The organism is Formosa sp. Hel3_A1_48 (assembly GCF_001735715.1).
Taxonomy (GTDB): domain Bacteria; phylum Bacteroidota; class Bacteroidia; order Flavobacteriales; family Flavobacteriaceae; genus UBA3537.
In genome coordinates, this window is record NZ_CP017259.1 from 461374 (window position 1) to 519044 (window position 57671).

Below are 57671 nucleotides of genomic sequence, written 5' to 3' on the forward strand. Positions count from 1 at the left end.
GACTGAAAATCCGTGTGTCCCTGGTTCGATTCCTGGAGGTACCACTTTAAATTCCCGTAATATCCTTTACTATAAGGTTTTACGGGTTTTTTCTTTTTAGGGGTGTGCTCAAAAGTGTGCGCAGTTTGTAACATTACATAACATTTATACTGTTATACTTTAATTAAGCAGCATGGTCCAATCTCTCCAAAACTTCAGCCTCTTTATATAAGACACGTCTACCCATTCTACTCGGAACAAGTATATTTTTCTTTTCCCAATTATTAAGAGTTACCTCTGTTACATGAAGTAATTTTGCAGTTTCACTTCTACTCAAATACTTTTCATGTGAGTTATTAAAAGTAGTCTGACCTATTGCCTTCTGTCGGTTCAATTCTAATTTGACACCTTCTTTAACGATTTGGATTAGTTCGTCTTTTGTTACATTCAATATTTGTATGGTTTGTTCTTTCATTATTTTGTTTTTTTAGTTGTTCTTCAAAAATTCATTTGTTGTCTCAATATGTTTGTCCAGTATTGACCAACTCTTTTTTTTAAATCTACTCTTCGTTGATTTCTTGTAGATATCATCTCTTATTTCCTTTATAAAATCATCATCAAATGGATCTGAGGGATCTAACTTTTCAACCGATAAACCGGGTTTAATACCTGTTTTTTCATACAGTACTTCAAACATCACATTCGTTAGTTCTAACTTATGTTGTTCAGTTGTAATGACACAATCATGGATTGTAAAAACTGGTGCTACAGAACAGCGTCTATGAAATTCTGGAACCACACAATCCAATATCAGATAACTCTCCACACGCTGCAGAAGTAGGGAGAAATTCCTTTTACCTATTCTGTCCATAATCTTTAGAATAAATTGATTTACATAGGGATAAAATTTTTCTAATAACCGAACTCCTTCCACCAATTCTCGATGTTTTCTATTGTTTTGAAACAATACATACATGATATCCTTTTTGATTGATTTACGTTGAGCATCCGTGGGAGGAACCCCATGTTCCAATTCAAATAAATGTGAATAGAAATCTTCTTGAAATGGTGCGTCTCTAAATTTTTGTAATTCGTGATGATCTCTAATTGTTATCTCATCTTTCCCCAAATACTTTCTTTGCTCAAAGTGCGCAAACATTAATGGAGAAAATAGATATGATATAACATCTTTTATAATTTTATCAGATAATAATGAATTCATTATTTGATGAAATGATAACTCATCATTAGATTTAAAGAAGTCATAGTTTAATATACTTGATAATAGATAAACCTGACTACATTTAAGATCTACTTGAACTAATGATTGTTTTTCATAAATTAAATACTTTTTAAGTGTTTTGGAAAGATTCGTTAATGTGGAACTATATCTCCAATTGGCTGTAGATTTATTATGCCAATACTGATTGTTTTCAATATCATTTATTGTCAATAACCAGATTCCAATTTTATTTTTAAGAACCAGTAACTGATTGTCGTTTGCTAATTCTTGACGCAGGGTATCGTATATGTGTTTTACATGATTCTTGTACTCTTTTTTTATTTCTAAGTTGTAGTTGAAGTAACTATCTAATAACTGAGTTTTAGAGGGTACTGTTTTATGTTCTCTCCTTATGGTTTTTAATACCTTATCTGTCTTTTGATATTGATCGTTTAACTTGATTTTATTACACCTCATACCTTTTAAATAATTGACATCTAACTCAACCACATTTTTATCTTTTAATAGATCTAAAATCAACTTATAGTCTCTATTTAAGATCATATTGAGTTCTTTTGAACATAATCCGGTGTATCCATTTTTATCAAACTTTTTAATATTTTTATGTGTTGCCACAACTCTGGATATCAAATGATATATTTTCTCTTTAACATATTTCTGTCTTCGATTAGAGAGATTCAATTCTTCAATCAGTTCAGGTACGTTTAAATTATTTGGAACTAAAACTTTCATTATTTTATGCTGCTACAGTTAGTTCTGCTACTTCCTTGAACTCACTATTGATTACCTCAAAATCTTGGTGGTTAATCTGTTTGATAGAGTTCTCAAGAACTTTACAACCCACTCTATGGTAGTGAGTTGAAAGTTCGGTACCCAAGTATTGTCTATTCAATAACAATGAGATTCTACCAGTGGTATTAGCACCCCCAAAAGGATCGTACACCAAATCAGTCTCATCGGTCGTCATTAAAATTGGGATTACTGGAAGTAGCTCAGCCATCAATGCTGGATGTCCTGTTGGGAAAGCATCGTACGCTGGTTTATTTTTGCCGGTGACACACTTAATCATATGATCTACATCTTGAGCTGCAATGTGGTTGTATATCTTCTTATAGGGTTTTGAAAGTGATTTTCTTTTCTTAGATACATTCCCGTTTTTATCCACGTCTTTAGCACCAGTGGTAATCCTTACTTCTTTTTCCTGATCCGAATATTTTAATAAATTATATTTTGATTGTGAAGGATCAACTACGAACCATAAAATATATTCAATCTGATTTATCGGTCTTTTTACTTTTTCTCCCTGTGGATGGGGATTTGGTTTGGACCATATGATACATTCCTTGTATTTAAGTTTTGTGTGTTTTAATATCGATGCTTTTACCAACCCAGGAATATCCATAGCACAACCATTAATATAGGTGTCACCAATATTTACAAAAACATTTGAGGTTTCATTAAGGACTCCCTCAACCTTCCCAAAAATCTTTCCAACATTATCCGCAAACTCTTCAGGTGTTTTTTCGTGACCCAATTCTGAGCTTAAATTATTTTTATCGTAACCACGCAACATGTAGTATGGAATAGATGTGAATAGTGTAGCAATCTTTCTTAAGAATGCAGAAACATCTGTAATATCAACACAATTCATTTTAAAAGAAGTTGCCTTATTCGGAATTACAAAAGTGTCTTTGTAATTATTTTGAAGGTTTTCTTTTTCTTCGATGAATTTATTGACTTGATTAATAGTTAGGTCTCCTTTTGTTAACTGTTCTGTGAATCCATGATTTTTGGTTAAATCAATCTCTTTTAATTCACTTAGATATTTTTCACAGTCAGATAAACTCCACCCTTTGTTCACAACTCCGTTTAATAACAGATTATTCTCAAAGTCATTTTCGATAATTTTATCAAACTGGCGGATTGCCTTGGGAGATTTCCATCGGTAGTTAATTTTTTCTCTGATAATCGCGTAACGATCGTAAGGTTTACCATTATTCCCTTGACCTTGTCGTTTTTCAACCGATTTAAAAACCTGTAACACTTCTTTAGTAAGGTCGTTAGCGGTCTTTACTCGATACATATTAAAGGATAAACGTAGGTCGATAGATGGTTCTACATCTACAAATTGAACTTTTACTTCTTCCCTACCTAAAGCACTTAGTAACTTAAGTCGGCGATAACCATCAATTAATTGAAAATCTCTCGAGGTAATTAAAGGTAATAACTGTTCCTTTTCCAAAGAAGATTTTAATTGATTTTCAGAATCATCTGATTGTGATTCATAGAAGTTCTTGAATTCTTCAACTTTTACGATTTGATCGATTTTAACGACTTCGAATTGTCCTTCCATTGTTTTTTTCATTGTATAATGATTTTATTATTATATATAAGTCACTTATATTCAGTAACATAAGTAATGTATACACAATTTATTTTTGGAAATCAACCCCCTCAATAAAAAAAATCATTAACTGTCTGACAAATTTTGAATTTCATGATATTTATAGAGAAACACAGTTATGAAAGAGAAAAAGTCAAAAAGAGTAATCGTTCGAATAACAGAAAGTCAATTCAATAATTTGATGGAGTGCGTTATAGATGAACAAATAAAAATTTCAGATATTCTAAGAGAATCTATAGGAGATAAACTTCAAAAACTAAGAAAAGATGATAAAAGGAAAAAATAATTTAAACTATGAGTATTATAACCAATACCTGATCAATTGTGGGGCTAATAATCCACCTAATATGGAGTTATTAAATGATTTTTTTAATGAAAAATTAAATATTCTAACTGAACACGAAATAGAACCATTCAATATGATTTTACTGAATGAATTGGTAGTTTTTTGTCGTAATAAATTTGAAAGTTATAAGGCACAAAGCACCCACAGGAATAATTATTAATTCTTGATTGTATCTGCTGAGTACTTGATTTTGAATAACGTAGTAAATTAAATCTAATTGGCACGATTGGTTGGGGTATTGTACTTTTTGTCAAATAAGAACCATTTTTAATTGTTTTTCAAATAGACCTTTGTGAGAGTTTCTCCCATAGTGTTGCAAAGAATTTCCTGCGGGTGTTGCGCCAATGAGAATTGTTCCAATTGATCATGGTAGAGTTTAGACTTAGATTCTGATGTAATTAAATAGTAATGGAAATACTCATGGATAACAGTATTGATTAGTTCTCTGCGTATTACATTGTTGTTCCTGTAGATGGTAATTGTGTTATTGTAGAAACAATACTCTCCCGCAAGATGAGATTTACCTTCAACTAAAGTCAGTAGTGGTTTTTGTTTTCGAATTGGATATAAATAGAGGCACCAGTTCAAAACATCCTCTGCCAAATGAAATTGCCAGTCTTCACCGTCACCTGTCAAGAATTTAGTTAGCACAGATATCAGATTTAGAGTGAATAATACCCCAACAACAATAAAGTAAATAGTAAAAAAGGTATCCATTATAAATGTCGCTTAACTTTAGTAATAGTATTCACATGAAGACCCGTAATCTTAGCAACCTCAATATTTTTATATCCTTTTCTGAGTAAGTCTAACGCCTTTTTATTTTGTGGTTTTGATAAAAACTTAATTGGGCCTTCATTAGATCCAGGTTTTCTTCCAAGATATTTTGTTGGATCTAATTTAGCCAACTCAATACCCTCACGTTGACGTTCTTTTGATAGTTTTCGTTCCATCTCAGCGACCACTCCAAGAATTGATATTATCATTTTAGAGATTGGATTTTCCTCTTTGTCTTCATTGAGTGTGCATAGACCTTGCGATAAAAAATTTACAGGGATTCCTCTCTCAGTGGTGTAATGAATAAAATTTATAATATCTCTAAGGTCACGACCGCAACGATCAATTTGCCAAACAGAAATTGACTTGATCAATTGTCGATCTATTAGGGTTTTTAAGGTTGAACCCTCGGGTCTTTCAAAAATTGGAATGGCTCCCGAACATTTATCTTCGATAACTTTATCAAATTCATTTTCTTTTACTCTTTGCCGATCCGTTTTTTGATCTACGCTCGAAACTCTTGTATATAATATTGAAATACTCATAATTCTAAGGTTTACCTATCTATACCCTAAAATTATAGCAGCAACACCCCTCATGCCGCATAAAACCTATATTTTATCGCTATGAAAACACTCACAAATGAAAGTGTACGCTATTATTGTGATTAATGGATTTTGCCGATTAAAATTGGTGAAGGATCATCCCGTGGGGGCCCTCCCTGCAGCATCCCCTGCCGTATCCCCCCTCTATTTAGGGTGAAATCGACTTCTCCAGAGGGGGTGAATACCCCGCTCCAGATTTTTCTGGTTTTTTTTGTAAAAACTCGAGTTTTTAAAAAATAAAATTTTTCAATTTTTTGAAAGAAAATCAGTTTTATATTAGTAGTAGTTTCTCCAGAATTTTGACCATCGCGAAGGTGTCTAACTTACAGTACTCCAAGAGTTGATTTCTTGTTTCTTCAACATCACCCGCAAATGTTCCGTTTACCATCGAAAGAAAAGTATTAGATGCTGTACCTCCTTCTTTAATATCAAGATCATTGTATGAGAGTTCAGGAACCAGTGCAGGTAGAACGTACTTTATTGAATAACTTCCTTTCATTTCGGGGGTATAGTACCATTTCTGTTGGAACGGAATCATTAGATCTTTCAGACGATTTACAATCCCTAACAACTCATTAGAAAACTCAGGGAATACATCGATTAGATCATTTAGTTTCCCTCTCTCAAAACCAATATTGTAGACTAATATGTCTCCACTGGTACCACAGTCCTCAATGAGTTGTTCTATGAACCCAATTCTTGGATCTTGAGATGGATCTGCAAGATATTCTCTGTGTTCTATTACTGAGGTTAAAGTCTCTTGAATGTGAAGTGAATACTGAAATACTAATTGTTGGTATGGTCTACTACCATTATATTTTGGAACTGCGGGACCAATTGTTTCAAAATCTAAAAAGTATAAAGGATAAATTAATCCATTTGTGAAGTTTCTTATCTCTTCAATATCAATATGAGTGGTCCCATTAACTTCTGATTGAACCTGTAACAATTGATTTGGATTCAGGTCTGTTTGACTTAAATCAATATCATCTAATGTGATTACTCCCTGGTTGTATAAATCAAATTTCTTGTCTTTGTTTAGTCTTGAAATATTAAAAACTGAATAGTCAGGAATGTGTTTCCAACAGGTTCCCTTAAAATCACAATCGTAAGGATCAGAACAATGAGGACCAATATCTACATTTGGAATTTCAGAACTCTCAATCACATTTTTGAGTCTTCTGACTTCATTTGGTATTCGTGGGAGAAACTCTAAAACTTGATCGTACACTGATTCAATGGTAAACAATTGATGTATATCTAATTCTCCCTCTCTCGTGTATTGGTTATTAATATGAACAATCGATATGTCTTTTAAATCAACTCCAGAATTTGTGATGGTATGATATTGTATGGCAGCATCCTTGATATAGGTCTCCGAAACCTTAGTAGAACTTTTTACCTCGTACGCTTTCCAACCATCATTATCTTTGACCAATATATCTAATGCAGCAAGAACGTTGTTGTACAGGAATGTTGCTTCATAAATTATTGACTCCCCTTGAGAAATAAACTTCTGTGTTTTCCTCACCGATTCAAACATTTTAAAATGATTTTCAGGAGACGCATCAGCACCATTGGGAAATAGTTCTTGTGCCAATAAACCAATATTGGTTCCTTGGTCGAACACCGCTTGTAGTGATGAAGGTGTAGGATCTTTTAATCTATATTGATGCTTATAGAGATACAATGACTTTTCACATTGAAGTCCACGAATAAATGTTGATTTGGAGAGTCTACTTTTTGACATTATTTATATTAGAGATAACAAATTATAAAGTCTTAAAAACTCCTCCCATTCTTGTTTATTAATATTTTCGGGTTTATAAATCTTAAATGACACAGACGGTTCTAAATCTTTCATTCGAACCATTACTCGTGACTTGTATAATTCTGTAGATGTAGTTACTCCAGAAAACATAAAAGTATCAGGTAATCGTATTAACCACATCAATCCAGAAGTAGGTTTATTGGAATTTGGTAAAGACCAATATGGGAATAAAAAAACGCATTTAGTGCCTAAATTGGCTATGAATATGTTTACACCTTACAGACGTCCTAAAGGTCCAAATATTAAATTCTTTTTTATATACCACACCTCACATAAAGAAGCTGTAAAAAGTTTTTATAACAATTTAAAATTTGGTGTCACAGCACAAAAGAAATATTTTAAAGGAATAGAGGATTATGTAAACATAAAAGCATCAACATCCAAAGAACATTTTATTGAATTTACAAACGAAAACGACCCTTTACCAGACATCATCCAAAAGCTGGAAAACCTAAAATTTGACCACGACAATGTAAAGTATGCTGCTTTTTATTTAAGCCCATTCGATAAGTTTACACCAGATCCCGAAGACCGAGAAATTTATATTCAAATAAAGGAATTGTTTTTAAACGAAGGTATTGTTACACAAGTTGTAGATTATGAAAAAATGGTGGTCAATATCGAGAATCAATACAACTTCCAATTCTCATTACAAAATATGGCATTGGCAATTCACGCCAAATTAGGTGGCGCACCTTGGAAACTTGCAGTAACCGATAAAAAAGAATTAGTAATTGGTGTTGGTGCATTTACCAATCAAGGCGAAAACAGGCGGTATATAGCAAGTGCCTTTAGTTTTCAAAACAATGGCTTGTTTAGAAAGTTCGAGTATTTCGACCAAAGCGAAACAGACCTATTGGCAGGAAGTATATGTAAAGCCATTAGAGATTTTACGTCCGTTGCAGAAGCAGATAAAGTAGTCATTCACTTTTATAAGGAAATGAGTTACGAGGAACTAAAACCAATTATTAGAGGGATGCATACATTAGGGTTAAAAATTCCGCTCTACATTTTAAATATCAATAAAACAGAAGCAGAAGATATTATTGCTTACGACCTCAATTGGGGTAAAAAGTTAATGCCTGTAAGTGGCACATACATACGTATTAGCGAAAATCAATTCCTATTGTTCAACAATGCACGCTATCCAAGTGACCGTTTTTATTCAGATACAGATGGTTATCCATTTCCAATAAAAATTAAGGTAAGCAGTCCAGATGAAGATGCTTTTGAAGATGCAGATGTAGTGTTAGAATTATTAACGCAAGTGTATCAGTTTAGCAGACTGTATTGGAAATCACTTCGACAACAAAATGTACCAATCACCATAAAATATCCTGAAATGGTAGCACAAATAGCACCGCGTTTTAATAATGGCGTTCCAGATGATGCTAAAGATGCGTTATGGTTTTTGTAATTAATTTGCACAACCATTGCATCATTAAATTTTTATCTTTGTAATTGTGAAATTTGTAACAATCATATTATCCTTAATAATACTATTGCTTTCAGCAAAGCCTTGTTCTGATGGTCAAAATATAGAAGACCAACATCAAGACGAAATAGGTGTTAATCACAACCACCAAGAAGATAGTGACGATTCTTGTCCTGTCACTTGTATTTGTAATTGTTGCGGTATGTCCATTACTTACGAACCAATCAAGACATTTAATTTAAAACTCAATATTGAAATTTCAACGGAGTTAATTTCTACATATCAGCCTATTTATAGGTTTAATTTCCTTTCCAACATTTGGCAACCGCCACAAGTAATAAGCTAAAACAACACGATTTTAAATCAATTATTTAGTTAATTACAATTTTATTTCAATGAATAAATACATATTGAGCATAAAGCTCATTTTAATACTTTGCCTATCGTTACAGGCACAAACATCAGACATACAAATTAAAGTCCTAACAGAAGCTGAAAACGAGCCTTTAATGGGTGCTACGGTTTACTTTGAAGCATTAGAAAAAGGTGCTGTAACTAATTTTGATGGTATTGCAGAATTTACAGAAATACCAGACGGTCAGCATCAAATAATAATTTCCTTTTTAGGTTTTGAAACATTTGAGACAACAATTCAAATTCCAAGTAATAATGAATTAATGTTTAAACTAAAAGAGGGTGGCAATCAATTAGATGCAGTAGTATTGCAATCTACAAGAAGTACGAGAACCGTAAGAAAAATACCTACACGTATCGAGTTTATCGGTGCAGAGGAATTAGGAGAAAAAGCAATAATGAACCCTACTAATATTTCTATGGTGCTTCGTGAAAGTACAGGAATACAGATGCAACAAACATCATTAAGTAGTGGGAGTACCAATATTCGTATTCAAGGATTGGATGGTAGATACACACAGCTTTTAAGAGATGGGTTTCCATTATATGGTGGTTTTTCAAGTGGATTAAGTATTTTACAAATACCACCTTTAGACTTACAACAATTTGAGATTATTAAAGGAAGTTCATCAACACTTTACGGTGGAGGTGCTATTGCAGGATTAGTAAATATGGTATCTAAAACACCAGACGAAGAACCTGCATTAGACATAATGCTCACGCAGACACAAGCATTAGGAAGTACAGCCAATGTGTTTTATAGCAAACGAAATGAAAAATTCGGTGTTTCACTTTACGGCTCTGGTCACTATCAAAAAGCGTATGACCCAGAAGATGATGGTTTTAGTAATTTACCAAAAACGACATCAATTTCATTTAATCCTAAATTGTTTTATTATCCATCAGATAAAACAACACTTTGGTTTGGATTAAACGGAACGTATGATGATAGAATTGGCGGAGATATTACCAAAATTGAAAATGGTGAAGATGGTATTCATCAATACACAGAAGAGAACAATTCAAAACGATTAAGCAGTCAATTGGTATATCAAACTCAATTAGATTCTATAAGTTCATTAGAATTTAAAAATAGTGTCTCTTTTTTCGATAGAAATTTAACAGTTCCTGATTTTAATTTTGATGGCAAACAAACAAATACTTTTACTGAAATCACATATAATACAGCATCAGAAAAAACGGATTGGATAGTTGGAGCTAATCTATATACCTCAAATTTCGATGAAAATGATAACGCACCATTACAGCGAGACCAAAAAGATGTAACCTTTGGAGCATTTGCAAATAATATCTTCGACATATCAGATAATTGGATATTGGAAACTGGATTAAGAGCAGATTATAATACTGATTTCGGTTTCTTTCCACTTCCAAGAATTTCACTACTCTATAAAAATAATAGTGGATTTTCAAGTAGAATTGGTGGAGGTTTAGGGTATAAGATTCCAGATATTTTTACAGAGGAAGCAGAATATATCAATTTTGAAAATGTGCTTGCAATAAATAAGTCTACAGTAGATGCAGAACGTTCTTATGGTGTTAATTTTGATTTGAATTATCAAACACGTTTATCTGATGAGATTGGTTTTTCTATAAATCAATTATTCTATGTGACTGCAATAAATGATGGATTGCTTTTAAATTCAACAGATAATGGATTATTTCAGTTTGAAAATGCAACAGATGAAATATTTAGTAAAGGAGCAGAAACAAATATAAAATTTACATACAAAGACTTTAGATGGTTTTTAAACTATGCGCTTATTGATACTAAACTAAATTATTTACCTGGTAATCCACAGAAGCCATTAACCGCAAAGCACAACGCAGGTAGTGTATTAATGTACGAATCTGAAAAATGGCGAATTGGTTACGAAACCTTTTATACAGGCAAACAGTTTTTATCTAATGGAACAGAGACTACAGACTTTGTAACTATGGGCTTATTGGTTATGCGTAACTTTAAATTAGGAAGTGTATTTGTAAATTTTGAAAACTTTACAGATAGAAGACAAAGCAGGTTTTCACCTTTGGTTTTACCACCTCACGAAAATCCTGTTTTCCCAGAAATATATGCGCCAACAGATGGTTTTATATTTAGTGTAGGACTTATTATTAAACCATTTGGAAACGAACACCACGATTAATTATGGAAACAATAGAACAATTATTAGAGTCAAAAGATATTCGCATAACGGCAATGCGTTTGCTTATATATAAGTTTCTTGCAGAAAAAGAGATAGCAGTAACATTGAGTGACATTGAAAATGCTTTTGAAAAAGCAGATAGAACTACCTTATACAGAACTATTAAAACTTTTGAAGAAAAGGATATTGTACATCAAATTGATGATGGCACAGGAATTACTAAATATGCATTGTGTGAACAAGGTTGTAGTTGTGATATAAAAACAGATTTACACTTACACTTCCATTGTAACAATTGCAATGAAACCATTTGCTTAACAAACCATAAAATCCCTCAAATTAAAGTGCCTGATGGCTTTGTTTCGGAAAATGTAAACTTGGTTGTAAAAGGTATATGTGATAAGTGTAGTGGATAACAAATGCACTTCCATTGCACTTACTATTAAATTACTTTTATCCAAAATTAGTGGATATGAAGTTTAATACTAAAATACCTAAACATCTTAAACAGGCTTATAACGAAGAAATAAAACAATACAGTTTATGTTTAGAAAATAAACAGTTTGGTTATGCTTGGTTTCATTTAGAGCGTAGTCATATAATAGGACAGTCTTATCCTATAGAACATACCTATTCACATTGGCTAATGCTAAAATTTGGATTTAGACAAAAAGATACTAAAGAAGTAATAGGTCAAATAGTTAGGTTGTTTGTGGGTGGCTGGAAATCATTTATAAATCACGTTCCACTTGGTAATACTGGTGGCGCAAACGTACCACCATTAAAACGTATGCCTATTCCAAAAGACATTGAAAAATTATTAGATATAGAATGAAAAATAAATTAGCGGTTACAAGTATCCTAACAGCAATCACAGCTTCATTGTGTTGCATCACACCTGTTTTGGCATTAATTGCAGGAACAAGTGGTGTAGCTTCAACTTTTTCTTGGATAGAACCATTTAGACCTTACTTAATAGGGCTAACTATATTAGTTCTTCTCTTTGCTTGGTATCAAAAATTAAAACCAGAAAAAGAAATCGACTGTGAATGTGAAACGGATAAAGAACCAAAATTTATGCAGTCAAAAACCTTTTTAGGCATTGTAACAGCTTTTGCAATTGTGATGTTGGCTTTCCCATACTACTCAAGTATGTTATATCCAAAAACCGAAAAACAAATCATAATAGTTGATAAATCAAATATAAAAACAATAGAGTATAAAATAAGTGGAATGACTTGTGCCAGTTGTGAAGCACACGTTAACCACGAAGTAAATAAACTTAACGGAATTGTAAACTCAAAAACATCATACGAAAATGGTAACGCAATCATTGAGTTTGACGAAACTAAAACCAATGAATTGGAGATTGAGAAAGCAATTAACGCAACAGGTTATAAAGTAACTAACAAAAAAGAAAATTAATGAAAACCATATTAAAATCGGAAATCACTTGCCCTAACTGCGGACATAAAAAAGTAGAAGATATGCCAACAAATGCTTGTCAATTCTTCTACGAGTGTGAGCATTGTAAAACGGTTCTAAAACCAAACGAAGGTGATTGTTGTGTGTATTGTTCTTATGGAACAGTTCCCTGTCCACCAATTCAAGAAAATAAAAGTTGTTGTTAAAACTAACTTGATGAAAAAAAAGAAAGTCAATTTAAGAGATTTAAAACCAAATTCAGAAGAACAACATTCTCACGATGATGGTCACGACCACGGAAATGGAAGTGCATTCAAAACATACATTCCAGCACTTATAAGTTTTGTGATGCTAATCGTAGGAATTGCTGTAGATTATTTTGATGCCATTCCTCAATTTGAAGGATGGATTCGAGTAGTTTGGTACACTTTAGCATATATTCCAGTTGGGTTTCCTGTAATTAAAGAAGGATGGAAAAGTCTTATAAAAGGCGATGTTTTTACCGAGTTCTTTTTAATGTCTATTGCCACCATTGGTGCGTTTATCATTGGTGAATATCCTGAAGGTGTGGCAGTAATGCTATTTTATGCAGTAGGAGAATTATTTCAAAACGCAGCAGTTAATAGAGCAAAAGGAAATATTAAAGCCTTATTAGATGTTAGGCCAAAAGAAGCCAATGTATTTCGTGATGGTGATTATATAAGTGTATCGCCCGAAGCTGTAAATATTGGCGAGAAAATACAAATTCGAGTAGGTGAAAAAATTCCATTGGATGGTATTTTATTATCCGAAAAAGCATCTCTAAACACCGCAGCATTAACAGGAGAAAGCAAACCAGATTCTATTCAGAAAGATGCAAAGGTTTATGCAGGTAGTATTAATTTAGAAAGCGTTATTGAAGTTGAGGTAACCAACATCTTTGAAGATAGTTCTATTGCGAGAATATTAGACTTGGTTCAAAATGCAACAGCTCGTAAGTCTAAAACAGAATTGTTTATCAGACAGTTTGCTCGTATCTACACACCAATTGTAGTGTTTTTAGCTATTGGTGTTACTTTTATACCTTACTTTTTTGTAGATGATTATGTATTTAGAGATTGGTTATACAGAGCATTAATTTTCTTGGTAATATCTTGTCCTTGTGCGTTAGTGATTTCAATACCATTAGGTTATTTCGGTGGTTTGGGAGCAGCTTCAAAAAATGGAATTTTATTTAAAGGTGCTTCATTTTTAGATGCAATGACCAAGATAAATACTTTGGTAATGGACAAAACAGGAACCGTTACCAAAGGTGTTTTTAAAATCAAAGAAGTAAAAGCAATCGGTTGGAAAGAAACCGAATTTATGCAATATTTAATGGCGATGGAAGAACAATCCACGCATCCAATAGCTAAAGCCATAATGGTATATAAAGGAACTGAAAATAGCTATGAAGCAAAAGAAGTTTCTGAAATTGCTGGTAAAGGATTAAAAGGTATAGTAAACGATAAAACTGTTTTAGTAGGTAACAAAGCCTTGATGACTACCAATAGTATTGATATTCCAAGTGAAACGGAAACTATTGTAGAATCTATAGTATTAGTTGCAATCGATAATCAATTTGCAGGTTATGTAGTAATAGCGGATGAATTAAAAGAGGATGCAAAAGAAACTATTACAGAATTACACAAAGTAGGCATTAAAAATATTATGATGCTTTCCGGTGATAAAGATTCCATTACGCAACAAGTCGCTAAAGAGTTGAATATCGAAAATGCTAAAGGTGGTTTACTACCAGAAGATAAATTAAACGAAGTTGAAATTTTAAAGAAAAATCCTGAAAACAAAATAGCCTTTATAGGTGATGGTATTAACGATGCACCAGTTTTAGCAGCGAGTAACGTTGGTATTGCAATGGGTGGTTTAGGTAGTGATGTAGCTATTGAAACAGCAGACGTTATAATTCAAACAGACCAGCCTTCAAAAGTAGTTAGAGCCATTAAAATAAGTCGTTCTACAAGAAAAATTGTTTGGCAGAATATCATTTTAGCGTTTGGAGTTAAAGTTATTGTATTGATATTAGGAGCAGGTGGTTTAGCCACAATGTGGGAAGCAGTTTTTGCAGATGTAGGAGTAGCATTATTAGCAATTTTAAATGCAGTTAGATTACAACGAATGAGTTGGGATTAAGCAGATTATTCAATTAAACTTCTGTTAAACAAAATCAATAGTTGTTAAAATTTCGTAACTTCGCAATCAATATGAAGCAGTTTTTCCATAAAATAATGTCTTTAGCAATGGCTTTTGTAGTGTTATGCTCTACAATGTCATTTACTGTGAATATGCATTATTGTGGAGATACTTTAGTAGAAACTGCTATCTTTCAAAAAGCCAAAGGGTGCGGAATGGAAATGGAAAAGCCTTCAACCGAAGGATGTTCTATTACCAAGAAAAATTGTTGTGATGATGAACAATTAGCAATTGAAGGTCAAGACGAATTACAATTGCAAGTTGACAAAATCTCATTTGAGCAACAGGTATTCATCGCTTCATTTGTTTATACTTTTATTAACCTTTTTGAAGGTTTAGACAATAATGTATCTACTTACGAAGAATATAAACCGCCACTCGTCGTCAGGCAACTCTACAAGATTGACGAGACATACTTAATTTGATTTTTAAACAATAGACTCTTTTATCCTATGACTGCAATGTCGTAAGGATAATTTGCTGTATTCGGTGTTTTTCAAACACCAATGTCTAATTGTTTAATTATCAAAGCCAATGCTAAATAAAAGCATCAAATTTTTAATAGAAAATAAACTCGTAGCAGTTTTATTATTAGTTCTCTTTATAGGTTGGGGAACAGTCAACGCACCTTTCAATTGGGATACAGGATTCTTACCAAGCAATCCTGTTGCTGTAGATGCCATACCAGATATAGGTGAAAACCAACAAATAGTATTTACTAAATGGGATGGTCGTTCACCACAAGATATTGAAGATCAAATTACGTACCCATTAACGACGTCCTTGCTAGGAATTCCTGGGGTAAAAACGATCCGTAGTTCTTCTATGTTCGGCTTTTCAAGTATCTATATCATTTTTGAAGAAGACATAGAATTTTACTGGAGTAGAAGTCGTATTCTCGAAAAACTTAATTCCTTACCAAGTGGTTTATTACCCGAAGGTGTTAATCCTGCATTGGGTCCAGATGCCACAGGATTAGGACAAATATTTTGGTACACGCTTGAAGGTCGTGATGAAAACGGTAATGTAACTGGTGGTTGGGATTTACAGGAATTACGAAGTATTCAGGATTACTATGTAAAGTATGCGTTGTCCTCTGCAAGTGGTGTTTCAGAGGTTGCTTCTATTGGTGGCTATGTTCAAGAATATCAAGTGGATGTAAATCCAGAACTAATGCGTCAGTATAATATTGGATTGCATCACGTTGTAAAAGCGGTTAAGGAAAGCAATAAAGATATTGGTGCACAAACTTTGGAAATTAACCAAGCCGAATATTTAGTGCGTGGTTTGGGTTATGTGAAATCCATTTCAGACATCGAAAATGCGGTAGTCACTTCCGAAGACTATACATCAATCAGAATAAAAGATATTGGAAAAGTCTCTTTAGGTCCTGCAACACGTAGAGGGCTTTTAGATAAGGAAGGTGCAGAAGTTGTTGGTGCTGTTGTGGTTGCTCGTTATGGTGCAAATCCAATGGAAGTCATCAATAACGTAAAAGAAAAAATTAATGAATTAAGTACAGGATTACCTTCAAAGGTATTGGCGGATGGTAGAACTTCCCAAGTAACCATAGTACCCTTTTATGACAGAACAGAATTAATTCAAGAAACTTTAGGTACACTCAATGAAGCCTTAACTCTTGAAATATTGATTACCATTTTGGTTATAATCATAATGGTGTTTAATCTTCGAGCGTCCGTATTAATTTCTGGACTACTGCCAGTAGCAGTTTTAATGGTATTTATAGCGATGAAACTCTTTGGTGTCGATGCTAATATTGTCGCATTATCTGGTATTGCTATTGCTATTGGTACAATGGTCGATGTTGGTGTTATACTATCAGAAAATATAATTCGACATTTAGATGAAGATGATGGCACACAATCCATTAACACGGTAGTTTACAACGCAACAGCCGAAGTATCTGGTGCAATCGTAACCGCAGTAATGACCACCATTATTAGTTTCATTCCTGTATTTACGATGATTGGTGCAGAAGGAAAACTATTCAGACCATTGGCTTTCACAAAAACCTTTGCATTAACAGCTTCTATAATTGTAGCGCTATTTTTAATTCCGCCTTTCGCTGCATTTTTATTCCGAAAGAAAAGCATTAATAACACTTTTAAATATGTTTTAAATGGCGTTTTAATAGCATTGGGAATTGTAGCAATAGTCTATGGATATTGGTTAGGATTGATTTTGATAGCGTTTGGAATTACAGCACTTCTCAATCTTCAAAGTAAGATAACAGACAAGCAAGCTAATCTTATCAATATCATTATTTCGGTATCAGCTATTGTATTCTTGTTAGCAGAATACTGGAGACCATTAGGCATTGATAAAAGCATTTTTTGGAATCTCATTTTTGTGAGTGTTATTTGCTTTGGTTTATTAGGTGTTTTCTCATTATTTATAAAATACTACACACGTATTTTAAAGTGGTGTTTAGATAATAAGTTGCTCTTTTTGTCTGTCCCAACAGCTATTGTCATTGCAGGATTTTTCATTATGAAAAATACAGGCAAAGAGTTTATGCCCTCATTAAATGAAGGCTCATTTCTACTAATGCCAACCTCGATGCCTCATTCTGGTGTAGAAGAAAACAAACGTGTTTTACAGCAATTAGATATGGCAGTAGCCAGTATTCCAGAGATTGAAACCGTAGTTGGTAAGGCAGGAAGAACAGAATCAGCTTTAGACCCAGCGCCATTATCAATGTATGAAAATATCATTCAGTACAAACCAGAATATATGCTTAATGAAAACGAAGAACGTCAACGCTATAAAATAAATGAAGATGGTTTGTTTGAATTGAAAGATGGACGATTCATCGCAAATCCAAATAATACTAAAGATGTTACTTTGAGCGTAATTAAAAACTCTCAATTAATAGAAGATAATGATGGTGAGTTTTATAGAAATTGGCGACCAGAAATACAATCACCAGACGATATTTGGAATGAAATTGTAAGAGTCACCAAATTGCCTGGTGTTACCTCTGCACCAAAGCTACAACCTATTGAAACCAGATTGGTAATGCTTCAAACAGGAATGAGAGCGCCAATGGGTATCAAGGTAAAAGGTCAAGATTTAAAACAAATTGAAGCGTTTGGTGTGCAGTTAGAGGATATTTTGAAACAAGCTGAAGGTGTAAAAGATGAAGCTGTTTTTGCAGACCGTATCGTAGGGAAACCCTATTTGTTAATTGATATTGATAGAGAAAAAATTGCACGTTATGGCGTTACCATTGAAGAGGTTCAAAACGTTTTGAAAGTTGCAGTTGGCGGAATGGTATTAACCCAAACCGTTGAAGGTAGAGAGCGTTATGGTGTACGTGTTCGATACCCAAGAGAGTTAAGAGCTAATCCAACCGACTTAAAACAGATTTATGTACCAGTAGAAAAAGGCAGTCCAGTTCCTTTAAGCGAATTGGCAACAATAAAATATGAACAAGGTCCACAAGTAATTAAAAGTGAAGACACCTTTTTAGTAGGCTATGTATTATTTGATAAAATGGATGGTTTCGCAGAAGTAAGTGTTGTAGAAAATGCACAAGCCTTAATTCAAGAAAAAATAGATAATGGCGAATTAGTAGTACCAAAAGGTATTAATTATCAATTCACAGGAACATACGAAAATCAGTTGCGAGCCGAAAAAACCTTGTCGGTTGTTGTGCCTTTAGCATTAGCAATTATTTTCTTAATTCTGTATTTCCAATTCCGTTCTGTAGGTACATCATTAATGGTATTTACAGGTATTGCAGTAGCATTTGCAGGCGGATTTCTAATGATATGGCTCTATGGTCAAGATTGGTTTTTAAACTTCAATTTCTTTGGCGAAAATCTACGTGATTTATTTCAGATGCATCCTATTAATTTAAGTGTTGCAGTTTGGGTGGGCTTTATTGCTCTTTTCGGAATTGCAACGGATGATGGTGTAGTTATGGCAACGTATTTAACGCAAACTTTCAATAGAAACACACCAGATAATAAAAAGGAAGTAAGAACATCTGTTGTAGAAGCAGGAGAAAAACGTATCAGACCTTGCTTAATGACAACAGCTACAACCATATTAGCATTATTACCAGTATTAACATCAACAGGACGTGGTAGCGATATTATGATTCCTATGGCAATACCAAGTTTTGGTGGAATGCTTATAGCCTTAATAACCTTATTTGTAGTACCAGTATTATATAGCTGGAAAGCCGAAGTTCAACTTAAAAGAACTGTAAAATGAAACACATAAAATCACACATAAAAACAGTCTTTTTTCTTTGTTCGTTATTCTTTGTTCTCAAAGGAAATGCACAACAATTAGAAGTACTCATAGATGAAGCCTTAACAAACAATCCAGAAATTCAAAAGTTTGAGTTACAATACAAAAGAGCTTCTGAAAAAGTGAATGAAGTCAATACCATTCCGAACACCGAATTTGGAGTTGGTTACTTTGTAAGTGAACCGGAAACCAGAACAGGTGCACAACGCTTTAAAGTATCTGCTAAACAAATGTTACCGTGGTTCGGAACCATTACATCGAGAGAAAATTATGTGAGTTCATTGGCAGATGCTAAATACGAGGACATTGTTATCGCAAAGCGAAAACTAATGGCTTCGGTATCACAATCCTATTATAATCTATACGCGAACAAAGCAAAGCAAGAGGTCTTAACTGAAAACATTAAACTATTAGAAACTTATGAGACGTTGGCATTAACTTCTGTTGAGGTTGGTAAAGCATCCGCAGTAGATGTGTTGCGATTGCAAATGCGTCAAAACGAAATGCAACAATTAAAAGATGTATTGCAACAACAATTTTTAGCAGAACAAACCAAATTCAATAATCTATTGAATAGAGATAATGATGTTACCGTGAATGTGGTAGATAGTGTAATGATACCTTCTGAAGACTTTGATATTACTTCTGAAAATTTAGCATTACATCCTGAATTACTAAAATATGATAAGCTCTATCAATCCATAGAGCAATCAGAATTATTAAATCAAAAAGAAAGCAGTCCAATGATTGGTTTTGGATTAGATTATATCAATGTTTCAGAAAGGCCAAATATGGATTTCAGCGATAACGGAAAGGATATTGTAATGCCAATGGTTTCGGTGTCAATCCCAATTTTCAATAAGAAATATAAATCCCAAACCAAACAAAACGAGTTAGAACAGCAAGAAATAACAGTTCAAAAGCAGGAACGATTAAACACTTTGGAAACACTTTTAAGCAAGGCGATTAATGAGCGTATTTCTGCAAGAATAAGTTATACTACTCAAACTAAAAACCTAAAACAAGCAAAAGATGCAGAAGATATTTTAATCAAAAGCTATGAAACAGGAACGATTGATTTTAATGATGTTTTAGACATTCAAGAGTTACAGCTAAAGTTTCAAATGAACCAAATAGAATCTGTGAAGACCTACTTTGTACAAACTACTATAATTAATTATTTAACTAATTAAACTATGAATAAATCAACATATATAATCGTATTGGTAATAATGGTAATTGCTTTTACCTCTTGCCAAAACACACACAAAAAAGAAGTCTCAATATTAGTAAAACATTCGGGAGCTTTAAGAACAATAATGTCTGGTAACATTCAACCCGTAATTAGTTTAGATACACTTTCAAAAAAGAAACATCTATATGCTCTTGGTGCTGTAGATAATCTCAAAGGTGAAATACAAATATTTGATAGTAAACCGAGCAACAGCTTTGTGATTGATAGTAGCTTGCAAATTAAAGATTCTTATAGTCTAAAAGCGTCTTTATTAGTATATGCTGAAGTGGAAGAATGGGATACTTTTCAAATCGAGAATAGTAAGACAAAAAGTGATTTAGAAGAACAAATTTTTGAACTCGCCACAAATAGTGGAATCAATACTGAAGAACCATTTCCTTTCTTATTAGAAGGTATAATCGCCTCTGTGGATTGGCACGTCATAAATTGGAAAGATGGTGATACTATCCACAACCATAAAAAGCATAAGGAATCTGGTTTAAATGGAACTTTAGCAAATAGAAGAGTTCAAATTATAGGCTTCTATTCCACAAAGCATAAAGCAGTTTTCACTCATCATACTACCAATATGCATATGCATTTTAAAACTGATGATAATGCTATTGCTGGTCATATTGATGATTTATCATTTAATCAAACAGTAACATTAAAGCTACCAAAAAAATGAAACATATATATAAAATAAAAGGAATGACCTGTGGCAGTTGTAAAGCATCTGTAGAAAACAGTTTAAGAGATATAGATGATGTTTCCGATGTCGAAGTTAATCTTGAAAATCAAGAAGCAACAATAACTATGGATAAACATATTGATATTGTAGAACTTCAAAAGTCTTTAGCATCGAAATATACCATAACTCAAAAAGAAATAAAGAATGTTTTTACGTCTACGCAATCTTCAAGTTTTGAGATTGAAGAAGAAAAAAGCAAATTACAACAACTTAAACCACTATTACTCATCATCTTCTATATAGCGTCAGCAAGCGTATTGTTAAATTATAAAAATTGGAGTTGGAGCGAGTTTATGCTGGACTTTATGGGCTTATTCTACATCGTTTTTAGTTTTTTCAAGATGTTAGATTTAAAAGGTTTTCCAGAATCCTTTCGTATGTACGACCCTTTAGCTAAACGTGTTCCTTTTTATGGGAAAGTTTATCCATTTATTGAAACAGCTTTAGGACTGATGTTTTTAATGCGGTTTGAAATTAATATAGCTTTAATAATTACACTAATAGTATTAGGGATAACAACAATTGGAGTAACAAAAACATTATTGGACAAAAAATCAATACGATGTGCGTGTTTAGGTACTGCTTTAAAATTACCTATGACAGAAGCCACTTTTATTGAAAATGCTATTATGATTGTAATGGCGACATTAATGCTTATAAATTAAATTGTTATGGTAAATAGACATACGGCGTTAAAAATTAGAAAAACCCACAGGTATTTGGGTCTCTTTTTAGGGATTCAATTCCTGTTTTGGACTATTAGTGGTTTATACTTTAGTTGGACGAACATCGATGAAATACACGGAGACCAATTTAAAAACTTGGAGTATCAACCCAAAGCATTTAATAGTTTAATAAGTCCTTCAGAAATGGATGTTTCAAATGGAATAAAGACTATTGAATTAAGAGATATTGATAATGCACCGTACTATTGGATAAATAAAGAGCAATTGTATAATGCTTTAGATGGAATGCCAAAAAATAGTATTACGCAGGATGAGGCACTCTATATTGCCAAAAACCATATGAAAAGTGGTTTAGAGGTAGAATCTGTTGAGCAAATTACTGAAACTGGAAAACACCACGAGTATCGAGAAAAACTACTACCTGCTTATGTTATCTCATATAAAACAGATGAAGCACTAAAAGCATACGTTTCTGTAAGCGACGGAAAATTTCAAACCGTAAGACATCGTTCTTGGCGTTGGTTTGATTTTCTTTGGATGACACATACTATGGACTATGAAGGCAGAGACAATTTTAATACCATTGTTTTGAGAGCATTTTCACTTTTAGGATTGATAACCGTTTTAAGTGGGTTTTTGTTGTGGTACACCTCGTCACCTTCAATTAAGAAATTATTAAAACGAAAAAAATAAAGAAATGAAAAAATATATAGTTTATCTCGGAATATTAGCTGTAGGTCTACTTTTAGGGTGGATACTGTTTGGTGGCTCATCAAAAGAAGATACAGACCATAATCACGATGCAGTTACAGAAACCAATCAAATGTGGACCTGTTCAATGCATCCACAGATTATGCAACCAGCAGCAGGAGATTGCCCCATTTGTGGTATGGATTTAATTCCTGCAGAAAGCGGAAGTGATGGTTTATTAGCAGGCCAATTTAAGCTTACAGAAAACGCTATGGCTTTGGCTAATATTCAAACAACTGTTGTCAGTAAAGGCAATGCAGAAGGCAATACCATTAAACTATCTGGTAAGATTGCCGAAAATGAAGAAGCCAATGCGGTACAGGTAAGTTACTTTTCAGGTAGAATTGAACATTTGAATGTGAGTTTTACAGGCGAAGAAGTTCATAAAGGTCAGTTATTAGCAACCATTTATTCGCCAGAACTCTATGCAGCGCAACAAGAATTGATTACAGCAGCATCTTTAAAAGAATCACAACCAGCTTTATACAAAGCGGTTCGTAATAAATTGAAGTTATGGAAGCTCTCTGAAAATCAAATCAATCAGATTGAAGAAACCCAAAAAGTGAAAGAAAACTTTCCTGTGTATGCAACCGTTTCAGGAACAGTTACCGAAAAATTAGTAGAGCAAGGCGATTTCATAAAACAAGGTCAACCGTTATTGAAGATTGCCAATCTCAACACGGTTTGGGCAAATTTTGATGTCTATGAAAACCAGATAGAGTTATTTAAAAAAGGTCAAGAAGTTTCTGTATCTACCAATGCAAATGCAAATAAGGTATTTAAAGGAAAAGTCGATTTCATAGACCCAATTTTGAACAGTAAAACAAGAACAATAACCTTACGTGTAGTTCTAAATAATAAAGATTATGTATTTAAACCAGGAATGTTTGTGTCTGCAAATATTGATAGTGTTAAGAATGAAAATAAAGAAATCTTATCGATTCCTGCATCTGCTGTGTTATGGACTGGAGAACGCTCTGTGGTTTACTTAAAAACAAATCCAGACCAAACCGTTTTTGAAATGCAAGAAGTAGTTTTAGGTAATCAAATAGGTAATGAATATGAGGTTTTAGAAGGTTTATTAGTTGGAAATGAAATAGTGACTAACGGAACATTTACGGTTGATGCAGCAGCACAATTACAAGGCAAAAAGTCTATGATGAATAAAGATGGTGGCAAAGTAATGACTGGACACGAAGGTCATTTAGGTATGGATAACAATTCACCCAACAAAGAAAGTGACCACACTAATATGAATGAGCGTTTGAAAGTATCAATGAAATTTCAAGAGCAGTTAAAAGCTGTTTTCAATGAGTATATCAATTTAAAAGATGCTTTAGTAAAAGAAGATTCAAAAAGTACTTCAGCAAACGCAACAACTTTATTAAATAAATTGAATAAAGTAGATATGAAATTGTTGTCAGATAATAAGGCGCATAACCATTGGATGTCATTAGAAGGCGAAATAAAATCTTCTGCAACTTCAATTTCTGAAACGTCCGATATAAAATCACAAAGAGACCATTTTAAACATTTATCATCACATCTAATCAATGCTGTACAACTATTTGGTGTCGATGAAAAGGTCTATGTAGAATTTTGCCCAATGGCAGATAACAACAATGGTGCATATTGGTTGAGCAAAGAAGAAAAAGTAATCAATCCATATTTTGGCAGCGCAATGCTAACCTGTGGAGAAGTAAAACAAGTAATAGAATAATAAATCAAGTAATAACAATTAAATTTTAAACAATGAAAAAAGTAAGATTAACAACAATTATGGTAATGGCATTTATAAGCTTATCAGCAATGTCTTGTAAAGATGCGAAAACAGAAAACAGTACCAATTCTGAAATGATTACTGAGGAAGACCATTCAAAAATGAACCACGATAATTCCGATGGTCACCACGATGTGGATAAAAAGGAAATGGCAATGAACGGAGATGGAAATTCCCAAACAATATTAAATGACTATTTCAACTTAAAGGATGCCTTAGTGGCAGATGATAATGCCAAAGCTAAAGAATTGGGTGCAACCCTCGCAACATCATTAGGAAAGCTTGACATTTCAAAATATACGGATGCTCAGCAATCAGAATTAAAGGACATTATGGAAGATGCTATCGAGCACGCAGAACATATCAGTGAAAGTGATATTAAACACCAACGCGAACATTTTAAAGTTTTGAGCAAAGATGTTACTGATATGGTAGCTATTACGGGAACACAAGTGAAACTATACGAGCAATTTTGTCCAATGTATGATGGCGGTACAGCTTGGTTGAGTACAAAGGAAGAAATACGCAATCCATATTATGGAAGCCAGATGTTGAAATGTGGTAAAGTACAGCGAGAAATTAACTAAATGAAAATTGTAAAAATCATAGCACTGATTTTATTGGTTGGATTTGTGGGCATACAGTTTGTGCCCACAGACCTCAATCAAAGTGATACTGTGCCAAAAACTGACTTCTTGTTGGTAAACAACACCCAAGAAAACATAAGCGCATTATTACAAGAGTCCTGCTATGATTGTCATAGTAATAACACAGAATACCCTTGGTACAATAAGGTACAACCTGTTGCTTGGTTTTTAGAAGACCACATTAATGAAGGAAAGGAAGAATTGAATTTCAATGAATGGGATGCGTATTCCAACCGAAGAAAAAACAGCAAACTAAAGTCAATAATTAGTCAGGTTAAAGATGATGAGATGCCACTAGCATCTTACACCTTGATTCACAAGGATGCTAAGTTGTCCAATTCTGAAAAGACCTTGATTATTGATTATATGAAGAACCTAAAAGAAACATTAAAATAATGCCCTGATATGGGAAGGAAATACTGGTTGGTTGGTTAATAGCCCTTCCCATTTCAGGCACTATAAAAAGTATTATGAAACAAACCCTTAACATAAAGAATATGGTATGTGACAGATGCAAATCAACTGTATTAAGGGAGTTGGAAGAATTGGGTTGTGACATAAAAACGGTTGAGCTTGGACAAATTGTTCTAAACAAAAAGACAGGCATCCAAACATTAGAATTAGAAAAAGTGCTGAGCAAACACGGTTTTGAAATCATAAAGGATGAAACAGAAATTTTGATAGAGGAAATAAAAATTGCGCTCATAAAAAAAATCGAAAATCAGGACAATGCAAACCTTTCATCTTTTTTGACCAAAAGGTTTAATAATTACTCCTACACTAAAAATAAAACCGTCCGTAGGCGCATAAATTTCTGGAAATTCTGGATTGTCGTGTGGTGGCAAAACCAAAGGTGAAAACCTACTTTGTCTTCTGTCTGTAAAGTTTTCAAAATTTACAAAGGTTGTTCCCCATTTGAAATTGCGCATTAAAAGCAATCCCATAGTTATAAAATCCGGATACCAACTCCTTGATCATTTCATTCTATCTGAAGAAAGTTGGCTCAGCAATTACTATAGTCCTTTAGAAAAGGAGCTCGCAACTCTTAAGAAAGATCTTTCCAAAGACGAAGAGACAAAAGAAGTTGTTCAATCTTACAAAGATGAAATAGAGCTATACAAAAGGTTTAAGGATTACTTTGGGTATGGTTTCTATGTAGCGAGGAAGGTGAATTAAGAAATTCTTGGCTGCATCTTTGAATAATAGGGGGAGCAACTTATAATGATAAAACCGTTATACTATTGTAGTATAGCGGTTTTTTTACTTTAAAATTATTATCTTGCTCTAAACCAATAAAATAAATCAATATGGAAAAAAATGTTTCTAAAGTAAGAGCACATGATGCAATTGTAGGAGTCTTGTATTTAATAAGTGCAGGCTTAACGCTATACACATCCAACTTGAACTTTGTGTGGATCGCGGTAGCAGTTGGCGGACTTCAACTTATAAGTCCAATGACAAAATTCTGCCCGGTTTATTTCATCCTTAATAAACTAATGCCAAATACTGACCCTATTCAGAATGGTAAGTAAAACTTAAGTCACAAATAGATTTACTTTTGCTGCAACTTTGATTAATAGGGGGAGGGGAAATCAAAATTCAAACATCTCAATCTCCTTATTTTAATTTCTTAATTTTGACTCATGTCAAGCACTAATTCAAAAGATAAAGACAACCCTTCAAAAAGAATAGAATACAGAGGAAAAAATGTCCGAGTTTCAAGAACTGGTGGTGTTTCTGCAACGAAAACATTTAAAGGAGATGGAGTTGGCGCTACTATAAACACTAAACACGGACTTCGTCTTCACAAACGATTATTTAAGGGAGCAAGAATGGGTTTCCAAAACGGAAACTTTCAGTTCATTGGAAGATACAATAGTGGTCCTTTTAACTTTAATGTTTCAAAAAATGGGATTAGTACCTCCCTCAAAAATAAAAGAGGTTCTTATAACATCCTAAAACCGAATTACTCCAGTTTCAAATTAGGAGGTGTTCAAGTAAGAGGGAAAAACGCTGCTACTTTTCAAATGATCTACATGTTGATCATTCTCTTTGTTAATTTCATTAAAGTATTTTGGCACATTTTCATCTCTATTTTGTGGTTTAGTTTTTTATCCATTAAATGGATTGTAGATTTTACAATTGGATTTTTTAAAGGTTTTAGAGAAGTTGACTAACGTTACCGGTAACTAAAGCACCTTATAACTTTATAATTTACACATTAAAAAATCTCTGTCTCAGTATATGTCGGGTGCGCTCATCTGATGTGATTCTAATATACTTAAGAAATTCCTTTTCAGTTTTATGACCCGAAAAATGCATGATATCTTGAATTGACATTCCTTTTAAGTACATATTGGTACAGAAACTTCTACGTGCAGTATGTGACTCCAACATTTCCCACTTTGGACGAATATAGGTTCTTTTTACTCCTCCCTTTGTATCATGACATAAAACATCTTCATTCATATCTAATCTTCTACCAATCAACTTGAGATACTTGTTTATCTTTTGGTCTGATAGTTTTGGAGGGGGTTGGTTATTATATCTGTGCATAATTTCTTTTAGTTCCTGTGTGATTGGACAGTTAACCTTAACACCACTTTTCTTTTGAAGAATTTCAAAAAAATGGACCCCATCCTTTTCTACAATATCAATACCAGATAATCTATTGTAGTCACTAATTCGTTGTCCAGTATAACAACCCACTAAGAAAATATCTCTTGCCAACTCCATAGTCTTGTCATTTGAAAGATCTAAATCCTTCATCTTACATATTTCATTCTCACTTAAATAAATCTTTGTTGGCTCCTCCGTTGGAATTGAAAACAACCTGAAATCTACATCTCCAATTAAACCTCTCCTCTTCCCCTCCAACACAATTGTTTTTATTGATTTGAAATGTTTTGAAATGGTGTTTAATTTAAACCCTTGTTCAACCTCCAAAAACCTCTTAAAGTCGTTTAAAATAGGTCTTGTGAAAGATGTGAAATCAATTGATGTTGTGGAATCTGAAAACAATTTAAGTTTCTTTAAGGACTGTTTATATAGTAGTAAAGTAACATTTTCAATACTACCCCTCTTCTCCTCGATGAACTCATCTGCAAAAACAAAAAAATCATCTTGAATTACTTTTACTTCTGATTCAATATTTCGATTTGTCAACCTATCGAGAATAGATCTTAAAACTTCATTATTGACTTCTTTTCCCTCCAATACTAATTCCGAATGATCACGAATGAGTTCATTCTGTAACTTGTCAAGGTACCTATTAACTGTTGCTGAATTAATTATAAGACTTCGATTTCTTCTAACCCTTTGTCTTTCAAAATCCCAATCTGCATAACCTACTGATATTCCAATTGAATATCTTAATCTTTGTCGTTTCCCATAGGAAAACCACAATGAAATTGGACTTTCTTTTCTACTTTGTTTTAATGTCTCTTTGGACTCCTTCAAATTGTACCTTACAGTTCCTAATTGTGGTTTAATTATTTTCTTCATACGGCTAATATACAGCGCATAAAGGGTGTGCTCAAAGGTGTGCGCAGTTTAGTTATTTGTAGTTTATTTGTCTTTATTTCATTTTATGTCTTTATAATAAAAATGATGTTATATCATTAATTTTTAATGATTTAGGTGTTTTTGAGATTAAATGAAATAAAGTAATTTCTTCCTGGAGGTACCACGAAAACCCTACTTTAAGAGTAGGGTTTTTTGATTTTTTAGCAACTCAAATGAATAGGAGCCTTAAAAACTATTTGTTCCTAAGATTATAGCACATATCATCCACCATTCGTTTCAAGTCGAATTGAGGCTGCCAATCCCAGTCGTTCCTCGCACTACTATCATCTATGCTCTCTGGCCAGCTTTCAGCAATTTCTTGACGGAAGTCAGGAGTGTACTTTATTTCAAAATTTGGAAATAATGGTAAAAGAGATTCATATAAAGTTTTGGGAGTAAAACTCAATGCGCCTAGATTATAGGACGATCGAACTTTAATTTTCTTTGAATCGGTTTCCATAAGTTCAATTACAGCCCTTATGGCATCATCCATATACATCATTGGTAATGCAGTATTCTCTGCTAAAAAACATTCAAATGGCTGATGAGCTACTGCCTTGTGAAAAATATCAACGGCATAATCCGTCGTTCCTCCCCCAGGACTTGATTGCCAACCGATTAAACCAGGAAAACGCAAACTCCGCACGTCGATTCCATATTTTTTGTTGTAATAGGCACACCAACGCTCTCCAGAGAGCTTGGAAATTCCGTAGACGGTAGTAGGCTCCATAATTGTTAACTGAGGCACATTGATTTTTGGAGAAGATGGCCCAAAAACCGCAATACTTGAAGGCCAAAACACATACTTAATGAATCCGTCTTTAGCCAAATTAAGAACATTAAATAACGAAGACATATTTAAGTCCCAAGCCTTGCTTGGGTAGTTTTCGGCATTGGCACTTAACATTGCTGCCATCAAATAGACAGTGGACACATTGTACTTTTGGACAACGTTTTGAAGTGCATCATAACTCGTGGCATCTATTTGAACAAATAAACCCATTTGTGAGGATTCCTTTTTGGGTATCTTTATATCGCTAGCGATTACAGCAGATGCCCCGTATTTCTTGCGTAATTCAGTTGTCAGCACAGTTCCAATCTGACCAGAAGCTCCAAGTATAAGATGTGTAGAATTTTGTTGCATCTATTGATTTATTGTGCTTATAAATTGATTTTATTGTCGAACCGCCTAAAATTATTTCTAGTATAATACCTAATTTATTGCCATCTTTGTTAGACTATAATTTATTGTAAATACATGTGCTTACAACATACCAAATGTAATAATTTTTTTGTGATTGGGTTTTTGAGCCTTGCTACTCTATTGGGCTGTAAATCAAAAAAAAACGAACTTACTAATATTGAAGTAAGTGACGCGACATCGACGGTTATATCGGACAAAAAAGTAAATCCACAATCTACACCCACAATTGAAATTGACGATAGTGCTCTGACCAAACTAGATCAATGGACCGCTTTTTTTGTGTTAGAAAAAGAACTTAAAAAGTTAGAAGAGAACAAATCCAATTCATTTCAGGGCAATAAAGATGAAATCGAAAATTACTTTGAAGAGTTAACTTTAAACACTCCTGAAGTTTTTGACACTAATGCCATTTGGGCACGATTTAAAGTTCTTGAGACAGAAGTATTTCTATACAATGAATATTATGGTTCAGAGGCTACACAAGAGCTTACAGCATCTGCACGCGAGAAGGTTTTATTAGCATACCAAAACCTTGTAAGACAAATCAACAAAATACACGAAAAGGCCACTCAAACTATTTCTGAATAGTATTTAGACTATTTCTCTTAACAAATTTATGCTAGTTTTTTTCTTGTTCTAGTTTTTGATTTGTTATCGCTGTTTTGGCCAAAATAGCTAAATTAAACTCGGGAGCCATAGCCAAGGCTTCATCTAATAAGGCAATAGCTGAAGCGTGATTTAGTTCAGGATTTTCTCTAAATTTAGTGATCGCTTTCAAATATACAAAGCCTGCCTTTATAGGAACTTGATAAGGGGTTTGTGCCTCATAATAAGGCTTCATCATTTCAGCAGAACTATTCGCAATCCCATAAGTGATGTTTAGGCTTGCACCTGTTAAATCATTGGTTTGAATCTTTAAATCTGCTAGTTCGTATGCTAATCCAACGCTTGGTTTTCTTTTAAACAGGAGCTCATAATGTTCTAAAGCTCTTACTGGCTCGTTGAGCGATTTTAGACTAACCGCTTTTACCTCTACTGCCATATCAGTATCTGTTTCATCTTTTTGAATACCCAAGATATTTAGGGCTTGTATGTACTTACCTTCATTCATATACAACGCAGCCAAGGTATCTTGTCGCGCTACATTAGGTTCCAATACCAGTAAATGCGTCATCGCATTAATTACACCATCTACATCGCCTTGCTTTTGCATTTGAGCATAATACGCCTTGTAGTGATCCAATAAATTCTGTTGGTTTTGTGCATGATTGAATTGAATTGATAAGCCAAAGGCAGTCAATAGTAAAAAGTATTTGATTTTCATAAGTATTGAATTTAATGCGTCAAAAGTAATTTATTTTTTGAAATAAACCTTTAAAAAAAAAGCACCTCTACAGTAGGTGCTTTTTTAAGATTAACCAATTTAACTTTTAAAAAAATAGTTGTAAAAAATTACTTCTATAAATATACTAGGTGTTCAAGATTTTCACAATAGAGATGTAACAAACGGACAATTGATGTAATAAACGGTAATATTTTGTAATAACCGGGAAAATTAGTGAGTGAAAAGGGCTGAAAACGAGCATTTTAAACTCAAATTACATCCTTTTCAAGACGAAAAAATAGATTGTATTAATGTTTTTCAAGATCAATCACGCTTAACTAAAGCAAAAAAATCATTTTCAAGAGGCAAATATCCTTGGTCATAAACAAAATAATAGGTGTTCCCGGTTTTGGTGGTATAAATGCTCGTAAAATAATTGAAATCAAAACCCAATGCGATGAGCTGAGCTCTTGTTTTTTTTGTTTTTTGATGGGGATTCAATTGTTCCAAGATTCGCCAGTTTTTACGCAAGCGGTTATTGATGTTTCGCATTAAATTTTTTTGGTCTTTGTTCATGCGGTTATTGTAGGTATTGCGGCAGCCATCGCTGCAAAACTTCTTGTCGGTGCGGCCTATTATTTTTTCTCCACATTCTGGGCATTGTTTGGAACTCATAAGTACTTTTTTTGTAAAACTACAAAATATTCATTTACAAACGACAACAAACGATTACAAATGAAAGTAAACAACAAACACCCGACTAAGTAGTTTTTTGGGGGTTAAGTTTGTGGTGTCGAAAAGTTCGATTGCATAACTGTTAAACCATTAAAAAAATAATTATGAACACACTTAGAAACAAAGTACAGTTAATTGGTAACTTGGGTAACGACCCAGAAATTATCACTTTAGAAGGTGGTAAAAAACTTGCGAAATTCTCTTTGGCTACAAACGAGCATTACAAAGATAAAGACGGTCAGAAACAAACAAAAACAGACTGGCACAATGTGGTTGCGTGGAACAAAACTGCCGAGCTCATCGAGCAATATGTTTCCAAGGGTAAAGAGATTGCCATTGAAGGCAAGCTCAGTACACGAAGCTACGAGGATAAAGAGGGACAAAAGCGCTATACTACAGAAGTAATTGTCAATGAATTATTACTGCTGTAAGCTGACTTAATCACATACCAAACAAACCCACCTCGTGTGGGTTTTTTTAATTAATGATTTGATTATAAATATTTTAACTAAATTTGAGCATGCCATCTCTGTCTCCATCAACAGCAGTTTTGGGTGTTCGGAAAGCCAAACACCTACTAAGGCGAAGTTGTTTTCACTACAGCAAAACTACTTTGGACTTCTATTCTGGATTGACACCAGAACAAGCTTTAGATGAATTAGCACAAGAGCCTAATGTGTTTTGGGAACATCCATACGATTGGAAACCAGATAATAATACAGGAATTGTTGATGACTTTTGGTTGCACACCCCAAATACAGCTCCATCAGACTTCCCTAATGGCCAAGGCCGAAAGCGTGGTATTGTATATGGATGGTGGTGGTATAATAGCTTAAAGCAAAATAGTCTGAAGCACAAGTTGATATTTTTTCTACACACCACTTTTACAGTTTCCAAAGACAATGGAGTGGGTAAGTCCTCTTTTTTTTACGATTACTTACGTTTATTGGACTTTTATGCCTTTGGCAATTTAAAAACATTGGCAAAAAAAATCACCTTCGATAATGCAATGCTAAACTATTTGGACAATACCACCAATAATAAAAATAATCCCAATGAAAATTATGCGCGAGAATTTTTAGAGTTGTTTACAGTTCTTAAAGGACCACAAATTGATGAAGGAAATTACACAAATTATACAGAGGAGGATATTCAAAAAACCGCCAAAGTTTTTTCAGGGATTAAAATGAAACCGCTACGAGACACAATCGATCCCGATACGGGAATTCCTATGGGATATGTCAATACTTTTCAGCACGATAGCAATCCAAAAACCTTTTCTAGTGCCTTTGGCAATACCACTATTGCAGGTGGGAGTTCAGAAAGTGAAGTGCATATGGAATTGGAAAATTATGTTGATATGGTCTTTGCTCAACCTGAAACAGCCAAAGCCTATTGCAGAAAGCTGTATCGTTTTTTCGTAAAAAGTGAATGGAGTCAAGATGTAGAAGATGATATCATCACTCCGCTAGCAAATCAACTTATAACCTCTAATTTTTCTGTATTGGAAGTCACCAAAACACTCTTGAAATCAAAACATTTTTTTGATGAAGATAATAGTGATAGTACTGATCAAATTATAGGCAGCATTGTTAAAAATCCGATTCAAATGTTGAGTGAAATGATAAATCTTTTACAACTCCAACTCCCAAATCCAGAAGCATCTTACAGCCCCTCACCAGTATCATACACAACGGATCAAATCAATTTTTATAAATTTCATCATAGCTTTTGCTACTTTAGCTTTTTTCCAGGATCTAGTGTTAACCCATTTTCGCCTGACACTGTGGCGGGATACCCTGCAGATTATCAAGGGCCGAACTTTGACCGCAGTTGGTTTTCATCCAACACCGTTATAGCGCGTTATAAACTTATTGAATCTTTTATTTCTGGTAAAAATAAAATTAATGCCCCTAATACAAACATTAGGGTGCAATTTGACACTGTTGATTTTGTTGAAAATTCGGGAATTTTTTCTCTAGCAAGTGACGCCTACACTTTAGTTAATGATATGGCAGAACTCATTTATTGCGAATCTATAGACAATGATCGAATTCAATATTTCATGTCTGTACTTAATGACTTAAATCCATCATATTGGAATTCTGCATGGTATCAATACTTACAAACGGGGAGTGATGTTCAAGTTCGTATACGTTTGGAGGCTTTATTTACAAAAATGTTAAACGCTGCCGAATTTCAATTGATGTAAAATTTTGATAATGAAAAGAAGACAATTTGTAAAACTTACCAGTACAGCTTCAGCCATGGGCTTGATGCCATTTCAGGTACAGGCTTCTCTTAAGTTGGCCAATAGTGTTTTCAATTGTGATTTTACAAACCGCAAACTTGTACTAATCGAGCTCTCAGGAGGTAACGATGGTCTAAACACTGTTATTCCAATCAATGTATTTACAGATTATCAAAACTTGAGACCTAATATTTTCATTCCTTCATCACAATATTTACCACTTAGCGCAATTGACTCTAGTATTCAAGGCACGAATCAAGATATAGCTTTGCACCCTGCACTTTCTGGATTTCAAACACTTTTCGCACAAGATCAAATGCGTATTATTCAATCTGTAGGATATCCTTACCAAAACAAAAGTCACTTTGCTTCAAAAGATATTTATGCTACGGGAAATGATGGTAGCGGCTGGACCAATGGCAACAGCAGTGGATGGATTGGGCGTTTTATGGAACAACACTACAACCAATTCATTCCAACAACTTTCCCCTTGGGCGTACAAATAGGCTCACCAAATCTAAATCTTGGTTTCCATGGAATCGTAGAGCATGGCTTAGCAATTAATATTAATGGACAAGATGCCGAAAATTTTTATTCTGTTTTAAGTGGATTAGCTGGTGATGCTCCAACAAATATTCCTAACTCTGATTATGGTACCGAGTTACAATATATAATTGATACAGATGCTTTATCCAATCAGTACTCAGAGACGATTTCAAACGCGTTCAGTGCAGGAACTAATTTAGTAACTTATCCAGACTCAAATCTAGCAAACCAACTCAAAACTGTTGCTCGATTGATTCGTGGCAACATGCAATCTAAAGTATACCTTGTTACTTTAGGTGGATTTGATACTCATAATGCACAAAATCAAGGATCAGGAGATATTTTAGGAAAGCACAACAATCTATTAAGTGAATTGTCTGAAGCAGTGTCGGCTTTCATGCTAGATATTAATGCTGATTCTATCGGGGAAGATGTTATTGGTCTAACTTTTTCTGAATTTGGTAGAAAAGCCAAAGAAAATGGAAGTTTAGGAACAGACCACGGAGAAGTTGCTCCGATGTTTGTTTTTGGACGTGCAGTTCAAAGTGGAATTTCTGGAATAAATGTAGATTTGACTGAAGCTACTGAAGACAATAATTTTCAGGTTGAATCTGTTCAATATGATTATCGCACAACCTTTGCCACTCTTTTTCAAGACTTTTTAGGTGCCTCAGATTCTCAAATAGATGCTACATTTTTAGATAACTCGACTAATTCAAGCTTTACAGATTCTAAAATCAATGAGCTACTAAAAAACTCTCATAAGGTTGACGCATCATGTTATAATGAAGCTTTGAATACACCAGTACCTACTACAGGTGAATGGGCTATTTTTCCAAACCCCTTCCAAGACGATATCAATGTAACGAGTGAGTATCCCGAACTAGAAACACATTTTGAGTTACTCAATCAAACTGGACAGGTTATAAAAAAAGGTGTATTAAACTTTAGAAATGCTAAGGCTATTATTACGACTAATGGACTAGCTCGTGGCTTGTATATTTTAACCCTATTTAACAGACAAGACAAATCAGTTCATAAACTGATAAAAAATTAATTCTTTAAGAAGATGCACGCTGAGAAAGTGTAGAGTCTATTACTACAGAATGGTCATTATTAGATTTATTTTCTAGTTGTTCAATCAGCAAAGTCGCAGCAGTTTTCCCCATTGTATAACTGTGTTGGTTAATGGTTGTTAATTCTGGCGCTAGATAAGGGGCCATACGTTCACTAACATAACCAATAACTGCCATATCTTGAGGGATTTTTTTATCCAGATCACGTGCGACTTTGTAAGATGCAAAGGAAGCATCTGTATCTAGCGCAATGACGGCGTCGAGCGGATTGTTTTTGATATATTCCTTTAGGGTATTTGCAACCCCGTCCCGGTCAGATGTCAAAACAATAGGCGTTAAGCCTGCATCAGCCATGGCCTTTTGATAGCCTTTTGTTCGTTGTTTTCCTACATTGAGATTGTTTATCGCTGACAATAAAATAATATTTTTTCTATTGGCCTTAATCAAACCTTGAGTAGCTTCTGAAATTGCGGTATGATCATTTGTAGTGACTTTTGTACAAGGAATAGAGTCGATAACACGATCGAACATAACTAATGACTTTTCATCATTTATAGCATCTTCAAAATGACTAAAATCTTCAAGTGTTTGTGTTTCCTCAGAAACTGCAACAATAAATCCATCAACAACACCATTACTCAACATATCAAAGTTATCCACTTCTTTATCGTGAGATTCTTTAGTCAGACAAACGATTGTGCTGTATTTTGTTTGAGAGATTACACTCTCAATGCCGTACAGAGCACGGGCAAAAAAACTATTTTGGACAGAAGGTATTACCACAGCAATGGTGTTTGTTCGGCCAGATTTCAGTCCCAGAGCAATTTTATTGGGTCGGTAGTTGTGTAATTTTGCCAACTCCACAATGCGCTTTTTGGTCGCATCACTAATTTCATGGCTATCGTTAAGCGCCTTTGATATGGTTGAAATTGATACACCAAGAATTGAGGCTAATTCTTTTAAAGTTATTTTACTTGCCATGTTCTGTTTTGGATTTGAAAAAAGTCCTTAGTCTAAGAATCAGACTAAGGACCAAAAATACAAATTTATTAACAAAAATACTATTCTGAATAGGCGCTCATTCCATGTTCGTGAATATCAAGTCCTTGAATTTCTTCTTTTTCACTTACACGGATTCCTAACGTTAATTTTAATCCGCCAATTATAATAATCGACGATAGAATACAGGCAAGCGCATAAGCTGAAACGCCAACCAACTGGCTCACCAATTGTTCAGTAGAAGCGAGTGCACCGAAAATACCAACGGCTAAAGTACCCCAAATACCACATACCAAATGAACTGCTATTGCGCCAACAGGGTCATCTAACCTAAGTCGATCAATTAGCGATACCGCTGTAACAATTAACAGTCCGGCTATTGCACCAATCCAAACTGCATCTGTTGGACTCATTTGATCAGCACCTGCTGTTATACCAACAAGACCACCTAATATTCCATTTAGAAACATGGTTAAATCTAAATTTTTAAATACTACTGTCGAAGCAATAGCAGCAAATACACCACCTGCAGCTGCAGCAATACAAGTTGTAACTAAAGTAAGAGAGGTTAACTCTGGATCGGCAGAAAGAACTGAACCTCCATTAAAACCAAACCATCCCAACCAAAGAATCAAAACACCTGCTGTTGCTAAGGGGATATTATGCCCAGGGATAGCTTGAACTTTCCCGTCTTTGATTTTTCCAATACGTGCTCCTAGTAAGATTACAGCAACAAGAGCTGCCCAACCACCAACGGAGTGTACCAATGTTGAGCCTGCAAAGTCATAAAATGGAGTGTCAAGCTGGTCTAAAAATCCACCACCCCATTTCCAGGAACCTAAAATTGGATAAACAAACCCAACATAAATAACTGTAAAAATCATAAATGATCCAATTTTCATACGCTCAGCTACAGCCCCAGAAACAATCGTTGCGGCCGTGGCAGCAAACATGCCTTGGAATAAAAAGTCTGTCCAATAAGTGTAGCCTTCGTTGTAAGCCATATCCAAGGCTCCATTTACAAGTGGTGCTTCCAATCCAAAACCAGCAAATCCAAAAACGCCTAAAGCACCTTCAGCAAAACCAGGATACATTAAATTGAAGCCAACAATTCCGTAAAGCAAAAGGCCAGAAGTTATAATAAAAATATTTTTGAATAATATATTGATTGCATTTTTTTTGCGAGTTAGACCAATTTCTAAAAAGGCAAAACCTGTATGCATAAAAAAAACAAGGGCTGTACAGATCATCATCCATACATTATTTGTTGTCAATTCCATAATTTATTTCTTAAAGTTGTTGTGGTTAGTTTAGTTCAAAGTTTCTCCGCCTTTTTCACCGGTACGGATTCGGTATGCTTGAGCAATATCACTTACAAATATTTTCCCATCCCCTACATCACCCGTAGCACCGGATTCTAAAATAGCGTTGATCGTTACATCCAAAAAATCATCATTAACGACAATGGATAAGAAACGTCGTTGAATATCACTTGTACTGTATGCGACTCCTCGATAAACATGACCCTCTTTCTCATTTCCTAGCCCTGTAACATCCCAATAAGAAAAGAAATTAACGCCGACATCGTGAAGGGCTTTTTTTACAGAAGAAAACTTAGATTTTCTAATGATAGCTTCTACTTTTTTCATAATTGTATATTTAGTTTTGAATGCTCAAAAGTATTTAAAAAGTAAATAAACCCTACAAAAAAAGGGTATTAAAATTAAATATTTATTAAATATTTAATTAACACCCTATATTTTATGGGGATAAACAAAATAAATATAAAAAAATGAAGAAACCTTAGAAAAGTCTAAGGTTTCTACATTTGATCTACTAATTCAAAACTAAATTATTGTTTTCAGTAGAAAAAAACAATTACTCTCTAGTCCTCTTACCTGGATATGCAATTGAACCATGCTCAGAAACATCCAGTCCTGCAATCTCTTCTTCTTCAGTTACACGCAGTCCGATAGTAGCTTTTAGAATTCCAAAAACAACAAAAGACAACACAACAGCCCATAACATGTAAGATAAGGCACCAACTAATTGTGCAACAAATTGAGCAGAACCACCGCCGTTAAACAAACCTATAGCTTCTTCTCCACTAACACCCCAAAGACCAATAACTATTGTTCCCCAGAATCCTGCTACACCATGAACAGATGCCGCACCAATAGCGTCATCAATTTTTAGTTTTTTCTCGATAAATTCTATAGAGAATACAACTATGACACCTCCAATAAGTCCTGCAAGAACTGCACCGCCTTCTGTCATGTTACCACATCCAGCAGTAATACTAACCAATCCTGCTAGGGCACCATTTAGCGTTTGTGCTAAATTTGGCTTTCCGTACCATATCCAAGTAGTGATAAGAGCTCCAAGAGCACCGGCTGCGGCTGCTAAATTTGTTACAACGACTACAGCTGAAGCGCCTATTGCATCATCACCACCCCAAGCTAGCTGAGAACCACCATTAAATCCAAACCAACCTAACCAAAGAATAAACACCCCAAGAGTGGTTAGAATTTGATTGTGCCCAGGGATTGGGACTACCTTACCATCTACATACTTTCCAATTCGTGGCCCCACCATGAATGCGGCAACAAGAGCAGCGAAACCACCAACACCGTGGACAATAGAAGACCCTGCAAAGTCAATAAACTCTGCCTCAAATGCTGTATTCAACCATCCACCGTTCCATTCCCAGCCTCCTGCAATTGGATAAACAAAAGCGGTCATAACCACAGTAAAGATAGCATAGGTAGAATACTTTGTTCGACCGGCAATAGCACCAGAGACGATTGTAGCAGCTGTTGCTGCAAACATTGTCTGGAAGAAAAGATCTGCACCATCTCCTTGTAGAATTCCGCTCCAGAAGAACCAACCGTTTGATGAATCACCATACATTAATGAGTAACCAACAAACCAATAAGTAAGCGAGCCAACACAAATATCGAGTAAATTTTTCATTGCGATATTAACCGCATTTTTCGAACGTGTCATTCCAGATTCTACTAGTGTAAAACCTGCCTGCATAAAGAATACCAATATACCAGATAATAGCATCCATAACATCCCCATGTCGCCTTCAATGGCTGCAGTGTCCTGAATAACCATCGGGATGTGTGTAAATAATGAGTGTAACATAATAAAATTTTTAATTGTTGTAATTAGAACTATAAACTATAGCTAATTTGGTTAATTTTTTTCAAAAATATACTTTTTGAAATATACACCCCTAAAAAATAATGGTATTTATTTAATTTTTGCTAAATAATTAATTTATACCCCTAAATATTATGGGGTCTTAAAATTAAAGTTGATTTTTTCAATGAAATTAATAATTAAGACTATTATAATCCTTAATATCCTATTGCTGTATGAGTACCAAACAAAAATTTTATAGCTTAAGGAATATAGTTAGCCTGTGGATCACTTGGGCCATTGGCATCTTCATTAGGACTACCTGCTCCAGGTGTAGTGGTAGAGCCACTCCCACTGCCTGCCTGCACCCATTCGTCCCCGTTATGCGTATAAATATCTCCTGTTTCATTATCAACATAAATATCTCCACCTTGAGGATTAGCGGGGTTGTCGTCGTCTGGTGCACCTGTTCCTCCATCAATACTTACAGAACTTTGACTTCCCAAAGACATCCATTTAGAACCATCCCAAAAATAATACCCGGCTTTTAAATCATCTGAATTATTTGTATTGTAAACCAAAAGACTAACGACATTACCATTAGAAATGGTGTTGTTATCCGTTGTGCTTTGTAATGCTACTTGAGGAAGTAAAACACCCTTATCATCGGCTTTTACTTCTAATTGTGAAGACGCGTTCGGCTCTGCTGTTCCAATACCTACTTGCGAAAAACTATTTATTGAATAACAAAATGTTAATGTTAATAGTATAAGTTTTTTCATGTTCATTATAATTTAGGGGTTGTTTCATGTGAAAAATGAATTCAAATTTTATTAAAACTACATAGTGCAGCCAGTCTTAGGGCAAAGTACGAGCACAAGTGTTTAAAAAAAAACTGTCATGTAACAAACGGCTAATTGACGTAATAAATGGGTAGATTTACGTCATAAGTGGTAAAACTAAATCTAGTTTTTTAACGTTTTAGTGTTGTTTAATACAATCAAAATGAACAAAAAAAGCACAAAAACGTCAATTTCAATAACTTAGACTAAGCAAAGTGGTTATAGCTAATTCAAAAAACAATGAAAATACTACTCAATTAGACACGTATATAAATAAATGAAAGCGGTAAATTAAGTTAATTCAGATGGAAAATTATGGCTCAACAAATGCTGACTCCACTTACAGTGTGATGAGTGATATCTGGTTGAATAAAAACAAGTTGTCCATCATCTGATTTAGCCATCAAAATCATTCCTTGACTTTCAACGCCACGTAAATCGCGTGGCTTCAAATTACAAAGTACGGTGACTTTTTTACCAACAACAGCTTCTGGAGCATAGGCCTCAGCTATTCCCGATACTATAGTTCGAACTTCTGCTCCTGTATCAACTTCAAGAACCAAAAGCTTTTTGGTTTTCGGCATTTTCTTTGCTGTTAGGATGGTCCCTACCCTTAGATCCATTTTCGAAAAGTCTCCAAAAGGAATGCTTGTTTTTTGAACTGCTGTTGTATTTTTTACAGCATTGGATTTCTTGCTTGCTTTGAGCAAATCGAGTTGTTCCTCAATTTCAGGATCTTCTATTTTAGTAAATAACAAAGACGGCTTTCCAATACAATGACCTGATGCCAATAAAGTGTGGCCTTGTCTAACATCTTTCCAACTAGGAATTGGATCCAATCGTAACATTTTCTGGAGTTTTTCTGCGGTGTGAGGCAAAAACGGCTCAGATAAAACTGAAAGACCTGAAGCAATTTGAAGCGCAGTATACATTATAGTTTGAACACGCTCAGGATTGGTTTTTATGACTTTCCAAGGTTCTTCATCAGCCAAATACTTATTCCCACTGCGCGCTAAGTTCATCAAGATTTGACTCGCCTCGCGAAAGCGAAAGCGCTCAAGAGATTGTTGAATTTCTTTTGGCGTTGTTGAAAGTTCGCCTAGTACGTCCTTGTCTGCACCAGTAAGCTCTTTTAATTGAGGAACTTTACCGCTGTAATACTTGTGTGTTAACACCAAAACTCTATTGATAAAGTTTCCGTATACAGCTACTAATTCATTATTGTTTCGTGCTTGAAAATCTTTCCATGTAAAATCGTTGTCTTTTGTTTCAGGCGCTGTTGCTGTAAGCACATAACGCAAAACATCCTGCTGATCGGGAAATGCCTTAAGGTAGTCAGGCAACCAAACAGCCCAATTTTTTGAGGTTGACAATTTTTGACCCTCTAAATTTAAAAACTCATTTGCAGGCACATTCTTGGGCAAAATATAACTTCCTTCTGCTTTGAGCATTGCCGGAAAAATGATACAATGAAAAACAATATTATCTTTTCCAATAAAATGCAACAAAGTAGTTTCCTCGTCTTTCCAATAAGGTTCCCAATCTTTTCCATTTGCACGAGCCCATTCTTTGGTAGAAGAAATATATCCAATTGGCGCATCAAACCATACATACAATACTTTTCCATCAGCACCCTCAACCGGTACAGGAATCCCCCAATCCAAATCACGTGTAACCGCACGAGGACGCAGACCATCATTGATCCAAGACATACATTGTCCATATACATTGGATTTCCAATCATGTTTATGTTCGGTACCTATCCACGATTGTAAAAACTCTTGGTGTTGATCAAGAGGCAGATACCAATGTTTAGTAGACTTTAATACAGGAACATTTCCCGAAATAGCTGACTTAGGTTCAATCAAATCTGTTGCGTTATGACTTGTCCCACAAGCTTCACATTGATCCCCATAGCTTTCTGTAAAACCACATTTTGGACAAGTCCCTAAAACAAATCGATCGGCCAGAAATTGTTGCGCTTCTGCGTCGTAGAGTTGATCTGTTGTTTCTTCTAAAAATGCGCCTTTATCATGTAAGGTGTTAAAAAAATCCGAGGCTGTTTCGTGGTGAATTTTAGATGATGTACGAGAGTAATTGTCAAAAGAAATCCCAAATTCTTTGAACGAATTTTCTATGATTTTATGGTATCGGTCCACCACATCTTGTGGACTGATCCCTTCCTTTTTAGCTTTTATGGTTATCGGTACACCATGTTCATCACTACCACAAATAAAGGCAACATCGTGCCCTTGTAAACGCAAATAGCGGGCATAGATGTCTGCTGGCACATAAACGCCGGCTAAGTGGCCTATATGGATAGGGCCGTTGGTGTACGGTAAGGCTGCGGTTAGGGTAAAACGTTTAGACATTTTTTCAGATTGTAAAGACAAAAGTACACAAATAAAGCAGCAATCTAAAACGGAACAATAGAGATTTTTATATCTTTACGAAAAGCCCTTAAAAATGTCTTTTAAAACACTAATATGGTTCGTGCTTTTGACCAGCTGTACATACAGTAAAACTCCGACTATGACAACTCAAAATCAATCATCAACTCCAAACATCAACTTCATTAAACCTGACTATTTAAAAAAAGGAGATCGGGTTGCCATAGTGGCTCCAGCAGGTACCCTACAAGGTCGCCATAAAGCTATTGAAAAAGCTGAATCATTGCTTAAAGAATGGGAATTGGTGCCCATTCTAGGGCAACATTTATTTGTCCAGAATAATCATTTTGCAGGAAAAGACAGTGAACGATTAAGCGACTTTCAATGGGCTTTGGATAGCGCCGAAATCAAGGCGATCTGGTGTGCAAGAGGAGGGTATGGAACTACCCGTATCATTGATGATTTGAATTTTGATCGCTTTAAAAAAGCTCCAAAATGGATCATTGGTTATTCAGATATTACAGCCATACACAATAAACTATATGGACTTGGCTATGAAAGCATTCATGGAATGATGCCTGTCAATGCAGAAGAAGATTACGAGTCCATAACGCCATCGCTTGAGTCTTTAAAAGCAAGTCTTTTTGGAGATTTGTCAAAATATACTATTGCGGTCAATAGCAACAACCGAATCGGTAAAGCTAATGGTGTCTTAACAGGCGGAAACCTAACGCTTTTGTCAGCACAATTGGGAAGTACTACACAGCTAAACACCAAAGGAACAATCTTGTTTATTGAAGAAACCGGAGAGTATAAGTACCATATAGACCGTATGCTCCAAAGCTTGAAACGCGCTGGTTATTTCGAAGAATGCTCTGGGGTTATTGTAGGAGATTTAAGCAAAATAAAAGCTAATCCAATGGCTTGGGGCAGTAGTGTAGAACAACTTATTATTGATGCTTTAAAAGAATATAAATTCCCCATTGCCTTTGGGATTCCTGCTGGACACGAACTCGATAATCGCGCACTAATTTTTGGACGAAAAATCGCCTTAAATGTTACCCCAAATAAAACAGAAATCGCTTTTGAATAACACAACCACTCATGACCCCATCCTATCAACTCGGCCAAAAGGGCGAAGCCATAGCCGCAGCACATTTAATCAAAAAAAAATACTGTATTCTTGAAAAAAACTTTCGCTACCGAAAAGCTGAAATAGATCTTATTGTACGTCAAAATAACTTAGTTATTGCTGTTGAAATAAAAACAAGATCAAGCTCGTTTTTTGGAGCACCAGCATCATTTTTAAAATATAAACAACAACAAAGAATAGTTGAAGCACTTGACTACTACATTAGACAGAATAATTTAGAGGTAGAAGTGCGCTTTGACATCATCAGCATAGTGAAAACAAAGGAAGGATTTGAAGTTGAACATATTGAGAATGCTTTTTATCACTTTTAGATAAAATATTCAACGATCAACTCGCGATACTGCGCAAATAAGTCAACCCTTGTTGAACGGACTTGACATTGCTAAATGTAAGCAAAAGGCGTAAACCACCACGAGTTTGTTTCTCTTTCAAAGTGCAGGATTTGGAATTATTTTGAACATAGTTCAGAATTTTCGAAAATTGTACAGAATCAAAAAATCCACTGCTTTGATCAGGAACAAAGTAGCCTACCATTTTGTGTTGTTTCATCAAAATCTTTTCCAACCCAAATTGCATTCCAATCCATTTCATTTTTACGCTGTCAAAAAGATCAATTACTGCTGTTGGTAAAGGCCCAAATCGGTCTATAACTTCCCGCTCAAATGCAGTCAATTGCTTATCGGTTTTTAAATTATTTAGAGTTGTATATAACCTCAAACGTTCAGTAACATTATTCACATAATCATCTGGAAACAATAGCGAGAAATCTGTGTCTATAGTCAATTCTTTGACATACGATTTGGTAAGTTGATCGGTCTTGAATAGGTGCTCAAATTCGTTTTCCTTTAGCTCATCAATGGCCTCATTTAAAATTTTCTGATACGTCTCAAAGCCAATGTCGTTAATAAAGCCACTTTGTTCTCCACCCAATAAGTCTCCTGCTCCACGAATTTCAAGATCTTTCATCGCAATATTAAATCCGCTCCCTAAGGCCGTATATTGTTCTAAAGCACTAATACGCTTACGCGCATCGTTAGTCATGGCATGGTAATCCGGAGTGATGAAATAACAAAATGCTTTTTTATTACTACGTCCCACACGACCACGCATTTGGTGCAAATCACTAAGGCCAAAATTATTAGCATTATTGATGAAAATGGTATTGGCATTAGGAACATCTAGTCCACTTTCTACTATGGTCGTACTGACCAAAACATCAAAAGCACCATCCATAAAATCAAGCATGAGTTGTTCTAGTTTTTTACCGTCTAGTTGCCCATGTCCAACAGCGATTTTTGCATCAGGAACTAGTCGTTGAAGCATCCCCGCTACCTCTTTAATATTTTCTATTCTGTTATGAATAAAAAATACTTGTCCAGCACGTTGAATTTCATAACTAATAGCATCTCGAATTATGGCCTCATTTAAGCGAATAACCTGACTCTCAATTGGAAAACGATTTGGGGGTGGAGTTGTGATGACTGATAAATCGCGTGCAGCCATCAAGCTAAATTGAAGGGTTCTGGGAATGGGGGTCGCTGTCAAGGTAAGGACATCAACATTCTCCTTCAATGTTTTTAATTTTTCTTTTACTGCAACACCAAATTTTTGTTCTTCATCCACAATTAAAAGTCCTAAATCTTTAAATTGTACTGCTTTATTTACCAATTGATGGGTTCCTATCACAATATCTAAAGTGCCATCAGCCAATTGTGTCAATGTTTCACGTTTTTGTTTGGTAGTCTTGAATCGATTTAAATAATCTACTGTAACAGGAAATTCTTTAAAACGTTTTTTAAAAGTTTTGGCATGCTGAAATGCTAAAATTGTCGTTGGGACCAAAACTGCCACTTGCTTTCCGTTATCCACAGCTTTAAATGCAGCACGAATAGCCACTTCAGTCTTACCAAAACCAACATCCCCACAAACCAAGCGATCCATTGGCCTTTCGCTTTCCATGTCTCTTTTGATGTCGGCCGTAGCCGTTATTTGATCAGGGGTATCTTCATATACAAAGGACGACTCCAGCTCCAGCTGCATAGCAGAATCTGAACGGTATTGGAACCCTTTTTGGAGTTTGCGCTTAGCATACAGCTGAATCAGGTTGAACGCAATGTCTTTAACTCGTGATTTTGTTTTTTGTTTGAGTACTTTCCAGGCCTTACTGCCAAGTTTATAAATCTTGGGGGGCTTTCCATCTTTACCATTAAATTTGGTGATTTTGTGCAACGAATGGATACTCAAATACAATACATCTCGTTCGCCATAATACAACTTTATTGCTTCCTGAAGCTTTCCATTAACATCAATTTTTTTGAGTCCACCAAATTTCCCAATTCCATGATCAATGTGGGTAACATAATCGCCCACCTCCAGGCTGTTTAAATCACGTAAAGTGATGGCTTGTTTTTTGGAAAATCCGTTTTTTAATTGAAATTTATGATAGCGCTCAAAGATTTGATGATCGGTGTAACACACAATTTTGTTATCATGATCGATAAAGCCTTGATACAACGAAAGAACTATAGTGTTGTAATGAACAACAGATTCTTGGTCTTCAAATATGTCATGAAAACGCTGAGCTTGCTGGGAATTTGCACAACATATTATAGTGTTGTATCCTTCGTTATGCTGCTGATTCAAATCTTGAATCAACATATTGAACTGTTTATTAAACGAAGGCTGAGGGCTACAATTGAAATGTATTAATGAATCCGGAGAAACCGAAAAAAGAACGTCGGAACCAAACTCGACAACAGAAAAATCGGACAACTTAGCTTCAAAATCAACTGAGGAACAAAATAAATCAGAAGGGTGACTAAACGCTACACTAGAATCTTTCTTTTCAAAAGCTGAAGTCGCTTTATCAAACAGTTGGTCCATTACGACTAGAAGTTCGGGCAAAGCTGAAGTAAACAATATGGTATCCTTTGAAATATAATCCAAAAAGCCAATCCGATTTTCGTCTTGATGCTTGTGCTCTATATTGGGAATAATTTGAAGTGATGTATGCGTATTTAATGAAAGTTGTGATGCAATATCAAATGTTCGTATACTATCAACATCATCGCCAAAAAACTCAATTCGGTAGGGGGTATCGTGTGCAAATGAAAACACGTCAACAATTCCACCGCGCACAGAAAATTCCCCGGGTTCAGTTACAAAATCAACCCGCTTAAAGTGGTACTCAAACAAAATAGTATTAATGAATTCAATACTCAACTCATCACCTGATTTAATTTTAAAAGTATTTCTATTCAATTCTTTTTTGGACAGTACTTTTTCAAAAAGAGCCTCGTGGTAGGTTACCAGTAAAACCGGTTTTTTTCTGCTGTTTATTCTATTGAGGACCTCAGCACGAAGCAAAACATTTGCATTGTCTGTCTCTTCAATTTCGTAGGGCCTACGATAACTTCCAGGATAAAAGAGTACATCATCTGCGGGCAAAATCAACTCAAGATCATTTAGGTGAAATGCCGCTTTTTCTTTAGACTCAAAAACCACTAAGAATGGCTTTTGATGCTGTTGAAAAGAAGCAGCCAAATTAAATGATAGCGCAGAGCCAACAATGCCTTTAAGCTGAGTTTTTTGTTGATCAACAGACATACGCTCGCTCAGTTTTTGAAGGACCAAAGACTGTGCAAATTTTTGAGAAAGCTGTTGTTTACTCAATTAAAAATAATTTGCGCAAATATAAAATATTTAGACTGAGCACAAGGGATGATTTAACTTGAAAACTCAAAATATTGTGTTAAATATTGAAAAAATATGTACGTTTGTGTTCTACAAAAAATTAAATATGAACTTTTCAGAATTATTTAGCAGTGGATTTAAAAAACGCAATCAAGACCATTTTGCATCCATCATAAGAATTGCAATGGGTGACGGTATCATTACTGATGAAGAAAAAGAGTTTATGGACCGCTTGGCTCAAAAATTAGAAATTTCCAGCGCTGTTTATGCGGAAATAATAAAAAACTACAACGCTCACCCCATTAACCCACCAGCGTCATTAGATCAACGACTGGAACGTCTATTTGACCTCACGCGAATTGTCTATGCAGACCATATCAAGAATGAAGATGAAGTGCGGCTATTGACTAAAATTTCTATTGGTCTAGGCTACACTACAGATACCGAATCTGTTGTAAATAAAGCCCTAAAAATTGTAGCAGACCCTTCAGTCAGTGTTGAAGAATTTAAAGAGCGGATGCAGCTCTAGAAAACATGGGAATATTAGTCTATATCCTTTTTGCGCTCACCGATAACACGCATCAAACCTTCTTGAGCTACGGAAGCAACTAGTGATCCATTTTGATCAAAAATACTACCCCTTGAAAACCCCCTAGAATTTGAGGCGCTGGGGCTATCAATAGAATACAAAAGCCATTGACTCAAGTCAAAATCTCTGTGAAACCATATGGCATGATCTAAACTTGTATAAAAAACCTCCTTTGTGTTGAGTACCTCACGGTGTGGCATTGAGGCAGGACGCAGAATATTGTAATCTGATGCATAAGCCAAAAGCTGGTGCTGCAAAGGTTTATTTTCTCCAATTTTCTCTAGCGTTTTAAACCAAATATTATCAAATGGCGGGCTATTCTTTACCAACTTAGATAGCATATCATCCACTGGTTTAAACTGGAATATTTTAGGTAAAGATGCTTTGTAGCGTTTATAGGTGGTTGGTAAAATAGTTTTAAACTTCTCAATCTGTTCTTCGCTTTTTATAAGATTTTGAGGAGGAAGAACATTGGGCATTGCAATTTGATGATGAACACCATCTTGGACCTTTTGAAACGATGCCGACATGTTGAAAATCGCTTTTTCATTTTGAAAAGCCACTACTCTGCGAGTGGTAAAGCTACCACCATCTCTTATTATATCTACCTCATATTTTATGGGAATATCGAGATCACCACCCAAAATAAAGTAAGCGTGCATGGAATGTACAAAACGGTCGTTGGGTACAGTTTGGTAAGCCGCGTGAAGCGATTGGGCTAAAACTTGTCCGCCAAAAACACGGCCCCACGGAGCTCTATAATTGCTGCCTATAAATGTATTTTCATTGATTTTGTTGAGTGTAATCAGCGCGACGAGGTCAGAAAGGGCGTTCATTTTAAGATTTTAATACAAAATTATGAATTTGATTATTTTTTAAATTAAAAATATCCTTAATAATGTGTTAATTTTGTGTAACAAAAAAGACGTTATTTCGTCTAATTATAAAATTAATTTTATGGATATTTTCCTACTTCTTATAGCTTTATTACTCATGCTTTTGGGTATTATTGGTAGCTTTTTACCTGTACTTCCTGGCCCAATTACGAGTTGGTTTGGATTTCTTTTGCTTTACTTTTCACCCCTCATTGAGTTGAGTAAGAAGTTTTTAATCATCACCCTAATTATTGCCATTATCATATGGGTGCTCGACTACTTTATCCCTGCTCTGGGCACAAAAAAGTTTGGTGGCTCAAAATCAGGGATGATTGGAACAATCATTGGTCTTTTTGTTGGATTATTTTCACCCATCCCAGGAGGTATTATAATTGGCCCCTTTGTTGGCGCACTAATCGGAGAATTACTTAATAAATCAGACACAAAAACAGCTATGCGTGCAGCATTTGGATCGTTCTTGGGGTTTTTAACCTCAACTTTTATTAAGTTTTTGGTCGCTACCATATACTTTGGCTTGTATATTTCAATTCTTTGGGATCACAAAACAGTTTTTTTCAACGGCTGAATTATTTAACAAATATTTCATAAGTATATAAATTAATTCATCTAATTTTCACTCTATTTTATTTAAAAAATCATTTTTATGAACAAGTATTTTTATCTACTAATATGCAGCATCATGCTGTTCTCTACATCGCTAACTGCTCAAGACGAAGCGTCAGTTTATGACTACAACCTAGCATTCGGACACGGATTTTACTCCAAAAACGGAACAGCAACTAGATCGGCTAGCGGCAAGCCAGGACATGCTTATTGGCAGAACAGTGCCGATTACAAAATCAACATTAGTCTTAACGAGGAAAACAAACATTTCACTGGATCTGAGGTCATTACCTACACCAATAATAGCCCTGATGAGTTGGATTTTTTATGGGTCCAGGTTGATCAAAACTTATTTAAAAAAGACTCAAGAGGAAATGCCATTATCCCACTAAGCGGAAGTCGAAATGGTGCCAAAGGTCAGGAATTTGATGGCGGATATGACATTGGTAAAGTTAGCGTGTTTTATGACAGTGACAGAAAAAGACGAAAAGATGCCCGTCGTCAAGTCAATGTTAAATATGATATTTATGACACTCGAATGAAAATCTTATTGCCAAAACCATTGGCAGCAAATGGGGGTAAAATATATATAAATATTGATTTTTCTTTTACATCACCAGATTATGGATCTGATAGAATGGGTGTTTTGGAAACGAAAAATGGACGCATTTTCAATCTGGCACAATGGTACCCAAGGATGTGTGTTTATGATGACATTTCAGGCTGGAACACATTGCCTTACCTAGGCGCAGGAGAGTTTTATTTAGAATATGGAACATTTGATGTTCATATAAACTCACCAGCCGACCATCTTGTCGTTTGTTCAGGTGAGTTACTCAATCCAGAGGACGTGTACACTGATACTCAACTCAAACGTTTAGAAAAAGCAGCAAAAAGCGATGAAACTGTGCTTATTCGATCAGTTGATGAAATTAATGATCCAAATTCTAGACCTCAAGATAAAGACCGACTAACTTGGAAATTTAGAATAGAAAACTCAAGAGATGTTGCATGGTCCTCATCAAAAGCGTTTATTATGGATGCTGCACGTATAAACCTTCCTAGTGGGAAAAAATCCATGGCTATTTCAGTATACCCAGAAGAAAGCAACAGTATGGATTCTTGGGCACGTTCTACGGAATATACCAAAGCGTCTATAGAACACTATTCCGAAAAATGGCTAGAATACCCTTACCCTGCAGCCATAAATGTTGCAGGAAATCAAGGGGGCATGGAATATCCAGGTATTGTATTTTGTAGCTGGAAAAGTAAAAACGAAAGATTATGGGGCGTAACCGACCATGAGTTTGGACACATTTGGTTTCCTATGATTGTTGGTTCTAACGAACGCCTACATGCTTGGATGGACGAGGGGTTCAACACCTTTATTAACTCACTAAGTACAGATGCTTTCAATGACGGCGAATACAAGGAACGCAAGCGCAATATGCATCGATTTTCTGGAATGTTGGTCAACGACCGAATGGAACCTATCGCTACACCCCCAGATAATTTAAAAGAACGTAACTTGGGCCTTTTGGCCTACTATAAACCAAGTGCTGGATTGGTCATGCTCCGTGAACATGTTTTGGGTAAAGAGCGTTTTGATGAAGCCTTTACCGCGTACATCAAGCGGTGGGCTTATAAACACCCTACCCCTGATGACTTCTTCAGAACCATAGAAAACGTAAGTGGGGAAGAGTTGAGTTGGTTCTGGCGTGGATGGTTTATTCACAATTGGAAACTTGACCAAGCGATTAAACGAGTAAAATATGAAGACGGAGACCCTACAAAAGGGGTAATTGTAACCATAGAAAATCTTCAGCAAATGCCTATGCCAGTGATCTTAGAATTTACCACCGTCAGTGGAACAAAATCAAGACATAGCCTGCCCGTTGAAATATGGAAACGCAACAAAAAATGGACGTTCAAATATGAATCAACAGAAGAACTTAAAAGTGTAGTCGTGGATCCTGATTATGTTCTTCCTGATGTTGATTCGAGTAACAATCGCTGGACACCTGAAATAGCTGCAGAAAATGCAGAAGATTTAACGCCTTATTTTGGTGATTATACTTCAGCAGCATTTCCAATGGTTATTAATATTTCTGAGCAAAGTGGTGAATTAGTAGCAAAAGCAGAAGGGCAACCAGCCTTAGCGCTGACCAATGATGGTGGGGGTAAATTTATTTCTGATGAAGCTGGGCTTGAAATGCAATTCAATTCCGACAACTCTGGCTTTGAATTGAATATTGGTGGTCAAGTTTTTGAATTCAATAAAAAATAAAAATTAGAATAAAATAAAAAAAAAGCGACTTACACGAGTCGCTTTTTTTGTTGTAAAACGAAATTTATTTATGGTTTTTCATATATTTATATTCTAACTTTAAATTAACCACTAAAATGAAAAAACAACTTTTACTTACTTTGTTAGCAGTACTTACACTTTCGTGCACTAACACTCAGAAACAAGAATCTACTCAAAGTCAAATTGGATTTGAAATTGCTGATGATGGCACTAAACTTCCGCTGTATGCCGGAGCATTGTCAACTGTTGAACTTTGGGAAAAATACATCAAGGCCCACAATGAGAGAGATTTAGACGCCATTCGTGAAATGAATGCTGAAAATTTTAAAGCTTATGGTCCTAATGGAGAAATTATTGATGGCACAGATGCACACATTGAATTTTTGGCAACTTGGTTCGAAGCAGCCAATCCAAAATGGAAGTCAAATTATTTCATTGCAAATAAGTTTACGAACCAAAAAGACAAGCTTCGCGAATGGGTAACTTCTGGACATGAAGTTAGCATGACTGTTGAGGGTGAAACAATCGAAGTAGGTCAAGTTCATGATGCACTTATCGTAGACGGCAAAATTCAAATGTTTTATGTTTATGAGATTGCCAAAGCATCAAGTGAAGAAGAATAAAACGATCGTTGAGGTCCAACTACAAAACGTCTCAGAAATGAGGCGTTTTTTTTTATAAATCTATCTTAAAATTTAATCTAAAAACTACTGCTTTACTTATTTTTACACGTCAAAAAAATGGTGAGGTGAAAAATGCTAAAATTAATATCGTTTGGTTGAAACGTGATTTGCGCACACAAGATCACGAACCCTTATTCAATGCAGAAAACTCAAAAATCCCGTTCCTCATAATCTATATCTATGACATTCAATTACTAAAGCATCCAGATACAAGTATTCGTCACCTGCAGTTTATTTACCATTCCATAAAAGCGGTAAATAAAATCTTAGAATCATCAAATGCATCTGTTTCTGTTTTTTATGGGAATTCGTTAGATATTTTTGAATTTCTATACACAAAATTCGATATCCAAACCATTTTTAGCCATAACGAAAGTGGTACAGAACGCTCTTGGTTACGTGATAAAAGTATTTCAAAATTTTGTGAGCAATACAATATTTTATGGCAAGAATCCCAACAAAACGGAGTTGTTCGTGGACTAAAAAACAGAGCAAATTGGGCAAAACTATGGAATGATTTTATGGGCAAGCCGCTAATCAACAACTCCTATAGTAAAACTAAAAAAATCAATATAGAGCATCCTTTTATTCTCCCTGAAAAACTTGAAAAAAAACTAAACCATTATCCAAAATCATATCAGCCCGCTGGTGAAAACATGGGCTGGCGCTATTTAAGTTCATTTCTTGAGGATAGAGGAGTCAATTACCAAAAAAACATATCTAAACCCACTGAAAGCAGAGTCAGTTGCAGCAGACTTTCTCCTTTTTTGAGTTGGGGTAATTTAAGCATAAGGCAAGTATTTCAGTATGTGAATATGCATCCTAACGCTCAAAAAAGAAAGCGGGTGTATTCGGCGATGTTAACTAGGTTACATTGGCATTGTCATTTTATTCAAAAATTTGAAATGGAATGCAGCTATGAAACACAATGCATCAACGCTGGTTATGAGTTATTGGAACGAAACACTAACGCCACCTATTTAAAGGCTTGGAAAATGGGAATCACTGGGTACCCGCTAGTTGATGCATGTATGCGAGCACTTGAGCAAACAGGATGGGTAAATTTCAGAATGCGTGCGCTCTTAGTATCGTTTTTAACGCTAAACCTTGATCAAGATTGGCGCGATGGTGTATATCATTTGGCACGCTTATTTATAGATTACGATCCTGGAATTCATTATCCACAATTTCAAATGCAGGCCGGTACGACTGGCATCAATACCATTCGACTATACAACCCTGTAAAAAACTCTATTGAACAAGACCCACACGGAATTTTTATAAAAAAATGGGTGCCAGAGCTCAGTAATGTACCCAAAGAATACATCCATGAACCATGGAAAATGAGCGCCATGGAACAGGAATTTTGTGGGGTTATTATTGGAGACCTATATCCACTACCCATCGTAAATTTAGAAGAAAGTGCACGAGCTGCTCGCGAAAAAGTTTGGGGACACCGCAAACACCCGTTGGTGCAAAAAGAAAATAAAAGAATATTAAAAAAGCACGTTAAAAAACGTTAACGAAAAGACATAAAAAAAGCCCTCCGTTTTACAGGAAAGCTTCTCACTGGTTTTGTCACAAACCACGGGTAATCTTGTGATTACCTCAACACAACTCGTTTAAGAACTTTTGCGTCTTGCTTAAAGAACTTTGCGGTCTGGACGGGACTCGAACCCGCGACCCCCTGCGTGACAGGCAGGTATTCTAACCAACTGAACTACCAAACCGTTGCTTAAAGCGAATGCAAATATACATTGCATTTTTAATACGGCAAATGTTTTTGATTTATTTTTTACAAAAATTTATTGCGTTTTTGAAAGAAAGTGAGCATGATTTTTTCGAAGCCTCTACGGATGTCAACAGGGACATAATTAATATTGTATTGATCACATTTTCCTTTAAGCGCATGCACATAATCTAACATTGAAGTCTTGTATTGCTCTTGAACAATTTCTGGAAAAAGATCTATAGAAGCTCCAGTCTCTACGTCGACAAAATGTTTTGGTGTGCTACCAAACTCAAAATCATATTCTGTGTTTTTATCGTAGACATGAAAAAGTATCAATTCATGTTTGTTATACTTCAAATGACGTAAGGCTTCAAACAATTCTTTTGAGTCTCTACTGGATTGAAACATATCTGTAAAGAGAATAATCATGGAACGACGATGCAATTGTTCTGCAATTTGGTGCAGCACCTCATACGTTTGTGTTTTCAACGCCTTTGGCTTCGACAAAGCAAGAGTTTCCAAAGTATTGAGCAGCATTTGAAAATGACGTTCATTCCCTTTTTCGGGAGCATAAAAACTATGGCTGTCATCATAGAGACTGAGTCCAGCAGCATCGCGTTGTTTTTTGAGAATTTGTAATAAAACAGCAGACGCTAATGCTGAAAATTCAGCTTTGTTGTACACTAGTTTTGGGTGCTCCTTTTTATTTGGGTAATACATTGATGAACTCTGATCAATTATAATATGGCAGCGCATATTAGTTTCCTCATCATAGCGCTTAGTGTACAATTTATCGGTTTTTGCAAAAAGTTTCCAATCAATATGTCGCGTACTATCACCGCTGTTGTAAATTTTGTGTTCAGCAAATTCTGCCGAAAATCCATGAAATGGACTTTTATGCATTCCAGAAATAAAACCCTCTACAATAGATTGCGCTAGAAGTTCAAACTCTGAAAATTTAGCAGTATGTTTTTGTTGCTGTTGAAAACTCATTCCCTCTAAGCTAAAAAAGGTTTGCCAAATGGACAAACCTTTTATTATTTAATATTTGTAAGAAGTTTATAACAAGGCGTCAATTGCATCTGTATAACTTGCTTTTGGGGCTACGCCTACCTGGCGTCCAACAACCTCTCCGTTTTGAAACACCAAAACCGTAGGGATATTTCTAACGCCGTATTTAGCAGCAAATTCTTGGTTTGCATCAACATCAACTTTGCCAACAACAGCCTTATCTGCATACTCCGCACTAATCTCGTCAATGATCGGACCTACCATGCGGCAAGGGCCACACCAAGCTGCCCAAAAATCAACCATGACGGGCTTACTACTGTTAAGAACTGTTTCTTCAAAATTTGCGTCTGTTATTTCTAATGCCATAAGATTTAATTTATATATAAATACAAATTTAATTAAAAAAATGAGTACTTGAACCAATACTTAATTTGTTTTTCTTATGCTTAAATTGGTAATGTTGATATAACTAATTCAGTTTATAATATATATTCTGACTCTTAAGTTCATTTAAAAGTTCTTGAGAAATTTGCACTTTTTGTTTTCTGCTTTTCAATTCTACTTTTAATTCTTCTTCATCGTCATATACAACAAAATTAAGGACATGCTTTCCTTTGTGCATGCGGAGTAAGTCCTGAATTTCTGTAATTTTATCCTCGGTTAATCCTTTGATACTCAATTGAATTGATAATTTTTTAGCATAGGCATCCATAACATCGTGCAACAATTGGAAATTATTGAATTGTAAACGCGGTTCGCCTTTTTTACCAGTTTCTCTATTGGTCCAACCTTCGCGAACAAATGAGCGAACATAGACAAAATTGTTAAGCATTAGAAAATGTCTAAACTTAAGATATTCTTCACCAAAAATTCGAAACTCATGACTATTGGTGTAGTCTTCAATAGTGAAACTCGCCCAACCTTTTCCTTGCCTACTAACTCTGTGTTGCACATCGGTCACAACACCTCCAAAGGTTATTTCTTTATTGATGAGTGGAGTCATATTTTGAAAGTAAGCTACAGTTCCATTACAAAAATTTTCCATTTCTATTCGAAAATCATCCAAAGGATGCCCTGAAATATAGATACCGACTACTTCTTTTTCACGAGCCAATTTTTCCATAGTACCCCATGATTCGCAGGCGGGTAATTCTGGCTCAGGGAATTGTACTTCACTGGCTTCACCAAATAAACTAACTTGCGCAGAGTTTTTATTTTCTTGGTATTTATTGGCAAATTTTATAGTTTTTTCTAAAAAGGTAACCCCATCCCCTTCATCATAAAAATACTGAGCGCGGTGGGTATTGGAAAAACAATCGAAGCCCCCAGCATTTGCCAAGTTCTCAAAGGCTTTTTTATTGGCTGCACGCAAATCAATTCTTTTTGCTAAATCGAAAATTGATCGGTAGACCCCCTCTTTTTTCCGTTCATCAACAATCGTTTTTACAGCACCATGCCCAACGCCTTTAATAGCGCCCATACCAAAGCGAATGGCATTGTCCTTGTTAACCGAAAATTTATAATAACTCTCGTTAACATCAGGCCCAAGGACATTCATTCTCATACGTTTGGCCTCTTCCATAAAAAAGGTCACTTGCTTAATGTCGTTCATATTATTAGACAAAACTGCTGCCATGTACTCAGCAGGGTAGTGTGCCTTGAGATAAGCTGTTTGATATGCAATCCACGCATAACATGTAGAATGTGATTTATTGAAGGCATAGCTAGCAAATTTCTCCCAGTCGGTCCAAATTTTTTCTAATTTCTCAACAGCCAAACCTTTAGCGCTAGCTTGTGCAATAAATTTAGGTTTCATTTTGTCCAGAACAGCTTTTTGTTTTTTTCCCATCGCCTTGCGCAAGACATCAGCTTCCCCTTTGGTGAAATCAGCAAGTTTTTGAGACAGTAGCATTACTTGCTCTTGGTATACAGTTATCCCA

At 35.1% G+C, this 57671-nt stretch carries 53 protein-coding genes and 2 tRNA genes (2 of these 55 only partly in view); 33 read left to right on the plus strand and 22 right to left on the minus strand.

Features of this window, described 5'->3' with window-relative positions; all coding sequences use genetic code 11:
• Nucleotides 1-44 (plus strand) — tRNA-Phe (locus FORMA_RS02035) (it extends 29 nt beyond the left edge of the window).
• 119 nt (nucleotides 45-163) lie between these two features.
• Here FORMA_RS02035 and FORMA_RS02040 read toward each other — a convergent pair.
• The 6 genes from FORMA_RS02040 to FORMA_RS02070 form a co-directional block, all read right to left on the minus strand.
• The gene (locus FORMA_RS02040) at nucleotides 164-454 is read right to left on the minus strand and encodes a helix-turn-helix domain-containing protein (RefSeq protein WP_069674090.1); all 291 of its coding nucleotides are present in this window, start codon (nucleotides 452-454) and stop codon (nucleotides 164-166) included.
• A 12-nt stretch (nucleotides 455-466) separates the two neighbouring features.
• The gene (locus tag FORMA_RS02045) at nucleotides 467-1954 is read right to left on the minus strand and encodes a hypothetical protein (protein WP_069674091.1); all 1488 of its coding nucleotides are present in this window, start codon (nucleotides 1952-1954) and stop codon (nucleotides 467-469) included.
• A gap of 4 nt (nucleotides 1955-1958) precedes the next feature.
• Nucleotides 1959-3587, minus strand: a complete 1629-nt coding sequence (locus FORMA_RS02050; RefSeq protein ID WP_069674092.1) for a DNA modification methylase — start codon at nucleotides 3585-3587, stop codon at nucleotides 1959-1961.
• 652 nt (nucleotides 3588-4239) lie between these two features.
• On the minus strand, nucleotides 4240-4623 hold the full coding sequence (locus tag FORMA_RS02060; protein WP_157506011.1) for a hypothetical protein: 384 nt from the start codon (nucleotides 4621-4623) through the stop codon (nucleotides 4240-4242).
• Nucleotides 4624-4688: 65 nt separating this feature from the next.
• Nucleotides 4689-5294, minus strand: a complete 606-nt coding sequence (locus tag FORMA_RS02065) for a recombinase family protein (protein ID WP_069674095.1) — start codon at nucleotides 5292-5294, stop codon at nucleotides 4689-4691.
• Between the two features lie 331 nt (nucleotides 5295-5625).
• Nucleotides 5626-7104, minus strand: a complete 1479-nt coding sequence (locus FORMA_RS02070) for a DUF2779 domain-containing protein (RefSeq protein ID WP_069674096.1) — start codon at nucleotides 7102-7104, stop codon at nucleotides 5626-5628.
• A gap of 133 nt (nucleotides 7105-7237) precedes the next feature.
• Here FORMA_RS02070 and FORMA_RS02075 point away from each other — a divergent pair, with 133 nt between their 5' ends.
• From FORMA_RS02075 to FORMA_RS02170, 21 genes are all read left to right on the plus strand, one after another.
• The gene (locus FORMA_RS02075) at nucleotides 7238-8602 is read left to right on the plus strand and encodes a Piwi domain-containing protein (protein WP_069674097.1); all 1365 of its coding nucleotides are present in this window, start codon (nucleotides 7238-7240) and stop codon (nucleotides 8600-8602) included.
• A gap of 46 nt (nucleotides 8603-8648) precedes the next feature.
• A complete protein-coding gene (locus FORMA_RS09400; protein ID WP_069674098.1) occupies nucleotides 8649-8966 on the plus strand; it encodes a DUF6660 family protein in 318 nt (105 codons plus the stop codon).
• Nucleotides 8967-9015: 49 nt separating this feature from the next.
• Nucleotides 9016-11202 carry a TonB-dependent receptor gene (locus FORMA_RS02085; RefSeq protein WP_083236540.1) on the plus strand — a complete coding sequence of 729 codons (2187 nt, stop codon included), beginning with the start codon at nucleotides 9016-9018 and terminating at the stop codon, nucleotides 11200-11202.
• A gap of 2 nt (nucleotides 11203-11204) precedes the next feature.
• On the plus strand, nucleotides 11205-11618 hold the full coding sequence (locus tag FORMA_RS02090) for a Fur family transcriptional regulator (RefSeq protein ID WP_069674099.1): 414 nt from the start codon (nucleotides 11205-11207) through the stop codon (nucleotides 11616-11618).
• A 56-nt stretch (nucleotides 11619-11674) separates the two neighbouring features.
• Nucleotides 11675-12037, plus strand: coding sequence for a DUF3703 domain-containing protein (locus FORMA_RS02095; protein WP_069674100.1), 363 nt, complete (start codon nucleotides 11675-11677; stop codon nucleotides 12035-12037).
• Nucleotides 12034-12627, plus strand: coding sequence for a mercuric transport protein MerTP (gene merTP / locus FORMA_RS02100; RefSeq protein ID WP_069674101.1), 594 nt, complete (start codon nucleotides 12034-12036; stop codon nucleotides 12625-12627). Before FORMA_RS02095 ends, merTP begins: the two co-directional genes overlap by 4 nt.
• Entirely contained in the window at nucleotides 12627-12833 is a 207-nt protein-coding gene (locus FORMA_RS09365) for a GDCCVxC domain-containing (seleno)protein (RefSeq protein WP_083236541.1), read from the plus strand. Before merTP ends, FORMA_RS09365 begins: the two co-directional genes overlap by 1 nt.
• A gap of 10 nt (nucleotides 12834-12843) precedes the next feature.
• Entirely contained in the window at nucleotides 12844-14796 is a 1953-nt protein-coding gene (locus FORMA_RS02105) for a heavy metal translocating P-type ATPase (RefSeq protein ID WP_069675413.1), read from the plus strand.
• Nucleotides 14797-14867: 71 nt separating this feature from the next.
• On the plus strand, nucleotides 14868-15281 hold the full coding sequence (locus FORMA_RS02110; RefSeq protein WP_224476888.1) for an HYC_CC_PP family protein: 414 nt from the start codon (nucleotides 14868-14870) through the stop codon (nucleotides 15279-15281).
• Nucleotides 15282-15390: 109 nt separating this feature from the next.
• Entirely contained in the window at nucleotides 15391-19098 is a 3708-nt protein-coding gene (locus tag FORMA_RS02115) for an efflux RND transporter permease subunit (RefSeq protein WP_069674102.1), read from the plus strand.
• Nucleotides 19095-20330 carry a TolC family protein gene (locus FORMA_RS02120; protein WP_069674103.1) on the plus strand — a complete coding sequence of 412 codons (1236 nt, stop codon included), beginning with the start codon at nucleotides 19095-19097 and terminating at the stop codon, nucleotides 20328-20330. Before FORMA_RS02115 ends, FORMA_RS02120 begins: the two co-directional genes overlap by 4 nt.
• 3 nt (nucleotides 20331-20333) lie before the next feature.
• The gene (locus tag FORMA_RS02125) at nucleotides 20334-21059 is read left to right on the plus strand and encodes an acetolactate decarboxylase (RefSeq protein ID WP_069674104.1); all 726 of its coding nucleotides are present in this window, start codon (nucleotides 20334-20336) and stop codon (nucleotides 21057-21059) included.
• Nucleotides 21056-21787, plus strand: coding sequence for a heavy-metal-associated domain-containing protein (locus tag FORMA_RS02130; protein ID WP_069674105.1), 732 nt, complete (start codon nucleotides 21056-21058; stop codon nucleotides 21785-21787). Before FORMA_RS02125 ends, FORMA_RS02130 begins: the two co-directional genes overlap by 4 nt.
• 6 nt (nucleotides 21788-21793) lie before the next feature.
• Nucleotides 21794-22501 carry a PepSY domain-containing protein gene (locus FORMA_RS02135; RefSeq protein ID WP_069674106.1) on the plus strand — a complete coding sequence of 236 codons (708 nt, stop codon included), beginning with the start codon at nucleotides 21794-21796 and terminating at the stop codon, nucleotides 22499-22501.
• Between the two features lie 4 nt (nucleotides 22502-22505).
• Nucleotides 22506-24278, plus strand: coding sequence for an efflux RND transporter periplasmic adaptor subunit (locus FORMA_RS02140; protein ID WP_069674107.1), 1773 nt, complete (start codon nucleotides 22506-22508; stop codon nucleotides 24276-24278).
• 32 nt (nucleotides 24279-24310) lie between these two features.
• Nucleotides 24311-24925 (plus strand): DUF3347 domain-containing protein, encoded by a 615-nt coding sequence (locus FORMA_RS02145; protein ID WP_069674108.1) that lies wholly within the window; start codon nucleotides 24311-24313, stop codon nucleotides 24923-24925.
• The gene (locus FORMA_RS02150; RefSeq protein WP_069674109.1) at nucleotides 24926-25381 is read left to right on the plus strand and encodes a heme-binding domain-containing protein; all 456 of its coding nucleotides are present in this window, start codon (nucleotides 24926-24928) and stop codon (nucleotides 25379-25381) included.
• 74 nt (nucleotides 25382-25455) lie between these two features.
• Complete coding sequence (locus tag FORMA_RS02155; protein ID WP_069674110.1) at nucleotides 25456-25842, plus strand: hypothetical protein; 387 nt, start codon at nucleotides 25456-25458, stop codon at nucleotides 25840-25842.
• 58 nt (nucleotides 25843-25900) lie between these two features.
• A complete protein-coding gene (locus FORMA_RS02160; RefSeq protein ID WP_157506012.1) occupies nucleotides 25901-26161 on the plus strand; it encodes a hypothetical protein in 261 nt (86 codons plus the stop codon).
• Between the two features lie 131 nt (nucleotides 26162-26292).
• The gene (locus FORMA_RS02165; protein ID WP_224476890.1) at nucleotides 26293-26517 is read left to right on the plus strand and encodes a YgaP family membrane protein; all 225 of its coding nucleotides are present in this window, start codon (nucleotides 26293-26295) and stop codon (nucleotides 26515-26517) included.
• Between the two features lie 111 nt (nucleotides 26518-26628).
• On the plus strand, nucleotides 26629-27162 hold the full coding sequence (locus FORMA_RS02170) for a hypothetical protein (RefSeq protein WP_069674113.1): 534 nt from the start codon (nucleotides 26629-26631) through the stop codon (nucleotides 27160-27162).
• A gap of 37 nt (nucleotides 27163-27199) precedes the next feature.
• On the opposite strand, the gene FORMA_RS02175 is transcribed toward FORMA_RS02170, so the two are convergent.
• Both FORMA_RS02175 and FORMA_RS02180 read right to left on the minus strand, forming a co-directional pair.
• Nucleotides 27200-28489, minus strand: a complete 1290-nt coding sequence (locus FORMA_RS02175) for a site-specific integrase (RefSeq protein WP_069674114.1) — start codon at nucleotides 28487-28489, stop codon at nucleotides 27200-27202.
• 253 nt (nucleotides 28490-28742) lie between these two features.
• A complete protein-coding gene (locus FORMA_RS02180) occupies nucleotides 28743-29693 on the minus strand; it encodes an NAD-dependent epimerase/dehydratase family protein (protein WP_069674115.1) in 951 nt (316 codons plus the stop codon).
• 114 nt (nucleotides 29694-29807) lie between these two features.
• Between FORMA_RS02180 and FORMA_RS02185 the strand changes: the two genes are divergently transcribed.
• Nucleotides 29808-30341, plus strand: coding sequence for a hypothetical protein (locus FORMA_RS02185; protein WP_069674116.1), 534 nt, complete (start codon nucleotides 29808-29810; stop codon nucleotides 30339-30341).
• A 31-nt stretch (nucleotides 30342-30372) separates the two neighbouring features.
• Here the strand turns inward: FORMA_RS02185 and FORMA_RS02190 are convergent, their stop codons facing one another.
• Both FORMA_RS02190 and FORMA_RS02195 read right to left on the minus strand, forming a co-directional pair.
• A complete protein-coding gene (locus FORMA_RS02190; protein ID WP_069674117.1) occupies nucleotides 30373-31077 on the minus strand; it encodes a hypothetical protein in 705 nt (234 codons plus the stop codon).
• A gap of 324 nt (nucleotides 31078-31401) precedes the next feature.
• Nucleotides 31402-31752 (minus strand): hypothetical protein, encoded by a 351-nt coding sequence (locus FORMA_RS02195; RefSeq protein ID WP_069674118.1) that lies wholly within the window; start codon nucleotides 31750-31752, stop codon nucleotides 31402-31404.
• Between the two features lie 164 nt (nucleotides 31753-31916).
• Between FORMA_RS02195 and FORMA_RS02200 the strand changes: the two genes are divergently transcribed.
• The 3 genes from FORMA_RS02200 to FORMA_RS02210 all read left to right on the plus strand — a co-directional run bounded on the left by FORMA_RS02200 (nucleotide 31917) and on the right by FORMA_RS02210 (nucleotide 35666).
• Nucleotides 31917-32243 (plus strand): single-stranded DNA-binding protein, encoded by a 327-nt coding sequence (locus FORMA_RS02200; protein WP_069674119.1) that lies wholly within the window; start codon nucleotides 31917-31919, stop codon nucleotides 32241-32243.
• Between the two features lie 89 nt (nucleotides 32244-32332).
• Nucleotides 32333-34024 carry a DUF1800 family protein gene (locus FORMA_RS02205; protein ID WP_069674120.1) on the plus strand — a complete coding sequence of 564 codons (1692 nt, stop codon included), beginning with the start codon at nucleotides 32333-32335 and terminating at the stop codon, nucleotides 34022-34024.
• Nucleotides 34025-34034: 10 nt separating this feature from the next.
• Entirely contained in the window at nucleotides 34035-35666 is a 1632-nt protein-coding gene (locus FORMA_RS02210) for a DUF1501 domain-containing protein (protein WP_069674121.1), read from the plus strand.
• A gap of 4 nt (nucleotides 35667-35670) precedes the next feature.
• On the opposite strand, the gene FORMA_RS02215 is transcribed toward FORMA_RS02210, so the two are convergent.
• The 6 genes from FORMA_RS02215 to metG all read right to left on the minus strand — a co-directional run bounded on the left by FORMA_RS02215 (nucleotide 35671) and on the right by metG (nucleotide 43045).
• Nucleotides 35671-36666, minus strand: coding sequence for a LacI family DNA-binding transcriptional regulator (locus tag FORMA_RS02215; protein WP_069674122.1), 996 nt, complete (start codon nucleotides 36664-36666; stop codon nucleotides 35671-35673).
• A gap of 80 nt (nucleotides 36667-36746) precedes the next feature.
• Nucleotides 36747-37964: an ammonium transporter gene (locus FORMA_RS02220; RefSeq protein ID WP_069674123.1), complete on the minus strand. Its 1218-nt coding sequence runs from the start codon at nucleotides 37962-37964 to the stop codon at nucleotides 36747-36749.
• A 30-nt stretch (nucleotides 37965-37994) separates the two neighbouring features.
• Nucleotides 37995-38333, minus strand: coding sequence for a P-II family nitrogen regulator (locus tag FORMA_RS02225; protein WP_069674124.1), 339 nt, complete (start codon nucleotides 38331-38333; stop codon nucleotides 37995-37997).
• Nucleotides 38334-38562: 229 nt separating this feature from the next.
• Entirely contained in the window at nucleotides 38563-39834 is a 1272-nt protein-coding gene (locus FORMA_RS02230) for an ammonium transporter (RefSeq protein WP_069674125.1), read from the minus strand.
• 260 nt (nucleotides 39835-40094) lie between these two features.
• The gene (locus FORMA_RS02235) at nucleotides 40095-40613 is read right to left on the minus strand and encodes a hypothetical protein (RefSeq protein WP_157506013.1); all 519 of its coding nucleotides are present in this window, start codon (nucleotides 40611-40613) and stop codon (nucleotides 40095-40097) included.
• 380 nt (nucleotides 40614-40993) lie between these two features.
• A complete protein-coding gene (gene metG / locus FORMA_RS02240; RefSeq protein ID WP_069674127.1) occupies nucleotides 40994-43045 on the minus strand; it encodes a methionine--tRNA ligase in 2052 nt (683 codons plus the stop codon).
• A 160-nt stretch (nucleotides 43046-43205) separates the two neighbouring features.
• On the opposite strand from metG, the gene FORMA_RS02245 reads away from it, so the two are divergent.
• Complete coding sequence (locus FORMA_RS02245; RefSeq protein WP_069674128.1) at nucleotides 43206-44156, plus strand: S66 peptidase family protein; 951 nt, start codon at nucleotides 43206-43208, stop codon at nucleotides 44154-44156.
• Between the two features lie 11 nt (nucleotides 44157-44167).
• The gene (locus FORMA_RS02250; protein WP_069674129.1) at nucleotides 44168-44527 is read left to right on the plus strand and encodes a YraN family protein; all 360 of its coding nucleotides are present in this window, start codon (nucleotides 44168-44170) and stop codon (nucleotides 44525-44527) included.
• 16 nt (nucleotides 44528-44543) lie between these two features.
• Here FORMA_RS02250 and mfd read toward each other — a convergent pair whose 3' ends face one another.
• Nucleotides 44544-47888: a transcription-repair coupling factor gene (mfd, locus tag FORMA_RS02255; protein WP_069674130.1), complete on the minus strand. Its 3345-nt coding sequence runs from the start codon at nucleotides 47886-47888 to the stop codon at nucleotides 44544-44546.
• Between the two features lie 127 nt (nucleotides 47889-48015).
• On the opposite strand from mfd, the gene FORMA_RS02260 reads away from it, so the two are divergent.
• Entirely contained in the window at nucleotides 48016-48438 is a 423-nt protein-coding gene (locus tag FORMA_RS02260) for a tellurite resistance TerB family protein (RefSeq protein ID WP_069675415.1), read from the plus strand.
• 14 nt (nucleotides 48439-48452) lie between these two features.
• On the opposite strand, the gene FORMA_RS02265 is transcribed toward FORMA_RS02260, so the two are convergent.
• Nucleotides 48453-49334, minus strand: coding sequence for an acyl-CoA thioesterase (locus FORMA_RS02265; protein WP_069674131.1), 882 nt, complete (start codon nucleotides 49332-49334; stop codon nucleotides 48453-48455).
• A gap of 121 nt (nucleotides 49335-49455) precedes the next feature.
• On the opposite strand from FORMA_RS02265, the gene FORMA_RS02270 reads away from it, so the two are divergent.
• The 4 genes from FORMA_RS02270 (at nucleotide 49456) to FORMA_RS02285 (ending at nucleotide 54511) form a co-directional block, all read left to right on the plus strand.
• Nucleotides 49456-49959, plus strand: coding sequence for a DUF456 domain-containing protein (locus tag FORMA_RS02270; RefSeq protein WP_069675416.1), 504 nt, complete (start codon nucleotides 49456-49458; stop codon nucleotides 49957-49959).
• 78 nt (nucleotides 49960-50037) lie between these two features.
• On the plus strand, nucleotides 50038-52284 hold the full coding sequence (locus FORMA_RS02275; RefSeq protein WP_069674132.1) for a M1 family metallopeptidase: 2247 nt from the start codon (nucleotides 50038-50040) through the stop codon (nucleotides 52282-52284).
• Nucleotides 52285-52400: 116 nt separating this feature from the next.
• Complete coding sequence (locus FORMA_RS02280; protein ID WP_069674133.1) at nucleotides 52401-52928, plus strand: nuclear transport factor 2 family protein; 528 nt, start codon at nucleotides 52401-52403, stop codon at nucleotides 52926-52928.
• 125 nt (nucleotides 52929-53053) lie between these two features.
• A complete protein-coding gene (locus FORMA_RS02285) occupies nucleotides 53054-54511 on the plus strand; it encodes a cryptochrome/deoxyribodipyrimidine photo-lyase family protein (RefSeq protein WP_069674134.1) in 1458 nt (485 codons plus the stop codon).
• A gap of 133 nt (nucleotides 54512-54644) precedes the next feature.
• Here FORMA_RS02285 and FORMA_RS02290 read toward each other — a convergent pair.
• The 4 genes from FORMA_RS02290 to dnaE form a co-directional block, all read right to left on the minus strand.
• Nucleotides 54645-54718, minus strand: a tRNA-Asp gene (locus FORMA_RS02290).
• 65 nt (nucleotides 54719-54783) lie between these two features.
• Nucleotides 54784-55713: a DUF58 domain-containing protein gene (locus FORMA_RS02295; protein WP_069674135.1), complete on the minus strand. Its 930-nt coding sequence runs from the start codon at nucleotides 55711-55713 to the stop codon at nucleotides 54784-54786.
• Nucleotides 55714-55779: 66 nt separating this feature from the next.
• Nucleotides 55780-56097 carry a thioredoxin gene (gene trxA, locus FORMA_RS02300; protein WP_069674136.1) on the minus strand — a complete coding sequence of 106 codons (318 nt, stop codon included), beginning with the start codon at nucleotides 56095-56097 and terminating at the stop codon, nucleotides 55780-55782.
• A gap of 103 nt (nucleotides 56098-56200) precedes the next feature.
• A protein-coding gene (dnaE, locus tag FORMA_RS02305) for a DNA polymerase III subunit alpha (protein WP_069674137.1) crosses the window boundary here: on the minus strand, nucleotides 56201-57671 show its 3' end. 2909 nt of this gene lie beyond the right edge of the window; 1471 of the gene's 4380 nt are visible here — the last part of the coding sequence; its start codon lies beyond the right edge, outside the window; its stop codon occupies nucleotides 56201-56203.

Bases quoted from the DNA above. Each gene is read 5' to 3' on its own strand.
- FORMA_RS02040 (WP_069674090.1), bottom strand. From the start codon at position 454: ATGAAAGAACAAACCATACAAATATTGAATGTAACAAAAGACGAACTA.
- FORMA_RS02045 (WP_069674091.1), bottom strand. From the start codon at position 1,954: ATGAAAGTTTTAGTTCCAAATAATTTAAACGTACCTGAACTGATTGAA.
- FORMA_RS02050 (WP_069674092.1), bottom strand. From the start codon at position 3,587: ATGAAAAAAACAATGGAAGGACAATTCGAAGTCGTTAAAATCGATCAA.
- FORMA_RS02065 (WP_069674095.1), bottom strand. From the start codon at position 5,294: ATGAGTATTTCAATATTATATACAAGAGTTTCGAGCGTAGATCAAAAA.
- FORMA_RS02070 (WP_069674096.1), bottom strand. From the start codon at position 7,104: ATGTCAAAAAGTAGACTCTCCAAATCAACATTTATTCGTGGACTTCAA.
- FORMA_RS02085 (WP_083236540.1), top strand. From the start codon at position 9,016: ATGAATAAATACATATTGAGCATAAAGCTCATTTTAATACTTTGCCTA.
- FORMA_RS02090 (WP_069674099.1), top strand. From the start codon at position 11,205: ATGGAAACAATAGAACAATTATTAGAGTCAAAAGATATTCGCATAACG.
- FORMA_RS02095 (WP_069674100.1), top strand. From the start codon at position 11,675: ATGAAGTTTAATACTAAAATACCTAAACATCTTAAACAGGCTTATAAC.
- merTP (WP_069674101.1), top strand. From the start codon at position 12,034: ATGAAAAATAAATTAGCGGTTACAAGTATCCTAACAGCAATCACAGCT.
- FORMA_RS09365 (WP_083236541.1), top strand. From the start codon at position 12,627: ATGAAAACCATATTAAAATCGGAAATCACTTGCCCTAACTGCGGACAT.
- FORMA_RS02105 (WP_069675413.1), top strand. From the start codon at position 12,844: ATGAAAAAAAAGAAAGTCAATTTAAGAGATTTAAAACCAAATTCAGAA.
- FORMA_RS02110 (WP_224476888.1), top strand. From the start codon at position 14,868: ATGAAGCAGTTTTTCCATAAAATAATGTCTTTAGCAATGGCTTTTGTA.
- FORMA_RS02115 (WP_069674102.1), top strand. From the start codon at position 15,391: ATGCTAAATAAAAGCATCAAATTTTTAATAGAAAATAAACTCGTAGCA.
- FORMA_RS02120 (WP_069674103.1), top strand. From the start codon at position 19,095: ATGAAACACATAAAATCACACATAAAAACAGTCTTTTTTCTTTGTTCG.
- FORMA_RS02125 (WP_069674104.1), top strand. From the start codon at position 20,334: ATGAATAAATCAACATATATAATCGTATTGGTAATAATGGTAATTGCT.
- FORMA_RS02130 (WP_069674105.1), top strand. From the start codon at position 21,056: ATGAAACATATATATAAAATAAAAGGAATGACCTGTGGCAGTTGTAAA.
- FORMA_RS02135 (WP_069674106.1), top strand. From the start codon at position 21,794: ATGGTAAATAGACATACGGCGTTAAAAATTAGAAAAACCCACAGGTAT.
- FORMA_RS02140 (WP_069674107.1), top strand. From the start codon at position 22,506: ATGAAAAAATATATAGTTTATCTCGGAATATTAGCTGTAGGTCTACTT.
- FORMA_RS02145 (WP_069674108.1), top strand. From the start codon at position 24,311: ATGAAAAAAGTAAGATTAACAACAATTATGGTAATGGCATTTATAAGC.
- FORMA_RS02150 (WP_069674109.1), top strand. From the start codon at position 24,926: ATGAAAATTGTAAAAATCATAGCACTGATTTTATTGGTTGGATTTGTG.
- FORMA_RS02155 (WP_069674110.1), top strand. From the start codon at position 25,456: ATGAAACAAACCCTTAACATAAAGAATATGGTATGTGACAGATGCAAA.
- FORMA_RS02165 (WP_224476890.1), top strand. From the start codon at position 26,293: ATGGAAAAAAATGTTTCTAAAGTAAGAGCACATGATGCAATTGTAGGA.
- FORMA_RS02170 (WP_069674113.1), top strand. From the start codon at position 26,629: ATGTCAAGCACTAATTCAAAAGATAAAGACAACCCTTCAAAAAGAATA.
- FORMA_RS02175 (WP_069674114.1), bottom strand. From the start codon at position 28,489: ATGAAGAAAATAATTAAACCACAATTAGGAACTGTAAGGTACAATTTG.
- FORMA_RS02180 (WP_069674115.1), bottom strand. From the start codon at position 29,693: ATGCAACAAAATTCTACACATCTTATACTTGGAGCTTCTGGTCAGATT.
- FORMA_RS02185 (WP_069674116.1), top strand. From the start codon at position 29,808: ATGTGCTTACAACATACCAAATGTAATAATTTTTTTGTGATTGGGTTT.
- FORMA_RS02190 (WP_069674117.1), bottom strand. From the start codon at position 31,077: ATGAAAATCAAATACTTTTTACTATTGACTGCCTTTGGCTTATCAATT.
- FORMA_RS02195 (WP_069674118.1), bottom strand. From the start codon at position 31,752: ATGAGTTCCAAACAATGCCCAGAATGTGGAGAAAAAATAATAGGCCGC.
- FORMA_RS02200 (WP_069674119.1), top strand. From the start codon at position 31,917: ATGAACACACTTAGAAACAAAGTACAGTTAATTGGTAACTTGGGTAAC.
- FORMA_RS02205 (WP_069674120.1), top strand. From the start codon at position 32,333: ATGCCATCTCTGTCTCCATCAACAGCAGTTTTGGGTGTTCGGAAAGCC.
- FORMA_RS02210 (WP_069674121.1), top strand. From the start codon at position 34,035: ATGAAAAGAAGACAATTTGTAAAACTTACCAGTACAGCTTCAGCCATG.
- FORMA_RS02215 (WP_069674122.1), bottom strand. From the start codon at position 36,666: ATGGCAAGTAAAATAACTTTAAAAGAATTAGCCTCAATTCTTGGTGTA.
- FORMA_RS02220 (WP_069674123.1), bottom strand. From the start codon at position 37,964: ATGGAATTGACAACAAATAATGTATGGATGATGATCTGTACAGCCCTT.
- FORMA_RS02225 (WP_069674124.1), bottom strand. From the start codon at position 38,333: ATGAAAAAAGTAGAAGCTATCATTAGAAAATCTAAGTTTTCTTCTGTA.
- FORMA_RS02230 (WP_069674125.1), bottom strand. From the start codon at position 39,834: ATGTTACACTCATTATTTACACACATCCCGATGGTTATTCAGGACACT.
- FORMA_RS02235 (WP_157506013.1), bottom strand. From the start codon at position 40,613: ATGAAAAAACTTATACTATTAACATTAACATTTTGTTATTCAATAAAT.
- metG (WP_069674127.1), bottom strand. From the start codon at position 43,045: ATGTCTAAACGTTTTACCCTAACCGCAGCCTTACCGTACACCAACGGC.
- FORMA_RS02245 (WP_069674128.1), top strand. From the start codon at position 43,206: ATGACAACTCAAAATCAATCATCAACTCCAAACATCAACTTCATTAAA.
- FORMA_RS02250 (WP_069674129.1), top strand. From the start codon at position 44,168: ATGACCCCATCCTATCAACTCGGCCAAAAGGGCGAAGCCATAGCCGCA.
- FORMA_RS02260 (WP_069675415.1), top strand. From the start codon at position 48,016: ATGAACTTTTCAGAATTATTTAGCAGTGGATTTAAAAAACGCAATCAA.
- FORMA_RS02265 (WP_069674131.1), bottom strand. From the start codon at position 49,334: ATGAACGCCCTTTCTGACCTCGTCGCGCTGATTACACTCAACAAAATC.
- FORMA_RS02270 (WP_069675416.1), top strand. From the start codon at position 49,456: ATGGATATTTTCCTACTTCTTATAGCTTTATTACTCATGCTTTTGGGT.
- FORMA_RS02275 (WP_069674132.1), top strand. From the start codon at position 50,038: ATGAACAAGTATTTTTATCTACTAATATGCAGCATCATGCTGTTCTCT.
- FORMA_RS02280 (WP_069674133.1), top strand. From the start codon at position 52,401: ATGAAAAAACAACTTTTACTTACTTTGTTAGCAGTACTTACACTTTCG.
- FORMA_RS02295 (WP_069674135.1), bottom strand. From the start codon at position 55,713: ATGAGTTTTCAACAGCAACAAAAACATACTGCTAAATTTTCAGAGTTT.
- trxA (WP_069674136.1), bottom strand. From the start codon at position 56,097: ATGGCATTAGAAATAACAGACGCAAATTTTGAAGAAACAGTTCTTAAC.